Origin of the sequence: Leclercia sp. UBA2479 (assembly GCF_002341985.1) — a bacterium.
Taxonomy (GTDB): domain Bacteria; phylum Pseudomonadota; class Gammaproteobacteria; order Enterobacterales; family Enterobacteriaceae; genus Enterobacter; species Enterobacter pneumoniae.
In genome coordinates, this window is the sequence record NZ_DDPB01000004.1 from 148144 (window position 1) to 205332 (window position 57189).

Consider the following 57189-nt stretch of genomic DNA (forward strand, 5'->3'; position numbering starts at 1 on the left):
AGGCTGCTCCACCCCGCGTCACCGTACTGCTTCTATTTTTATTAAATTTTGATTGGTTGCGGGGGCCGGATTTGAACCGACGACCTTCGGGTTATGAGCCCGACGAGCTACCAGGCTGCTCCACCCCGCGTCACCGTACTACTTGTACTTCATCAAATTTTAATTGGTTGCGGGGGCCGGATTTGAACCGACGACCTTCGGGTTATGAGCCCGACGAGCTACCAGGCTGCTCCACCCCGCGTCCGTGGATGCGCACTATACTCTGCTGACTCATTGTTGCAACCCTTTTTAAGTAAAAATACCCTAATAGTATGTAAATTGAACGAATTAGATACAATAAGGCGATTTTTTGCGCAAAATTTGCCCTTGGGCATGTAATCGCATTTCAATCACTGTAGCGGTTTGTTATCTTCATTTCGCAGAAACGGGCAACTAAAAGACGAGATATAATGAAAGGACGTTGGGCGAAGTATCTGATGACGGGCGCAATGGTAGCGATTCTTGCGGCCTGCTCCTCCAAACCGACCGATCGCGGTCAGCAATATAAAGACGGGAAATTTACCCAGCCTTTCTCCTTAGTGAACCAGCCCGATGCCGTCGGGGCGCCAATAAATGGTGGTGACTTTGCTGAGCAGGTAAGCCAGATCCGTACCGCCTCTCCGCGCCTGTATGGCTCACAGAATGCCGTTTATAACGCGATTCAGGAGTGGTTACGCGCCGGGGGAGATACCCGCATGCTGCGTCAGTACGGTATTGATGCCTGGCAGATGGAAGGGGCCGATAACTATGGCAACGTCCAGTTTACCGGCTACTACACGCCGGTAGTGCAAGCGCGTCATACCCGCCAGGGTGAGTTCCAGTATCCTATCTACCGTATGCCACCGAAGCGTGGCCGCCTGCCGTCCCGCGCCGAGATCTATGCGGGGGCGCTGAGTGACAACTATATCCTCGCCTACAGCAACTCGCTGATGGATAACTTCATTATGGATGTGCAGGGCAGTGGCTATATCGATTTCGGTGATGGCAGCCCGCTTAACTTCTTTAGCTATTCAGGTAAAAACGGCCATGCCTATCGCAGCATCGGCAAGGTCCTGATCGACCGCGGTGAAGTCAAACGCGAAGATATGTCGATGCAGGCTATCCGTGAGTGGGGCGAGAAGCACAGCGAAAGCGAAGTCCGTGAACTGCTGGAGCAGAACCCTTCCTTCGTCTTCTTTAAACCGCAAAACTTTGCGCCAGTGAAAGGGGCAAGCGCGGTGCCGCTGATTGGCCGCGCGTCCGTCGCCTCTGACCGTACGGTGATCCCGCCAGGCACCACGCTGTTAGCAGAGGTACCGACGCTGGATAATAACGGTAAGTTCTCCGGTCAGTACGAACTGCGCCTGATGGTCGCTCTGGACGTAGGTGGCGCCATTAAGGGTCAGCACTTCGATATCTATCAGGGGATTGGCCCGGATGCGGGTCACCGCGCGGGCTGGTATAACCACTATGGCCGCGTCTGGGTGCTGAAAACGGCGCCGGGCGCGGGTGGCAGCGTATTTAGCGGCTAAATGTGGTACATTAACGTCATGCTTTCTGCTCTCTGACGGGGGCCGGGGTGAGGGATAACTCTCACCCCTTTTTACATCTGAGGTCATATGTCTGTGGTAATCAGCGACGCCTGGCGCCAGCGTTTTGGCGGCACCGCGCGTCTTTACGGTGAAAATGCCCTGCAACTCTTTGCCGGGGCGCATGTTTGCGTAGTCGGGATTGGCGGCGTCGGCTCCTGGGCGGCAGAAGCGCTGGCGCGAACCGGTATCGGTGCCATTACGCTTATTGATATGGATGATGTCTGCGTCACCAATACCAACCGGCAGATCCATGCCCTGCGCGACAGCGTGGGCCTGGCCAAATCTGAAGTCATGGCGGATCGTATTCGCCAGATCAACCCTGAGTGCCAGGTAACGGTGATCGATGATTTCGTGACGGCGGATAACGTGGCGCAGTATATGAGTGCCGGTTATAGCTATGTGATCGATGCTATTGATAGCGTGCGCCCGAAAGCGGCGCTGATTGCTTACTGCCGTCGGTATAAGGTGCCGCTGGTTACCACGGGGGGAGCTGGCGGGCAAATTGATCCGACCCAAATTCAGGTGAGCGATCTGGCAAAAACCATTCAGGATCCGCTGGCGGCAAAATTACGCGAGCGGCTGAAAAGCGATTTCAACGTAGTCAAAAACAGCAAAGGTAAACTGGGGGTGGACTGCGTCTTCTCGACGGAAGCGCTGGTTTATCCGCAGGCCGATGGCACCGTCTGCGCAATGAAGAGCACGGCAGAAGGGCCAAAACGGATGGATTGTGCCTCCGGCTTTGGTGCGGCCACCATGGTGACCGCCTCCTTTGGCTTTGTGGCGGTCTCTCACGCCCTGAAGAAAATGATGGCGAAGGCGAACCGTCAGGCCTGACGCGCTGCCTCCAGCACCGCTTCACTCAGCGCATTCAGCCCCTGGCTGCGGGATGCGCTGAGCTGGGCGCGTAACCCCAGCTCATCGAACAGCGTGAGCGGGTCGCGGGCCAGCAGCTGCGCTGCGCTTTTACCTTCGACAGCCGTGAGCAGCACGGCCAGCAGTCCCCGCACAATACGCCCTTCACTGTCGCCCATAAAATGCAGCTTATCACCTACCCGGGTGACACCCAGCCAGACGCGGTTTTCACAACCGGGGATCTCTCTGGCCTGTGCTTTGAGTTCATCGGAAAGCGCTGGCAGCTGTTTGCCAAGCAGGATGAGCTGGCGATATTTATCTTCCCACTGATTAAGTGGAGCGAAGGTCTCTTTTAACGTCTCTTCTGTGATGACGGTGCCGAACGGGTGTCCGGCCAGGGTAGGGCTTGTCATTAATCCACCAGTAGTGCAAGTGCGCGATCCACGGCGGCGACCAGCGCCTCGACATCGCTTTGGGTATTGTAAGGGGCAAAGGACGCGCGCAGGGTGCCGCTTACGCCCAGGGCTGTCAGCAGCGGCTGGGCGCAGTGCTGCCCGGCACGCAGGGCGATACCTGACTGGGCAAGCAACGTAACCATATCGCTATGATGAACGCCTGCAAAATCAAAGGCCAGCAGGCTGGAGTCCTGAACACGAAACGAACGGAAGCCCGGACGCGTTTTCAATGCCTCTTCAGCCAGCGTCGCCAGCCCACGGCTCCAGCTTTCGGCCTGCGCCACGTCAATGTCTGCAAGCCACTCCAGGGCGGCGCTCAGGCCTATCACCCCCGCGACGTTCGGCGTACCGGCCTCCAGGCGATAAGGGACCGGCTGTGTTTTGAATCCGTCAAAACTGACTTCAGTAATCATTTTTCCACCGCCCAGCCAGGGCGACATCTGCTCCAGTAATTCAGCCTTTCCGTAAAGGACGCCGATGCCGGTAGGACCATACAGCTTGTGGCCTGAGAAAGCGTAGAAATCAATATCCAGCGCCTGTACATCCGCCGGGAAGTGCACCACTCCCTGAGCGCCGTCCACCATCACCACCATATTATGAGCGTGAGCCAGGGTTATCGCCTGGGCGAGATCGGGGCAGCCCCCCGTGACGTTCGACATCTGCCCGAGAGCGAGGATCCGGCTTTGTGGGGTAATCAACGCCTCCAGACGCGCAACATCGGGCAACAGGTCGGCGCCCAGCGGCAGTTTCACGACTTTGGCGCCGGTCTGCTCTGCCACTATCAACCACGGGACAAGATTGGCGTGATGCTCAGCTTCACTGACAATGATCTCGTCACCCGGCTGCAGACGCGGGCGAGCAAAGCTCTGGGCCACCATATTTATCGCTTCGGTGGTGCCGCGGGTCCAGACAATGTTTTTGCCGCTTTCGGCATGGATCAGGCGCGCCACCTGTTCGCGAGCCGCTTCATAGCGCGCGGTCAGGCGCTGGGCTTCGGCAAACTGGCTACGATGCACATTGCCCGCGCTCAGGCTGTAAAACTGGTTAGTGGCTTCGATGACCGCCGTTGGCTTAAGGGCGGTAGCGGCGCTATCAAGGTAGACGCCGGCATCAGCCAGCGCCGGAAACTGGGCGCGAAAGTGGGCAGGACTGAAAGCGTTCATGGGACTCCTCATGGTCATCGCTAGATCGTCGCGCAAAATTCCCGGCAGAGCAAGGAGGTTGATCTCTATCGGAATTGTCTGTTTATCCTGGCATCCTGCGTGAAGCACGTTATGCTGAATAGTGTTAGGTGAGTGTCTGAGCCTGTCATAAAACGAGCTATGAATAGCATTAATTGCTGAAGGAGAAGAATTATGAAAAAGACTGCCGCGATCATCTCTGCCTGTATGTTTACTTTTGCCCTGAGCGCCTGTTCTGGTAACAACTATGTGATGCATACCAACGATGGTCGTTCCATCGTGTCTGAAGGGAAGCCGCAGACCGATAACGATACCGGTATGATTTCCTATAAGGATGCCAACGGGAATAAGCAGCAGATCAACCGCTCTGATGTAAAAGAGATGGTAGAGCTGAACAAGTAAGGGAATAGCAGATAAAAAAAAGCACCGCAATTAGGCGGTGCTACATTAATCACTATGGACAGACAGGGTAAATGTACAGGAAGTGAAAAATTGGTAGCGTTGCTACCGTGGTCTGAATCGCAGACCAATTGCAAACACAACAACACAACATCACAACCGTAAGCCAAAAGCCCCTCAGAACACGCATTCCGAAAAAGCTCTTCGTTCCGGCTCAGGAAGTGCCGCCACTATAGGTATTTGCTGGTAGTTCCTCAACGGACAAATTATAATGGCTCAGATAAAAAAAACTAATAGGTTAACTATTGTTTCCTGTTTGTTAAAAGCCTTTAACATCTAAGCCATAAAGCCATGTCAAAGCGATTACCACCACTGAACGCATTACGTGTTTTTGATGCTGCTGCCCGCCATTTGAGTTTCACTCGCGCGGCAGATGAGCTATTTGTGACGCAGGCCGCAGTAAGTCATCAAATCAAGTCTCTTGAGGACTTTCTGGGGCTTAAGCTGTTCCGTCGACGCAACCGTTCTCTCTTATTAACGGAAGAGGGACAGAGCTATTTTCAGGATATCAAAGAGATTTTTTCACAGCTGACGGAGGCGACCCGCAAACTGCAAGCGCGCAGTGCAAAAGGGGCCCTGACGGTCAGTTTATTGCCCAGTTTTGCCATCCAGTGGCTGGTGCCGAGGCTCACAAGCTTTAACTCAGCTTATCCGGGAATCGACGTTCGAATCCAGGCGGTGGACCGCCAGGAAGATAAGCTCGCGGATGATGTCGACGTGGCGATTTTTTATGGTCGCGGTAACTGGCCGGGCTTGCGTGTCGAAAAATTATACGCAGAATATCTGCTGCCGGTCTGCTCACCGCTATTATTAACGGGTGAAAAGGCGCTGAAAACACCTGCCGACCTGGCGAAACATACCCTTTTGCATGATGCTTCTCGCCGCGACTGGCAAACTTATACCCGTCAGTTGGGTCTGAACCATATCAATGTGCAGCAGGGGCCCATCTTCAGCCACAGCGCGATGGTGTTACAGGCTGCTATTCACGGGCAGGGCGTGGCGTTGGCGAACAACGTGATGGCGCAGTCCGAAATTGAGGCAGGCCGCCTGGTCTGTCCATTTAATGATGTTCTGGTCAGTAAAAATGCGTTTTATCTGGTTTGTCATGACAGTCAGGCAGAACTGGGTAAAATAGCCGCCTTCCGGCAATGGATACTGGCGAAAGCGGCCAGTGAGCAAGAGAAATTCCGCTTTCGTTATGAGCAATAAATGATTTCGCGTGCCTGCACGCATGACTTTGGGACAGGAACATGACCAGCCGTTTCATGCTAATTTTCGCCGCAATAAGTGGCTTTATTTTCGTTGCGCTGGGCGCCTTCGGTGCGCATGTATTAAGTAAATCGTTGGGTGCTGTCGAGATGGGCTGGCTCCAGACCGGCCTTGAATATCAGGCGTTTCATACCCTGGCGATATTCGGTTTAGCGGTTGCCATGCAGCGCCGCATTAGCATCTGGTTCTACTGGAGCAGCGTTTTCCTCGCGCTCGGTACCGTATTGTTCAGCGGCAGCCTTTACTGCCTGGCGCTGTCACATTTACGCCTCTGGGCGTTTGTTACCCCTGTCGGCGGCGTCTGCTTCCTGGTGGGGTGGTTTTTAATGTTGATTGGTTCTATCCGTCTGAAACGCAAGGGCGTTGTTCATGAATAAAGTTGTTTTATATTGTCGCCCGGGCTTTGAGAAAGAGTGCGCTGCGGAAATCACCGATAAAGCCGCTAAGCGCGAGGTATTTGGTTTTGCCCGCGTCAAAGAGGACTCGGGTTATGTGGTATTCGAGTGCTATCAGCCGGATGACGCAGAAAAACTGGTGCGCGAGCTGCCGTTTAGCTCCCTGATTTTTGCCCGCCAGATGTTTGTGGCAGGCGAGCTGCTCAAAGATCTCCCGCCTGAAGATCGTATTACGCCTATCGTCGGTATGCTGCAGGGTGTCGTTGAGAAGGGGGGCGATCTGCGCGTTGAAGTCGCCGATACCAACGAAAGCAAAGAGTTGATGAAGTTCTGCCGCAAATTCACCGTACCGCTGCGTGCAGCTCTGCGTGAAGCAGGCGTACTGACCAACTACGAGACGCCAAAACGTCCTGTTGTGCATATCTTTTTCATTGCCCCGGGCTGCTGCTACGCAGGCTACTCGCTGACCACCAATAACTCACCGTTCTATATGGGGATCCCGCGCCTGAAGTTCCCGTCTGACGCGCCGAGCCGCTCCACGTTGAAGCTGGAAGAGGCGTTTCATGTCTTTATTCCGGCTGATGAGTGGGACGAACGCCTGGCTAATGGCATGCACGCGGTGGATCTGGGGGCTTGCCCTGGTGGCTGGACCTATCAGCTGGTGAAGCGCAACATGTGGGTTGCCTCCGTTGATAACGGCCCGATGGCGCAGAGCCTGATGGATACCGGGCAGGTGACCTGGCTGCGTGAAGATGGCTTCCGCTATCGCCCGACCCGCAATAACATCACCTGGATGGTATGCGATATGGTGGAAAAACCGGCGAAAGTGGCTGCGCTGATGGCCTCCTGGCTGGTAAATGGCTGGTGTCGTGAAACCATTTTCAACCTCAAGCTGCCAATGAAGAAGCGCTACGAAGAGGTGTCGCAGAACCTGGCTTATATTCAGGAGCAGATGGATGCTAACGGTATTAACGTGGTGATCCAGGCGCGTCAGTTGTATCACGATCGCGAAGAGGTGACGGTACATGTTCGTCGCTGGTGGGCTGCGGTCGGTGGACGCCGCGACGAGCGATAGTGCACTGAAATCCCCTCATCCCCAAGGGGCGAGGGGGAAAAGTCTGCGCGGTCTGATTCCCTCTCCCCCGGGCGAGGGCTAGGTTGAAGGGAATTACCGCGTTAACCGCAACTGCTGTAAATTCCCGTCGAGCTGTAAATCCGTCTGTAATCTCGCCACGTCCCGACAGATAAACGCCATCTCTTTATGCTCCACCAGTTTCTTACGCCACTTTTCAGGCACCTCATCCAGCCGGTCATAGATACCTTCCAGAGAGTGAAAGTCGTTCAAGAGCTGGGCTGCGCTTTTCGGCCCGATACCGGCCACGCCGGGCACCTTTGAACTGCTAATGCCTGCCAGCCCCCAGTAGTCGGGGAGTTGCTCAGGGGTCACGCCAAATTCACTGGCGATAAAGGGGGCATCCAGCCAGCGTTTCTGAAAGTAATCACGAATGCGGATGGTGGGGGAGAGCAACTGGCAGTAGCCTTTGTCGGTAGAGACGATAGTGGCCTGGTGTCCGGCGCTGGCTACTTTGACTGCCAGCGTAGCCGCGAGATCGTCGGCTTCGTTGCCCTGGGCCCCCCAGCAGGGAACGCCATGCTGTTCAAATGCCGTACGCAGGGCTGGCATTTCGCTGTGCAGGTCGTCGGGCATAGGAGCGCGTCCGGCTTTGTAGTCGGGCAGACGCTGATGTCGCCAGCCGGTATTGCGTGCTTCGTCGTCAAACACCGCCACCACATGCGTGGGCTCGCTGTGGCGGATTAACTGCTCCAGCGCGTGGACGCAGGTATCCTTACAGGGCGTACCCTGTACCGCATGGATACGGCGAATCAGGTTAAGCGCGTCGACAATAAGCAAATGAACAGCCACAGATAATCTCCTTCCATCTTGTGAATAAAGGGTATCACTGTCGGCAGGATGAAACTACGCGTGGTGGGTGAAACGGGAAAGCGCCTCGCAAAAACGAGGCGCTAAAGGTTAGTCGCAGGCAACGATTTTCATCGCCAGGCCGCCGCGGGAGGTTTCGCGGTATTTGGCGTTCATGTCTTTACCGGTCTCGAACATGGTTTCGATAACCTTATCGAGGCAGACGCGCGGCTCGCTGGTGCGGCGCAGGGCCATACGCGCAGCGTTAACCGCTTTTACCGAGGCAATCGCGTTACGCTCAATGCAGGGGACTTGTACCTGTCCGGCAACCGGGTCGCAGGTAAGGCCAAGGTTGTGTTCCATACCGATTTCCGCCGCAATACAGACTTGCGCCGGGCTACCGCCGAGCAACTCAGCCAGACCTGCTGCAGCCATCGAGCAGGCCACACCAACCTCACCCTGACAGCCCACTTCGGCGCCGGAGATAGACGCATTCATCTTATAGAGCGAACCAATCGCGCTGGTCACCAGCATATAGCGTGCCAGTGAGTTAGCGTTCACTTCGCGGATGAATTTGTCGTAGTAAGCCAGTACTGCCGGCACGATCCCGCACGCGCCATTGGTCGGTGCCGTTACCACACGTCCACCAGCGGCGTTCTCTTCGTTCACGGCCAGCGCGAACATATTGATCCAGTCCACGACCGCCATCGGGTCTGTGGTGGTCTTATCGGCGCTGACCAGCATGCGGCGCAGCGCGGCGGCACGACGTGGAACGCGCAGCTTACCCGGTAATACGCCTTCGGTCGTAATTCCGCGCTCGATCCCGCCACGCATCACTTCCCAGACGTTCGCAAAGTGCTGTTCCAGCTCTTCTTTGCTGTGCAGCGCCAGCTCGTTTTTCATCATCAGGCCAGAGAGCGACAGACCGCTCTCCTGACAATGGCGTTGCAGATCGGCTGCCGATTTGTACGGGTAAGGCACCGCCACAGTGTCGTTGCTGCTTTGCCCAAAGTGTTCTTCGTCGACGATAAAACCGCCGCCGATAGAGTAATAGGTTTTGCTGTGCAGGACTTTATCGCCAGCCAACGCGGTAATACGCATGCCATTTTCATGCAGCGACAGGTTATCCGCATGGAAATTCATGCAGTGGTCAACCGGGAACTCAACCTCATGTTCGCCGTTCGCCAGCAGCAGACGACCATGGGTATTCACGTCCTGGATAAAGCTCGGGATCGCATCAATATCGACGGTATCCGGCAGGTTACCCGCCAGCCCCATGATAATGGCGATATCCGTATGGTGACCTTTTCCGGTTAAGGAGAGGGAGCCGTAGACATCCACGACTACGCGGGTGGTGTCATGGAGAATGCCGTGTGAAATCAGATCGTCCGTGAATTGTTTACCGGCTTTCATTGGGCCAACAGTATGAGAGCTGGAGGGACCAATACCGATTTTGAAAATATCGAATACGCTAATCATGATGCGTCCGTTGCTTTCAGTCTGAAGAGGAGAGAGTGCGCCGCCCGAGGACGGCGCGAAAGGAATTAAGCGAACAGCGAGTAGAAGATAGCGGAGATGGCAATCAGGCCCATAATCACAACGAATACGTTGCTGATATGGCCGCTGTATTTACGCATCGCAGGCACTTTCTGAATCGCATACATCGGCATCAGGAACAGAATCATCGCGATAACCGGGCCGCCCAGGGTTTCAATCATCCCCAGGATGCTTGGGTTCAGGGTTGCAACTGCCCAGGTGGTCAGCAGCATAAACAGCGCAGTGATTTTGTTCAGCTTGTTGATTTCAATGCTCTTGCCTTTACCGCGCAGAGATTTAATCACCATACCGTTGAAGCCTTCACGTGCGCCCAGGTAGTGGCCCAGGAAGGATTTAGTGATCGCGATAATGGCGATAATTGGCGCCATCCAGGCAATCAGCGGTGCGTTAAAGTGGTTCGCCAGGTAAGAGAGAATAGAGATGTTCTGCTCTTTCGCCGCCGCCAGATCCGCCGGAGAGAGGCTCAGTACGCAGCTGAAGACGAAGAACATAACGGTCAGCACCATCATGATGTGCGCACGTGCCAGAATGCTGGAGCATTTCTTCTCTGCTTTATCGCCGTACTCTTCACGCTTCGCTACTGCGAAGGAGGAGATGATCGGCGAGTGGTTGAAGGAGAAGACCATCACCGGGATTGCCAGCCACAGGGTCAACAGCAGGCCGTTGCCGGTTGCGGAAGCGCTGCTCAGAGACAGGGTTTCCAGCGCTGCACCGTTCCACTGTGGGATCAGGTAGCAAGCCAGCAGCATCAGCGCCGCAACGAACGGGAAGACCAGCACGCTCATCGCTTTCACGATCATCTGCTCGCCGAAACGGACGATAGTCATCATGCCCACGATAAGGATCAGCGACAGAATGGCGCGCGGTGGCGGGGTCATCTGCAGTTGGTGCGTCATGAAGCTTTCAACCGTGTTGGTGATTGCTACGCTGTACACCAACAGAATCGGGTAAATCGCGAAGAAGTAGAGCAGGGTAATCAGTTTACCTGCGCCAACGCCGAAGTGCTCTTCAACCACTTCCGTGATGTCTTCACCCGGGTTTTTACCGGACAGGACGAAACGGGTCAGACCGCGGTGGGCAAAGTAGGTCATCGGGAAAGCGATGATCGCCATGATGATCAGCGGGATCAGACCGCCTACGCCTGCGTTGATTGGAAGGAACAGTACACCAGCGCCGATTGCTGTGCCGTACAGGCCAAGCATCCACATGGTATCCGTTTTGCGCCAGCCGCTTCGGGAATCAATCGAAGCAACGGTGCTGGTTTGAGTAGTTTCCATCTGTATCTCCTGGAGGAAGCGAATTGTCAGGTTTTTTAGTCGAATCCGATAAAAAAGTGCCCAACGGTAATATGAAATTCGTTTAGTGACGGTTTTTATATAATTTTTGCCCGTAACTATTGGCGGGCGGAAAGATACATTTTCGTTATGAATCCTTCAGTGATCTTGATCCCAATTGCAATAATCCACTTTTGAGATGCATATCTTTAGACCATTTATCTGCTAAAAAAACTTCAAAGCGAATTTACGGGCGCGAAGGCTACCATTAACGACATACAGGCTGAAAGCGTTACCAGAGAGATAGGTGGCTTACGCTGTAAAGATGGTGATTTTCAGGATATTCCAGCAAATAACCTTGATTAGTGGTGATATTTTCCGGTTACACATTCCAAGTAAACGTTTGCGCGCGCAGCAGAATGCGAAAAACTATAAGATTGAGGAATGATATGGGTGTGTCTATATGCCTGATGACTATGAACAAGATGATGAGGAGCACAGGGGCGGGAAATTGCCCGGCATGTTAACCGGGCAAAAGCAGATTAGGCGCAGATTTCGTAGCAGGGGATATAGGCAGAGCCCGGTAATTTCATACGATGCTGAGCAACGAAGCCCTGCAGCAGGTCGTCCATACGGCGCATCATTTCAGGATCGCCATGAATTTTATAAGGACCGTACGCCTCGATAGCGCGGATCCCGACCTCTTTCACGTTACCCGCCACGATGCCAGAGAAGGCACGACGCAGATCCGCAGCCAAAACTTCAACGGGCTGATCAGGGTAAAGTTTCAGGTTCGCCATATTTTCATGCGACGGTTCAAACGGGATCTGCAGATCCGGCGCGATACGGATAGACCAGTTAAAGCTGTAGGCATCCCCGGTTTCGCGACGGTTCTCTTTGACCAGCGGCATCGCTTTTTTCATCTGCCGCGCCACTTCCGCCGCGTCATCGATGATGATGAGATAGTGACGACGAGCCGCTTCGCCCAGCGTATGGACAATAAATTCATCCAGCACGCGGAAGTAATCTGCGCTCTCTTTCGGGCCGGTGAGGATCAGCGGCAACACCTGATCCTTGTTCGCCGGGTGCATCAGAATGCCGAGCAAGTACAGCAGCTCTTCTGCGGTACCTACCCCGCCCGGGAAGATGATTATACCGTGCGCAATACGGACAAACGCCTCAAGGCGTTTTTCGATATCCGGCATGATAATCAGTTCGTTAACTAGCGGGTTAGGCGGCTCAGCGGCAATGATCGAGGGTTCGGTCATCCCGATAAAACGCCCCTCTTTGTAGCGCTGCTGGGCATGGCCTACGGCAGCCCCTTTCATTGGCGCTTCCATAGCGCCCGGGCCGCAGCCGGTGCAGATATTCAGTTCACGCAGGCCCAGTTGGGTTCCCACCCGACGGGCATACAAATACTCGGTTTCGTTGATGGAGTGGCCACCCCAGCAGACGACCATACTCGGCGCTTCGCCCACGTGCAGGGCACGGGCGTTACGTAAAATAGAAAAGACCAGGTTGGTAATGTGGGTCGAGCTTTCCAGATCCAGATGCTGGAATCGCCCGGCGTTGCTGATTTGGCCATTAACAAACAGGATGTCACGCAGCACCGCAAAGAGGTTCGCCTGCAGGGAGCGAATAATGCGCCCATCCACAAAGGCATCTTCCGGTGGATTAATCAGTTCCAGCTTCACGCCGCGTTCGCGACGCAGGACGTTAATGTCAAAACTTTCGAAGCGCGAGAGCAGCTCTTTGCTGTTATCGGTCAGGCTTCCGGAGTTCAGAACGGCAAGTGAACAGTTGCGAAACAGTTGATAAAGATCGCTGCTGGCCGTGCTTTTAAGCATGTCCACTTCCAGCTGCGACAACATATCCATAGAGCCAAGCGGGCTAATATGTGTAATCAAGTGAGCTCCTTATGGGACGTTTATCGTCATTCCCTGTTGATTACAATAGCCCTGGCTTATGACCTTTCACAACCTAAAGCGCGGAACAGACCGCGCATTATTGTGAAATTATTTACTTTACTGACGGACCAGGCGGCCGGTGGCCGGCACAAAATCGCTGTTACTGCGCCATGGATTGATATCCAGGCCGCCGCGGCGGGTATAGCGGGCGTACACGCTCAGAGACTCTGGCTGACAGAAGTGCAGAATGTCATTAAAAATCCGCTCTACGCACTGCTCGTGAAATTCGTTGTGATGACGGAAAGAGACGAGGTAGCGCAGCAGTTTTTCACGATCGATTTTGCCACCGCGGTACTGAATCTGTACCGAGCCCCAGTCCGGCTGATGGGTGATCAGACAGTTAGATTTCAGCAGGTGGCTCACCAGGGTCTCTTCCACTACATCGCCGCTGGCAGCATCTTGCAGATAAGCGGTGTCAAATTCGTAGTTGTCGATGTCGATGGCCTGCTCGTCGATACAGGTACCGTGCAGGTGGGCGATGGGCTGACCTTCCAGTTCATGCAGGCGATAGAGCGCCACCGTCACCTTACCCTGGGCGCAGGCGCTTAAATCGCGCTGCAAGGTTTCTTGTACCTCTTCCCTGCTCGTGAATCGCGTCTGATTAAAGCTATTGAGATAGAGCTTAAAGCTTTTGGATTCCACCAGATTCACGCTGGTGTAGTCCAGTTCGACATGGCCCACCGCTACTTGCGGCAGGCCGCGCGCATTGAGCCATGAAAGCTCGTACAGCGTCCAGATATCACCGCCATGGAAGGGGAGAGCATCTGCGCTCAGCCCCAGCGGATCGCGGTTCAGACTACGCGGCACGCCCTGGAGCAGGCTGGCGTCATAGACATCACGATAATCGGTGGTTTTACCCAATGTTAAGCCCGTCAGGGCCTGATTTCCTTCGTAAGACATGTTTCATTGTCGCTTTAACGGTAAACTATAGGGCTGAGTGTATCCTGGCTTAAGTGAAGAGAGAAATCGGTGGAAAAAGAGATCGCAGCTGCCCTGAAGGGCTTTACCACACGTTATTGCGATGCCTGGCATGATCAAAAGGGCACCTGGCCGCAAAGCGAAGAGTACGTAGGGGTTCCCTCTCCGTGCATCATCAGCACCTGCGACGGCGTGGTCATCTGGCAGCCGCAACCTTTCACGGCTGAGCAAAATGTAAAGGGCATTGAACGGGCGATGGACATTGTGGTACAACCAGCCGTTACTGCTTTCTATACCTCACAGTTTGCCGGGGATATGGGCGCCAGATTTGGCAATTGCACGATGATGTTGCTGCAAAGCTGGAGCGAAACCGATTTCCAGCGTGTGCAGGAAAATCTGATCGGCCATCTGGTCACACAGAAACGCCTTAAGCTATCGCCTACGTTTTTTATTGCCACACTGGATAGCGAGCTGGACGTAATTTCCCTGTGCAACCTTTCCGGCGAGGTGATTAGAGAGACGCTCGGCACCCGCCAACGTGAAGTTATCGCAAATAATCTTGCGGATTTCCTCAATCAACTACAGCCCGTCGTGTAATCCGGCATACTACTCGTCTTGTAAGAGATCTCTTACAAAGCTTGTGAGAGATCGCTGGAATCTTCTTAAGATAGTTTTTCAGATAATTCTTTTTATCTTCATATAATCAACCATTTATATGGTAGCACACGCTGCTATTCACTTAGCGCCGCCTTCGTCAGGCTTACAGCATGCCTTGTAAGACGAAGCGGAATGGCGGATTCTATATTCGTTGACAGGAAGTCAACACCAGCAACGAACATCAGGATGATGGCGTTACTAAAGCAGGACACGTCAGGAAGGCGTTACAAGGAAGGCTTCTGGACGAAGCAAAGCGGAACACGCAGGACGCGTAAGGGACACCTCCAGGAAGGAGAACGAGAGCCGGTCAGGATGCCCGGTGGGTCAGGAAGGCCAGGACGTCTCAGGATGGACAATCACGCCAGGACGGTGTGATGCAGGATGCAGCGGTAAACGGATGACCAGGCCTTCGGGTCAGAGGAAAAGTTGTCACGGATGAGCAGGGAGCACGAAAAGTAGCTGGATTGCTGCGAAACGAACCGGGAGCACTGTTTTTACAGTGCTCCCTTTTTTTATTTCTGCGCGGTCTTTGCTATGCTGCGCGCCGTTCAGATTTTCAGTGGAGGTGATATGACCCATCACGAAAGCGTGCGCGCGCAGTTGCACGCACTCGAAGCCCTAATGCAGGCGCAGCAGCTCTGGCAAACAGCGGCGCCAGCGCCAGAGGCGTTTGCCAGTACGCAGCCATTCTGCCTGGACACCCTGGCACCGTTTGAGTGGCTGCAGTGGGTAATGATCCCCCGACTGCACGCACTGCTTGATAGCAGCCATCCGCTGCCGCAAGCTTTTGCCGTTGCACCCTATTACGAAATGGCGCTGGATGCCGCCCACCCCGCACGCGATGCGCTGCTGGCGGAACTCGAGGCGCTCGACGCCCTGTTCGGCGGCAAAGCATGATTGAAATCCTTTATCAGGATGAGTGGCTGGTGGCGGTGAACAAGCCCTCCGGCTGGCTTGTGCACCGCAGCTGGCTCGATCGCGATGAGAAAGTGGTGGTGATGCAAACCGTGCGCGACCAGATTGGGCAGCACGTATTTACTGTCCATCGTCTCGATCGCCCTACCTCTGGTGTCCTGCTCATGGGGCTTTCCAGCGAGGCCGGGCGCCTGTTGTCGCAGCAATTCGAACAGCATCAGATCCAGAAACGTTACCACGCTATTGTGCGCGGCTGGTTAACGGAGACGGCAACCCTCGATTACCCGCTGGTGGAAGAGCTGGATAAAATCGGTGATAAATACGCGCGCGAAGACAAAGACCCGCAGCCTGCGGTGACGCACTATCGCGGCTTTGCCACCACCGAAATGGCTGTGGCTACCAGTAAATTCCCCACTACCCGATACAGTCTGGTGGAGCTGGAGCCCAAAACCGGGCGCAAACATCAACTTCGTCGTCATCTGGCCCACCTCCGCCACCCGATTATCGGCGACAGCAAGCATGGCGACCTGCGCCAGAACCGCAGCGCCGCAGAACATTTTGGCTGCAATCGTCTGATGCTGCATGCCAGCCAGCTGAGTCTGACGCATCCTTTCACCGGCGAGCCGCTGGTTATCCGCGCCGGGCTGGATGAGGTATGGATGCAGGCCCTGTCACAGTTTGGCTGGCGTGGACAACTCCCCGAAAATGAAAGGGTTGAGTTTGCTGCCGCCAACGTTCAGGATGAACAGCAATCGCATTCAACGTAGGGAGTCATGTATGGCTGAGGTCGGAATTTTTGTCGGCACGATGTACGGCAACGCGCTACTGGTCGCCGAAGAGGCCGAGACCATCCTTGGGGAGATGGGCCATAAAGCGACGGTGTATGAAGATCCTGAGCTGGCCGACTGGCAGAAGTATCAGGGGCTGTATGCGCTGGTCGTCACGTCCACTACCGGGCAGGGCGATCTGCCGGACAGTATTGTTCCGCTGTTCCGGGGGCTTAAAGATCTGGGATACCAGCCTGAGATGCGCTACGGCATTATCGCGCTCGGAGACAGCAGCTACGCCAACTTCTGTGGTGGCGGTAAGCTCTTCGATGCGCTGTTACAGGAGCAGAGTGCTAAGCGCGTGGGCGACATGCTGATGATTGACGCCGCCGAGCATCCTGAACCCGAGAGCGAATCCAACCCCTGGGTTGAACACTGGGGCACACTTCTCGGCTAAAGGTTGGCCCTCCCGCGCCGGGAGGGCTTTCTATTGCGTCAAGCGACCTGTTTCACATTCTTCTCTTTCTTCCCCCCACTTTTTCACTTCAGCCACGTTTCCGTGAACTGCCTTCCATTGGGTTGGGCTTATGCCAAAAACAACCTGCATGCGATCCGCCAATGTTGTGGTGTTGCACGGTGAGGGAGAGGTTGTCCCTTTCTTATACTTTTCTCGCCAGTTAAAAAATATGCAGCCAACAAGGCAAATATGACCTTGAGTACAAAAACTGCAAAACACTAACACGTCATTCTGATTACCCTACAGGTTGTGCTGTTCAGAATGAACGTAGCGATAAAAGCTATGATTCAGGAGTGCAACAATGAGTACATTTAGCCACGCGGCGAGCAGCGCTGAGAAGCGCACTAACGCTCGCTACTGGATAGTGGTGATGTTGTTTATCGTCACATCCTTTAACTATGGCGACCGCGCCACCCTGTCAATTGCCGGTTCAGAGATGGCAAAAGATATCGGGCTCGATCCCGTCGGTATGGGTTATGTTTTCTCTGCTTTCTCATGGGCCTATGTTATTGGCCAGATCCCCGGCGGCTGGTTGCTTGACCGCTTCGGCTCCAAACGCGTCTATTTCTGGTCCATCTTTATCTGGTCCATGTTTACCCTGCTGCAGGGGTTCGTCGATATCTTTAGCGGTTTTGGCATTATCGTTGCGCTCTTTACGCTGCGCTTCCTGGTCGGGCTGGCAGAAGCGCCATCGTTCCCGGGAAACAGTCGAATCGTGGCGGCCTGGTTCCCGGCGCAGGAGAGGGGAACGGCGGTGGCGATCTTTAACTCGGCGCAATACTTCGCCACGGTTATTTTTGCCCCGATCATGGGCTGGCTGACTCACGAAGTGGGCTGGTCGCACGTGTTCTTCTTCATGGGCGGACTGGGGATCGTAATCAGCTTTATCTGGCTGAAAGTGATCCACGAGCCGAACCAACACCCTGGCGTGAATAAAAAAGAGCTGGAGTACATTGCTGAAGGCGGCGCGCTGATCAACATGGATCAGAAAAGCGAGAAAGTAAAAGTACCGTTCAGCCAGAAATGGGGGCAGATCAAACAGCTCATCGGCTCGCGCATGATGATCGGCATCTATCTGGGTCAATACTGTATCAACGCCCTGACCTATTTCTTTATCACCTGGTTCCCGGTCTATCTGGTGCAGGCGCGCGGCATGTCGATTCTGAAAGCGGGTTTTGTCGCCTCTGTTCCGGCGGTCTGCGGCTTTATTGGTGGGGTACTGGGCGGGGTCATTTCCGACTGGCTGATGCGTCGTACCGGTTCGCTGAATATTGCGCGTAAAACCCCCATCGTACTGGGCATGCTGCTCTCCATGACCATGATCTTCTGCAACTATGTAAGCGCCGAGTGGATGATTATCGGCTTTATGGCGATGGCCTTCTTCGGCAAGGGCATCGGTGCGCTGGGATGGGCCGTCATGGCCGATACCGCGCCGAAAGAGATCAGCGGCCTGAGCGGCGGTCTGTTCAACATGTTCGGCAATATCTCCGGTATCGTTACCCCGATTGCCATTGGTTACATCGTGGGAACCACGGGCTCCTTTAACGGCGCGCTGATTTATGTGGGCGTTCATGCTCTGGTCGCCGTACTGAGCTACCTGGTGCTGGTGGGAGATATTAAACGTATTGAACTGAAACCTGTGGGAGAACGCGCCTGATGAACACTCAAGCAAGCCCCATTGTGACGGATATGCAGGTTATCCCTGTCGCCGGCCAGGACAGTATGCTGCTGAATATCGGCGGTGCGCACCATGCTTACTTCACCCGTAACATCGTGGTGCTGACGGATAACGCCGGGAATACCGGCGTCGGTGAAGCGCCGGGCGGCGAAGTTATTTATCAGACGCTGGTGGATGCCACTTCGCTGGTGGTAGGGCAAGAGGTCGCCCGCCTGAATAAAGTGGTGCAACAGGTACATAAGGGCAATCAGTCAGCAGATTTCGATACCTTTGGCAAAGGTGCCTGGACCTTTGAACTGCGGGTCAACGCGGTGGCGGCGCTGGAGGCCGCGCTGCTTGATCTGCTGGGGAAAGCGCTGCATGTGCCGGTCTGCGAACTGCTTGGTCCGGGCAAACAGCGTGATGCGGTCACGGTGCTGGGTTATCTGTTCTATGTCGGGGATCGCAACAAAACCGATCTGCCTTATCTGGCGCATACGCCTGGCAGCCATGACTGGTATCACCTGCGCCATCAGGAGGCGCTCTCCAGCGAGGCTGTGGTCCGCCTGGCCGAGGCGGCGCAAGATCGTTACGGTTTTAAAGATTTCAAACTGAAGGGCGGCGTGCTGCCGGGCGAACAGGAGATCGACAGCATTCGGGCGCTGAAAAAGCGTTTCCCTGAGGCGCGAATCACCGTGGATCCTAATGGAGCCTGGCTGCTGGACGAGGCTATCGGGCTGTGTAAAGGGCTGGGGGATGTCCTGACCTACGCGGAAGATCCGTGTGGCGCAGAGCAGGGCTTCTCCGGACGCGAGGTGATGGCGGAATTTCGCCGCGCCACCGGGCTGCCGGTGGCCACCAACATGATCGCGACAAACTGGCGTGAAATGGGTCATGCGGTGATGCTGAACTCGGTCGACATCCCGCTGGCTGATCCCCATTTCTGGACCCTCTCCGGCGCAGTGCGCGTTGCGCAACTGTGCGACGACTGGGGCTTAACCTGGGGCTGCCACTCCAATAACCACTTTGATATCTCGCTGGCGATGTTTACCCACGTGGGGGCCGCCGCGCCCGGTAAGCCGACCGCCATCGATACGCACTGGATTTGGCAGGAGGGCGATGCGCGCCTGACCAAAAATCCTCTGGAAATTAAGAACGGCATGATTGCTGTTCCGGATGCGCCGGGTCTCGGCGTAGAGCTTGACTGGGATCAGATCCATAAAGCCAATGCGCTGTATAAAAAGCTGCCTGGTGGGGCGCGTAATGACGCAGGCCCGATGCAGTATCTCATCCCCGGCTGGACATTTGATCGCAAACGCCCGGCGTTTGGTCGCCACTGATTAAAAGGATTGAAATATGAGTACTTTTTCTACCCCTGTCGTCACCTCCATGCAGGTTATCCCGGTCGCCGGCCATGACAGCATGTTAATGAACCTGAGCGGCGCACATGCCCCGTTCTTCACCCGTAACATCGTGATCATTAAAGACAACGCTGGCCATACTGGCGTGGGTGAGATTCCGGGCGGTGAGAAGATCCGCAAAACGCTGGAAGATGCGATTCCGTTGGTGGTGGACAAACCGCTGGGTGAATACAAAAACATCCTTAACGTAGTACGTAGCACCTTTGCCGATCGTGATGCGGGCGGGCGTGGTCTACAAACCTTTGACCTGCGTACGACCATCCATGTGGTTACAGGGATTGAAGCGGCGCTGCTGGATCTGCTCGGTCAGCACCTGGGCGTCAACGTTGCCTCGCTGCTGGGCGACGGTCAACAGCGCAGCGAAGTGGAGATGCTGGGCTACCTGTTCTTTGTGGGCAATCGCAAACTGACCCCGCTGCCGTATCAAAGCCAGCCGGATGAGAAACTCGACTGGTATCGCATCCGTCACGAGGAGGCGATGACCCCGGATGCGGTGGTGCGTCTGGCAGAGGCAGCCTATGAAAAATATGGCTTTAACGATTTCAAACTGAAAGGGGGCGTGCTGGCTGGCGAAGAAGAGGCTGAGGCCATTACCGCACTGGCAAAACGTTTCCCGCAGGCGCGCGTGACGCTGGATCCCAACGGGGCCTGGTCGCTGGAAGAGGCCATCCGCATTGGTAAACAGCTGAAAGGGGTACTGGCCTACGCGGAAGATCCGTGCGGTGCCGAGCAGGGCTTCTCAGGCCGTGAAGTGATGGCAGAGTTCCGCCGCGCGACGGGCCTGCCCACCGCAACTAATATGATCGCTACCGACTGGCGTCAAATGGGGCACACGCTCTCGCTGCAGTCGGTCGATATTCCGCTGGCCGATCCGCACTTCTGGACGATGCATGGTTCCGTGCGGGTGGCGCAGATGTGTCACGAGTTCGGCCTGACCTGGGGTTCACACTCCAATAACCACTTCGATATCTCGCTGGCGATGTTTACCCACGTGGCCGCGGCGGCACCGGGGACGATTACCGCTATCGATACCCACTGGATCTGGCAGGAGGGGAACCAGCGTCTGACCAAAGAGCCGTTTGAGATCAAGGGCGGGATGGTGCAGGTGCCGTCGAAGCCGGGTCTTGGCGTTGAACTGGATATGGATCAGGTAATGAAAGCCCACGAGTTGTATCAGAAGCACGGGCTGGGCGCGCGTGATGACGCGATGGGCATGCAGTATCTGATCCCGAACTGGACGTTTGATAACAAACGCCCCTGCATGGTGCGTTAAGCCGCATGCCGGTTCCTGACGGGGCCGGCATCTCCTCCGATTATTCGGGTGTAAGCTAACGAGAGTTAACAGGCGTAAGGACGGCTTATGAAAATAGTGATTGCACCGGACTCATACAAAGAAAGTTTGAGTGCTCTGGCAGTCGCAACGGCGATTGAGCAAGGTTTTTGCGAGATTTTTCCCACGGCAGAGTACGTCAAACTGCCGGTTGCTGATGGCGGTGAAGGCACCGTCGAAGCAATGGTGGCCGCCACTCAGGGCGAAATTGTTCACGTGCGCGTAACCGGGCCGCTGGGCGAAAGCGTTGAGGGGTTTTATGGCCGCTCGGGTGACAAAGAGAGCGCCTTTATTGAAATGGCTGCGGCGAGCGGCCTTGAACTGGTTGCCCCTGCTCAACGTAATCCACTCAAAACCACCTCCTGGGGAACCGGAGAGCTGATCCGCCATGCGCTGGATGCGGGCGTTAACCATATCATTATCGGCATCGGCGGCAGCGCAACCAACGACGGCGGTGCCGGTATGGTGCAGGCGCTGGGGGCGAAGCTTCTTAACGCGCAGGGTGAGCCAATTGGCCCCGGCGGCGAGGCGCTGGAGAACATTTCACGCATTGATATTAGCGGTCTGGATAAACGGCTGGCCGGGTGCCGCATTGATGTGGCCTGTGACGTGACCAATCCGCTCACCGGCAAGGAGGGGGCTACCGCCGTCTTTGGCCCACAAAAAGGGGCGACCCCTGAGATGATCGCGCGGCTGGATAAGGCGCTGGAACACTATGCGCAGGTGATCGCCCGGGATCTCGACGTTGATGTACTCAGCCTCGAAGGCGGGGGGGCTGCGGGGGGGATGGGTGCCGCACTCTACGCGTTCTGTGGTGCGCACCTGCGCCAGGGAATTGAGATCGTGACCGACGCGCTAGATCTTGATCGGCAGGTAGCCGATGCGGATCTGGTGATCACCGGTGAAGGGCGCATCGACAGCCAGACCATTCACGGCAAAGTGCCCGTCGGCGTGGCGAAAATCGCTAAACGTTACAACAAGCCGGTTATCGGCATCGCCGGCAGCCTGACCGCCGACGTGGGCGTAGTACATGACCACGGACTGGATGCCGTCTTTAGCGTCCTCTATACCATCTGCACGCTGGAAGAGGCGCTGGAAAACGCCAGCGAGAACGTTCGCATGACGGCCCGCAACGTTGCGGCGGCAGTGAAAGTGGGAATGGGAGCCTGAGCTCCCTTTGCTCCCGCTGGCGTTTACAACACCAGAATTTTGGTGGCTTCCCGCGTGACGTTATCCATCTCATCCAGCAGTTCCAGAAACTCAGGCTCCAGCTCGCTTTCCGGGGTGCCGGAACGTAATTGCTGTTCCAGTAGCTGACAGAGATTTTTCAGACGCGGTACGCCGCTATAGCCGCAGCTGCCATGCAGCTTATGGATGGCTTCAAGCAGATCCGGCGGATTTTCTCCAACCAGTTGTTCTTCCACCTTGTTGCGAATTTCCGGCAGGAAAGCGATCAGCATTTGCAGCATCTCCCTGGCGAGATCCGGTTTCCCCGCCGCCTGGCGTAATGCCAGCTGCCAGTCGAAGGTAGCGTTATTGTTTATCGCCGGCTCCGGGCTTTCAGGCGGGGCAATCCAGCTAGTGGTTGTCGGGCCGGGCTTGTAGCGCAGCAGCAGGCTATGCAGCTTCTCTTCATCGATCGGCTTGGCCAGATAGTCATTCATGCCTGCGCCGAGCAGCTTCTCCTTCTGTCCGGCCATCGCGTGCGCCGTAACGGCAATCACCGGCGTTTGCTGCTGGTGCGGCAGTTGACGAATTAGTTCGCAGGCGCGGATGCCATCCATGTCGGGCATCTGAATATCCATCAGAATCAGATCAAACTGCATCTGCCGGGCGCGCTCCACCGCTTTTGCCCCGCTTTCGCACAGTTCAATATGCTGTACCTGATCTTCCAGCAGTACGCCAATAAGCTTCAGGTTTGCCGGGTTATCGTCCACCGCCATCACCGTCATCGACAGCTTGCTCTCATCGTTCACCAGCGGCACGGCATAATGATTCAGACGACAATATTCAGTCAGTGCTGGCAACAGGCGCGTGGAGGTGAGCGGTTTTAACAGACAGGCCGCGGCGCCGTCATGCTTCAGCTCTTCGGCGTTAATCTGGGCGTGGCAGGGGAGAGCTAACAGCAGGTAATCGGTCATGGACGCGGCTTTTGCCAGCCGCTCCTGCTGCATGGTCAGTTCACCGGTAATGGTCACCGGGATCCCCATCAGTAGGATATCGTAATGGTCTTGCGGCAGCGCCGAGAAGGTCGGGCTGTAAATCACCTCCAGCGGGGTGATGCTGAGCACATCCAGCGTGCTCTGAGCCGCGGCGGTATTCGGCTCAACGTAAGCCAGCCGCTTGCCCCGCAGGCAGTCCATGACCGGGCCATCGGTCACCACGTTGGGGTTAAGATCGAGATTGATATGGAACCAGAAGGTGGAGCCCCGGCTCGGCTGACTGTGGAAGGAGATATCCCCGCCCATCTCTTTCACCAGCTTCTGGGTGATGACCAGACCCAGCCCGGTACCGCCATGGCGCCGCGAGATGCTGGCATCCGCCTGACGAAATGCCTGGAACAGCCGGGACTGATCGCGCTCAGGAATGCCAATGCCGGTGTCGCGGATCTGTACTTCTATCTGCACTTTAGTATTACTGAGCGCGCGTTTCTCCACCAGGACGTCGATATTGCCGCTTTCGGTAAATTTAATGGCATTGCCCACCAGATTCGTGATCACCTGCTGTAGGCGCAGCGGGTCGCCAATCACGTTGTCCGGCACATCATTCTTGATGTTCAGCGTTAACTCCAGCCCCTTATCATGGGAGGAGTGGGCCAGTAGCGTGACCACTTCATCCAGCGTGTTACGTAGCGGGAAGGGGATGCTCTCCAGAATCAGCTTGCCCGCTTCCAGCTTCGAGAAGTCGAGCACATCGTTAATGATAGTCAGCAGGTTATTCGCCGAACGCTCGATGGTATGCAGATGATCGCGCTGGGTTGGATTAAGCTCCGTTTTCAGCGTCAGGCGGGTAAAGCCAATCACGCCATTCAGTGGCGTACGCAGCTCGTGCGACATATTGGCCAGGAACTCAGATTTAATGCGCGCCGCCTCCTGGGCACGCTTTTTGGCCAGATCCAGCTCGACGTTCTGGATCTCCATCTGTTCCAGGGTTTCACGTAAATCAGAGGTGGCCTGGTCAACGTTGTGCTGCATCTCCTCGTGGTAGGCAGCCAGCGACATCGCCATGGAGTTAATGCCGTTTTTCAACATATCCAGCTCGCCGAGCATAAATCCTTCAACGCGGCTATCAAGCTGACCCCGACGAATACGGTCAACGGTGTTCACCATGTTGCGGATAGGGCTGGTCACGTCGCGCATCAGGCGCCAGCCAAAGATCAGGGCGATACCGATACAGAAGAGCATCATGACCGAGGAGATGAAAATTTCTTTGTACTGCTGGAGCCGCACGGACTTAAGATCCAACTCCAGCGCCACATATCCCAGCATATTACTGCTGGTTTTCGCATCCGATACGGCGGATTCATCAGGCGAATAGCTTTCGGAGATAATCGGGGTGCGTAAAATCATGGTATCGCCGCGGCGCACCACGCTCAGCCTGCGGGGAAACGGCGTGTTATCCGGGATTTTCAGCGTGCCAGGATCAAGGTGGAAATTTGAGGTCACGAACAGACGGTTATGTTCGTCATAGACGGAAATGGCTCGCACGATCTCCGAATGACGCCGGTGTAACACGCTAATAAGCTGGCCGATTGACTCGCGATTTTGCAAGTTCATACCGTATTCACTGGAGACGGCCAGCGGTTCGATAATGCTGGCTCCTGCGTCTTCCAGCTGACGCTGCAGGTCATGATAGCGGTGCACAACAAAGAAGATGCTCAGAAGCAAACCGATGAGAACGGTCGGGGCGAGGATCAAAATCATCATGCGCGCACGCAGGCTGTAGTTGGTCATGGAGTTCCGTTATGGGACAATTAGAGTCAATAAGTTCATACGAGATAAATCCCGACAATGGCGCAATTCTACTCTGCAAAGCGACGCGTGACGACGCGTCAGATCATAACTGTTGATGTCACCGACCTTGATCCCTTCGGTCAGGGTGTGGCGCGCCATAACGGTAAGGCGTTATTTATTCCGGGTTTATTACCGGGTGAACGGGCGGAAATCACCCTGACGGAAGAGAAACGTCAGTATGCCCGCGGCCAGGTAAAACGCCGCCTGAATGATAGCCCCGAACGCGAAATCCCGCATTGTCCGCACTTTGGCGTCTGTGGCGGTTGCCAGCAACAGCATGCCAGCATTGCCCTGCAAGAGAAAAGCAAAAGCAGCGCGCTGGCGCGTTTATTGAAAAATGAGGTCAACGAGATTATCGCCGACAAGCCCTGGGGCTATCGGCGTCGTGCGCGGCTGAGCCTTAACTATCAGCCGAAAACAGAACGCCTGGAAATGGGTTTTCGTAAAGCCAACTCCAGCGATATTGTTGACGTCAAACAGTGCCCCGTTCTTGCGCCCCAACTTGAGGCATTGCTCCCCGCGGTGCGCGAATGTCTCTCCGGACTGGAGGGTGTGCGTCATCTCGGCCACGTTGAGCTGGTGCAGGCGAACAACGGGCCAATGATGGTCTTGCGCCATACCGCTCCGCTCAGTGCGAAAGATCGCGAAAAACTGGAACGCTTTTCGCATTCCCATCAGCTTGCGCTTTATCTCGCTCCGCAAAGCGAGATACTTGAGCAGCTTAGCGGTGAAAGCCCCTGGTATGATTCAGACGGGCTACGCTTAACGTTCAGCCCACGCGATTTTATTCAGGTCAACGACGGGGTTAACCAGCAAATGGTGGAGACCGCAATGGCCTGGCTTGACGTTCAGCGTGACGACCGGGTGCTGGATCTGTTTTGTGGAATGGGTAACTTCACCTTGCCGCTGGCTACGCGGGCACAGAGCGTGGTGGGGGTCGAAGGGGTGGCAGCGCTGGTGGAAAAAGGGCGTGACAATGCCCGTCACAATGAGCTGAACAACGTGACATTCTTTCATGAGAACCTGGAAGAAGATGTTACGCAGCAGCCCTGGGCGAAGCACGGTTTCGATAAAATCCTGCTCGACCCGGCACGCGCTGGCGCGCCTGGCGTGATGCAGCATATTATTAAACTCGCGCCAACGCGCGTGGTTTATGTCTCCTGCAATCCGGCGACGCTTGCCCGGGATAGTGAGGCATTATTGCGTGCGGGTTACCAAATTACGCGTCTGGCAATGCTGGATATGTTCCCGCACACTGGACACCTGGAATCCATGGCGTTGTTTGAGCACATCGATTAGTTTCGGCTTGTCGAATTCGACAGGCACGGTCCCAAAAGGAGAGGACAATGGTTGCGGTAAGAAGTGCACATCTCAATAAAGCTGGTGAGTTTGACCCACAAAAATGGATCGCAAGTCTGGGGATTTCCAGCCAGCAGTCGTGTGAACGCTTAACCGAAACCTGGGCCTATTGTCTGCGCACCACCCAAGGGCATCCCGATGCCGAGCTGCTGCTGTGGCGCGGCGTAGAGATGGTGGAGATCCTCTCCATGCTGAGCATGGATATTGACACTTTGCTCGCCGCCATGCTCTTCCCGCTGGCCGACGCCGAGGTGGTCTCCGAAGAGGTGCTGCGCGAAAGTGTCGGGAAGTCGATCGTCTCGCTGATACACGGCGTACGTGACATGGCGGCTATCCGCCAGCTTAAAGCAACCCATACCGACTCCGTCTCTTCCGAACAGGTCGATAACGTTCGCCGTATGCTGCTGGCCATGGTAGATGACTTCCGCTGCGTAGTCATTAAGCTCGCCGAACGCGTGGCCCATCTGCGCGAAGTCAAAGATGCGCCGGAAGACGAACGCGTGCTGGCGGCGAAAGAGTGCACCAATATCTATGCCCCGCTGGCGAACCGTCTGGGGATCGGCCAGCTGAAATGGGAGCTGGAGGATTACTGCTTCCGCTACCTGCATCCGGCGGAATACAAACGTATCGCTAAGCTGTTGCACGAACGCCGTATCGACCGCGAACACTACATCGAGGAGTTTGTCGGCGGCTTACGTAAGTCGATGAAAGAAGAGGGCGTGAAGGCCGAAGTCTATGGCCGGCCGAAGCATATCTACAGCATCTGGCGCAAAATGCAGAAAAAGCATCTCGCCTTTGATGAGCTGTTTGATGTGCGCGCCGTGCGGATCGTGGCCGAGCGCCTGCAGGACTGTTATGCCGCGCTGGGGATTGTTCACACCCATTACCGCCACATGCCGGATGAGTTCGACGACTACGTCGCGAACCCGAAACCGAACGGCTACCAGTCGATCCACACCGTGGTGCTGGGGCCGGGCGGCAAACCGGTGGAGATCCAGATCCGCACCAAACAGATGCACGAAGAGTCCGAATTGGGCGTCGCCGCGCACTGGAAATATAAAGAGGGCACCTCAGGCGGGGCGCGTTCCGGCCATGAAGATCGCATCGCCTGGCTGCGTAAGCTGATTGCGTGGCAGGAGGAGATGGCCGACTCCGGCGAAATGCTGGATGAGGTGCGTAGTCAGGTCTTTGATGACCGGGTCTATGTCTTTACGCCGAAGGGCGACGTGGTGGATCTGCCCGCAGGATCGACCCCGCTCGATTTTGCCTACCATATTCACAGCGATGTAGGCCATCGCTGCATCGGCGCCAAAATTGGTGGCCGTATCGTGCCGTTTACCTATCAGCTGCAGATGGGCGATCAGATTGAAATCATCACCCAGAAACAGCCGAACCCCAGCCGTGACTGGCTCAACCCGAACCTGGGCTATGTCACCACCAGCCGGGGACGGTCGAAAATCCACGCCTGGTTCCGTAAACAGGATCGTGACAAAAACATCCTCGCCGGCCGCCAGATTCTGGACGATGAGCTGGAGCATTTAGGTATTCACCTGAAAGAGGCGGAAAAACACCTCCTGCCACGCTACAACTTCAACGAGCTGGATGAGCTGCTGGCCGCCATCGGTGGGGGCGACATCCGTCTTAACCAGATGGTCAACTTCCTGCAGGCACAGTTTAATAAGCCGAGCGCGGAAGAGCAGGATGCGGCAGCACTGAAACAACTGCAGCAGAAAACCTACGTGCCGCCGCAGCACCATAGCAAGGATAATGGCCGGGTGGTGGTTGAGGGCGTGGGGAATCTGATGCACCACATTGCCCGCTGCTGCCAGCCTATTCCCGGCGACGAAATTGTGGGCTTTATCACCCAGGGGCGCGGGATCTCCATTCATCGCGCGGACTGCGATCAACTGGCAGAGCTGCAATCCCATGCGCCGGAACGCATCGTCGATGCCGTCTGGGGTGAAAGCTACTCTGCGGGTTATTCGCTGGTGGTGCGGGTCTCCGCCAATGACCGCAGCGGTCTGCTGCGCGATATCACTACCATTCTGGCGAATGAAAAGGTCAACGTTCTCGGGGTTGCCAGCCGCAGCGATACGCGTCAGCAGCTGGCCACCATAGATATGACGATCGAAATTTATAACCTGCAGGTGCTGGGCCGCGTGCTCGGTAAGCTGAACCAGGTGCCGGATGTGATTGACGCGCGTCGTCTGCACGGCGGCTAACCCTTCTTTTTTGTAAGCCGGGTAGGGCGCGCTCGCTCACCCGGCTCTTTTTTTATCAGGACAGAATTATGACTCAAATCGACCGCCTGCTTGGCATCATGCAGCGCCTGCGCGACCCGGAAAATGGCTGCCCGTGGGACAAAGAGCAGACCTTTGCCACCATCGCGCCTTATACCCTGGAAGAGACTTACGAAGTGCTGGATGCTATCTCCCGCGAAGATTTCGACGATCTGCGCGGTGAGCTGGGCGACCTGCTGTTTCAGGTGGTCTTTTACGCCCAGATGGCGCAGGAAGAGGGGCGTTTTGATTTTAACGACATCTGTGCGGCCATCAGCGACAAGCTCGAACGCCGCCATCCGCATATTTTTGGCGACGCGACGGCCGAAAACAGCAGCGAGGTCCTTGCCCGCTGGGAACAGATCAAAAGTGCGGAACGCGCTGAAAAATCACAGCATTCTGCACTTGATGACATTCCCTTAAGCCTGCCCGCGCTGATGCGCGCCCATAAAATCCAGAAGCGTTGCTCCACGGTAGGGTTTGACTGGACCACGCTTGGCCCGGTGCTCGACAAAGTGCATGAAGAGATCGATGAAGTTATGCACGAAGCTAACCAGGCGGTCGTAGACCAGGCGAAGCTGGAAGAGGAAGTTGGCGATCTGCTCTTCGCCACGGTGAATTTATCGCGCCATTTAGGGGTAAAGGCCGAGACGGCACTGCAAAAAGCGAACCTGAAGTTTGAGCGTCGTTTCCGCGAAGTGGAACGCATTATTGCGGCGCGCGGCCTGGAAATGACCGGGGTTGACCTCAATGCAATGGAAGAAGTCTGGCAGGAAGTAAAACGCCAGGAATCTGATCTCTAACGGCTTTTTGCGATCAAGCGCAATTTGTGTGATTTTTTAAATGACAAGCGCTTGATTTGCGTCAAAAACATTTACCCAAAAGGGGCTATTTTCTCACTCCTTATGTTTGTCATGGCCTGGGAAGGAGACGGAGAATGAAAGTTTGTGGCGCTCGCCGTGTTCGGGTATACTACTTTCCCGTCCTGGTTATTCCATCGTTTCACCCTAACTTCTCAGGTTCAGCATGACAACGAACTATATTTTTGTGACCGGCGGGGTCGTATCCTCTCTGGGTAAAGGCATTGCCGCAGCCTCCCTCGCAGCCATTCTTGAAGCCCGTGGCCTCAATGTGACCATGATGAAACTGGATCCGTACATCAACGTCGATCCTGGCACCATGAGCCCGATCCAACACGGGGAAGTGTTCGTTACTGAAGACGGCGCCGAAACCGATCTGGACCTGGGTCACTATGAGCGCTTCATTCGCACCAAAATGAGCCGCCGCAACAACTTCACCACTGGCCGTATCTATTCTGACGTTCTGCGTAAAGAGCGCCGTGGCGACTATCTGGGCGCGACCGTTCAGGTTATCCCGCACATCACCAATGCCATTAAAGAGCGCATTATCGCTGGTGGCGAAGGCCACGACGTGGTGCTGGTGGAAATCGGCGGTACCGTAGGGGATATCGAGTCCCTGCCATTCCTGGAAGCAATTCGTCAACTGGCGGTGGATATCGGTCGTGAACACGCGCTGTTCATGCACCTGACGCTGGTGCCGTACATGGCGGCTGCCGGTGAAGTGAAAACCAAGCCGACCCAGCACTCTGTTAAAGAGCTGCTCTCTATCGGTATTCAGCCAGACATCCTCGTTTGCCGCTCCGATCGTGCGGTGCCAGCGAACGAACGTGCGAAAATTGCATTGTTCTGTAACGTGCCAGAAAAAGCCGTTATTTCAATGAAAGATGTCGATTCCATTTATAAAATTCCAGGCCTGTTGAAATCTCAGGGGCTGGACGATTATATTTGTAAACGATTCAGCTTGAACTGTCCGGAAGCTAACCTGTCTGAATGGGAACAGGTTATCTATGAAGAAGCGAACCCGGCAGGCGAAGTGACTATCGGTATGGTTGGCAAGTACATCGAACTGCCAGATGCCTATAAGTCCGTTATCGAAGCGCTGAAACACGGTGGTCTGAAGAACCGCGTCTCTGTAAACATCAAGCTGATTGATTCGCAGGATGTTGAAACACGCGGCGTTGAAATTCTGAAAGATCTGGATGCGATTTTGATCCCAGGCGGCTTCGGCTACCGTGGTGTTGAAGGCAAGATCGCCACCGCACGCTATGCGCGTGAAAACAATATTCCTTACCTCGGCATCTGCCTGGGTATGCAGGTTGCGCTGATCGAATTTGCGCGCAACGTAGCGGGGATGGAAAACGCGAACTCTACGGAATTTGTGCCAGACTGTAAGTACCCTGTTGTGGCGCTTATCACCGAATGGCGCGACGAAGAAGGTAACGTCGAAGTCCGTACCGAGAAGAGCGATCTGGGTGGCACTATGCGTCTTGGCGCACAGGCCTGCCAGTTGACCGATGATAGCGTGGTTCGCAAGCTGTACGGCGAGCCGACCATCACCGAGCGCCATCGTCACCGCTATGAAGTCAACAACATGTTGTTGAAACAGATTGAAGCCGCGGGCCTGCGTGTTGCGGGCCGCTCCGGGGATGATCAGTTAGTCGAGATCATCGAAGTGCCGAACCATCCATGGTTTGTTGCCTGTCAGTTCCACCCGGAATTTACTTCAACCCCGCGCGATGGACATCCGCTGTTTGCCGGCTTCGTGAAAGCCGCCAGCGATTACCAGAAGCGTCAGGCGAAGTAAAAAAAGTTAGAACGGCAACGCGTACCTTTGGTACGCGTTGTTTGTCTGGAGTTTTAGTTTAACTTGTACTGAGGAAAATCTAATGTCCAAAATCGTTAAAGTCATCGGTCGTGAAATCATCGACTCCCGTGGTAACCCGACTGTTGAAGCCGAAGTACACCTGGAAGGTGGTTTCGTCGGTATGGCAGCTGCGCCGTCAGGTGCTTCTACTGGTTCCCGCGAAGCGCTGGAACTGCGCGATGGCGACAAATCCCGTTTCCTGGGCAAAGGCGTAACCAAAGCGGTTGGCGCGGTTAACGGCCCAATTGCACAGGCTATCCTGGGCAAAGACGCGAAAGACCAGGCTGGCATCGACAAGATCATGATCGATCTGGACGGTACTGAAAACAAATCTAACTTCGGTGCGAACGCAATCCTGGCCGTGTCTCTGGCAAACGCCAAAGCTGCCGCTGCGTCCAAAGGTCAGCCACTGTTCGAGCACATTGCTGAACTGAACGGCACCCCAGGCAAATACTCCATGCCTGTACCAATGATGAACATCATCAACGGTGGTGAGCACGCAGACAACAACGTTGATATTCAGGAATTCATGATTCAGCCAGTTGGCGCGAAAACCCTGAAAGAAGCGGTACGTATGGGTTCTGAAGTGTTCCACAACCTGGCTAAAGTTCTGAAAGCTAAAGGTATGAACACTGCAGTTGGTGACGAAGGTGGTTATGCACCTAACCTGGGCTCCAACGCCGAAGCACTGGCTGTAATCGCAGAAGCGGTTAAAGCAGCGGGCTACGAGCTGGGCACCGATATCACCCTGGCGATGGACTGTGCAGCATCTGAATTCTACAAAGACGGTAAATATGTTCTGGCTGGCGAAGGCAACAAAGCCTTCACCTCCGAAGAGTTTACTCACTTCCTGGAAGACCTGACCAAACAGTACCCAATCGTCTCTATCGAAGACGGTCTGGACGAGTCTGACTGGGATGGTTTCGCATACCAGACCAAAGTACTGGGCGACAAAATCCAGTTGGTTGGTGACGATCTGTTCGTAACCAACACCAAGATCCTGAAAGAAGGTATCGAGAAAGGCATCGTTAACTCCATCCTGATCAAATTCAACCAGATCGGTTCTCTGACCGAAACTCTGGCTGCGATCAAAATGGCGAAAGACGCTGGCTACACTGCGGTTATCTCTCACCGCTCTGGCGAAACTGAAGATGCGACCATTGCTGACCTGGCAGTGGGTACCGCTGCAGGCCAGATCAAAACCGGTTCTATGAGCCGTTCTGACCGTGTTGCTAAATACAACCAGCTGATTCGTATCGAAGAAGCGCTGGGCGAAAAAGCACCATACAACGGCCGTAAAGAGATCAAAGGTCAGTAATCCTGAACCTTAATCTTTAGAAAAAACCCGCTTCGGCGGGTTTTTTTTTATCATCACACCGTCGGTACGCTATGACGTGTACATACCGCCTGTTCAATAATTTCTGCAGCCCGTGCTGCCCCTCCGGCGTTTATCAGCTGAGTCTGGAGGGCGGTGATGCGCTGCGTGTACTGCTTATTTTCCAGCAGGTCGAGAAGATGCTGGCTGAGCGTGCGGCTCGGCGAAAAACGGCAGGCCTTAAGACCAATGCCGCTGAAGACCACGCGGGCGGCGACGCCTGGCTGATCAAATGCCAGCGGCACGGCGAGGATAGGCGTGGCGGTGGCGATGGCATCCATAACCGTATTCAGTCCTGCATGGGTGATGACGGCGCTGGCATCACGTAATACCGCCAGTTGATCGGTAAATCCTACAATTTGCGTCCCCGTACGCGCCAGTCGGGCGGTTTGACTTGCATTTAGTCTGTCGCAGTGGGCAATAAGCAAGGGCACACCAGCCTGTCGGCAGGCGCGGGCAATCGTGCGGAACAGTCCAAAGCGGTAGCCCTGGATCGTGCCTAATGACGCAAAAACAAACGGCTTCTTTTTGCCGGATGAAACCGTTAGCGGATCGTAGCGTAGCGGGCCTACCGCATGGAAGCAGGCGGGCAAGGTGCGTGGAAAATCAAAGCCTGGAATGGTCTGGCTGATTTGCGCCAACGGCGACAGGCATTGATCTGGTCTGCTGCGCGAAGGCAGACCAAACGCCCGGGCATGACGGGCAATTACCCGGCCTTGTCTCGACATCAGCCAGTCATAAACATCCGCGCTGGAGGCGTATAATTTCCGGCAGCGATCGCTGGTGCCATAGCGAAAAGGCATCACTGGCAGGGGGATGTTGTTATCCCGGTTTACCGGCAGGGCGCAGCAGATGGAGATAAAAGGCAGGTTGAGAGCTTGTGCAACCAACCCTCCAGCCGGCTCCATCTGATCGACAATCACGGCGTCAATATTGTGCTGTCGGAAGGCGAGGGGCAGTTCACGGCACAGCATATCGGTAACGCTTGCCATATCTGATATCAGGCGAAAAAAACCCGGCTCGTGCATCGCAGATTGCGTCGGGTTACCCACAGCGACAAAGTGCGCCTGCGGTTCCCTGAGCAAGGTGCGAGCCTCTTCCTGCTGAAAAAAAGTGACCCGATGGCCGCGCATGATAAGGTGTTTTGCCAGTGCTTCCATAGCGTGCATATGGCTGTATAACGGTAGCGTTATTACCGCAAAATGGCTCATTCTGCTTGTCCAGTATTGTGATGGCTATTCAGTCAAGGGGTTAACGTCGACGCGTGCCGGATGGGCGATATCTTTAAAGCGTAGCGTAAGTTTTAATGTTTTTAACATTGCCTTCTGAAAACGGCTTTCTACCTTAAGGCTGTTAGCCTGGCTATCCTTAAACTGACAGGAATAAAATCGTGGCCGGGGTTGTTTTGCCTGATTATGTGCGATCTGCAATAATGCCCCCCCGCAAATCAGACCAGAGATAACTATGCAGTACCCGATTAACGAGATGTTCCAGACCCTGCAAGGCGAGGGTTACTTTACCGGCGTTCCCGCTATTTTTATTCGTTTGCAGGGATGCCCGGTAGGCTGTGCCTGGTGCGACACCAAACATACCTGGGATAAGCTCGCGGATCGAGAAGTGTCGCTGTTTAGCATCCTGGCCAAAACCAAAGAGAGCGATAAGTGGGGCGCGGCCAGTTCGGAAGATCTGCTGGCGATTATTAGCCGCCAGGGCTGGACGGCGCGTCACGTGGTGATCACCGGGGGCGAGCCCTGCATTCACGATCTGATGCCGCTCACCCAGTTGCTGGAAAAAAATGGTTATAGCTGCCAGATTGAGACCAGCGGTACCCACGAAGTCCGCTGCTCTCACACCACCTGGGTGACGGTCTCACCTAAGGTAAACATGCGCGGCGGCTACGATATCTTATCCCAGGCGCTGGAGCGTGCTGATGAAATCAAGCATCCGGTTGGCCGCGTGCGGGATATCGAAGCGCTGGATGAGCTGCTGACAACGCTGACGGATGAAAAACAGCGCGTGATTGCGCTGCAACCCATCAGTCAGAAAGAGGATGCCACGCGCCTGTGCATCGAAACCTGCATCGCCCGCAACTGGCGGTTGTCGATGCAGACGCACAAGTACCTGAACATCGCTTAAAAAAAAAGCCCGGTTTAACCGGGCTTTTTTTTACTCGCCGCGATAGACACACCCGGCGGTGCAGGTCTCTTTGATCATCACCGCGCTCAGCAGTGGCACCTGCGGTTTCATCACATCCCAAATCCATTTCGCCAGCACTTCGCTGGTGGGGTTTTCCAGACCCGGAATGTCGTTCAGATAATAGTGATCGAGGCGATCATAAGTGGGTTTGAAGGCCGCTTTCAGCTCGGAAAAATCCATAATCCAGCCCGTATGCGGATCGACCTCACCCGTAATTTCAAGGCGCACCATAAAGGAGTGCCCGTGCAGGCGGCCACATTTGTGTCCTTCCGGTACGTGAGGCAGGCGGTGAGCGGCTTCGAAGATGAAATCTTTAAACAGTGTGGTGGACATCGTGGACTCTCAAATGCGGAAAAAACCGCCGCATAGTACCGGAAAGGACTTTTTTTATCATTAGCTAAAACGGCCAAACTTGCCGGTGGGGTTAGGTTATGGGGTAAATTGCTTTTTTATCTATAAATTTCATTAGGTTAAATAATCGTTTTTATTGTTAAGAACGATAACTAAAACAGGTTAGTCCATTTGGTTATTTAATATTTCCATCCCTTCTTTAATTGTTATTATCGCCGCCGTTAACCTTATCTTCAGTTTGGATTTATTCGCTTAAAGTCCGCTTTGCTACTGGAACATAACGACGCATGACAACACAGGCCCCACCTTCAAATTTGCTACCGCTAAATCCGGAGCAACTGGCGCGCCTCCAGGCAGCCACCACCGATCTCTCTCCTCACCAGCTTGCCTGGGTTTCTGGCTATTTCTGGGGTGTCCTTAACCAGCAGCCTGGCGCTGCGGTCGCTGCACCTGCGGCAGCGGTCGAGGTTCCGTCGATTACGCTGATCTCCGCGTCCCAGACCGGCAATGCTCGTCGTGTGGCAGAGCAACTTCGCGATGACCTGCTGGCCGCCAAACTGAACGTGAATCTGGTCAACGCCGGAGATTACAAATTTAAGCAAATCGCGTCAGAAAAATTGCTGTTGGTGGTGACCTCAACGCAGGGCGAAGGTGAGCCGCCAGAAGAGGCGGTAGCGCTGCATAAATTCCTGTTTTCTAAGAAAGCGCCGAAGCTCGACGGCACGGCGTTTGCCGTCTTTGGTCTCGGGGACTCTTCCTATGAATTCTTCTGCCAGTCGGGTAAAGATTTTGATAGCAAACTGGCGGAGCTTGGCGGCGAGCGTCTGCTGGACCGCGTTGATACCGATGTAGAGTATCAGGCAGCAGCGGCCCAGTGGCGCGAGCGCATTGTGGATGTGCTGAAAGCGCGTGTGCCAAAAGAGACGCCGGCTCAGGCCGCCGTTACCGCGTCCGGCGCGGTAAATGAAGTCTTCTCAAGCCCTTATACTAAAGAGGCGCCGCTGACGGCTGCGCTCTCCGTTAACCAAAAAATCACCGGCCGTGACTCCGAAAAAGATGTGCGTCATATCGAAATCGATCTCGGTGATTCCGGCCTGCGCTACCAACCAGGCGATGCGCTGGGCGTCTGGTATCAGAATGACCCTGCCTTAGTGAAAGAGCTGGTTGAGTTGCTGTGGTTGAAGGGCGATGAGCCCGTTACCGTGGATGGCAAAACTCTGCCGCTGGCCGAGGCCTTGCAGTGGCATTTTGAGTTGACAGTCAACACCGCCAATATCGTAGAAAACTATGCCACCTTAACGCGCAGCGAAACGCTGTTGCCGTTAGTAGGGGATAAGGCACAGTTGCAGCATTACGCCGCCACCACGCCGATTGTCGATATGGTGCGTTTCTCGCCGGCACAGCTGGATGCTGAGGCGCTGGTTGGCCTGCTGCGCCCCCTCACGCCGAGACTTTACTCCATCGCCTCGTCGCAGGCGGAAGTGGAAAGCGAAGTGCACATTACCGTGGGTGCAGTGCGTTACGACATCGAAGGTCGTGCCCGGGCGGGCGGCGCTTCCAGCTTCCTGGCTGATCGCGTAGAAGAGGATGGCGAAGTCCGGGTGTTCATCGAACATAACGACAACTTCCGCCTGCCGGCTAACCCGGAAACTCCGGTGATTATGATCGGCCCGGGAACCGGTATTGCGCCATTCCGCGCCTTTATGCAGCAGCGTGCGGCAGACGAGGCGCCGGGTAAAAACTGGCTCTTCTTCGGCAACCCACACTTTACCGAAGATTTCCTTTATCAGGTTGAGTGGCAGCGCTACGTCAAAGAGGGTGTGCTGTCGCGCATCGATCTGGCCTGGTCTCGCGACCAAAAAGAAAAAGTATACGTACAAGACAAACTGCGCGAACAGGGCGCAGAGCTGTGGCGCTGGATTAATGATGGTGCCCATATTTATGTCTGCGGCGATGCCAATCGTATGGCGAAAGACGTTGAGCAGGCACTGCTGGAAGTGATTGCTGAATTCGGCGGTATGGATGCCGAAGCGGCGGATGAATTTTTAAGTGAGCTGCGCGTAGAGCGCCGTTATCAGCGAGATGTCTACTAATGAGCGAAAAACATCCTGGCCCACTGGTGGTCGAAGGCAAACTGTCTGATGCCGAGCGCATGAAGGTAGAGAGCAACTACCTGCGTGGCACCATTGCCGAAGATTTGAATGACGGTCTGACCGGCGGTTTTAAAGGCGATAACTTCCTGCTGATCCGTTTCCACGGTATGTATCAGCAGGACGACCGTGATATTCGCGCCGAGCGTGCCGAGCAGAAGCTGGAGCCGCGTCATGCGATGCTGCTGCGCTGCCGTCTGCCGGGTGGGATCATCACCACGAAACAGTGGCAGGCGATCGACAAGTTTGCCGGTGAAAACACGATTTATGGCAGCATCCGTCTGACCAACCGTCAGACCTTCCAGTTCCACGGCATTCTGAAGAAGAACGTGAAGCCGGTACATCAGATGCTGCACTCCGTCGGGCTGGACGCGCTGGCGACCGCCAACGACATGAACCGTAACGTGCTTTGCACCTCGAACCCATACGAGTCCGAACTGCACGCAGAAGCCTACGAGTGGGCGAAAAAGATCTCTGAACATCTGCTGCCGCGCACTCGCGCCTACGCGGAGATCTGGCTCGATCAGGAAAAAGTGGCAACCACCGACGAAGAGCCGATCCTCGGGCAGACCTATCTGCCGCGTAAGTTCAAAACGACCGTGGTGATCCCACCGCAGAACGATATCGATCTGCACGCTAACGACATGAACTTTGTCGCCATTGCGGAAAACGGCAAGCTGGTGGGCTTTAACCTGCTGGTGGGCGGGGGGCTTTCAATCGAGCACGGCAACAAGAATACCTATGCACGTACTGCGAGTGAGTTTGGTTATCTGCCGCTGGAGCACACACTGGCGGTGGCGGAAGCGGTCGTTACCACCCAGCGCGACTGGGGTAACCGTACCGATCGTAAAAACGCGAAAACCAAATACACGCTGGAGCGCGTGGGCGTTGAGACGTTCAAAGCGGAAGTGGAGCGTCGCGCAGGCATTAAGTTCGAACCGATCCGTCCTTACGAATTTACCGGGCGCGGCGATCGTATCGGCTGGGTGAAAGGTATCGATAATAACTGGCACCTGACGCTGTTCATCGAAAACGGTCGTATTCTTGATTATCCGGGGCGTCCGCTGAAAACCGGCCTGCTGGAAATTGCTAAGATCCATCAGGGCGAATTCAGGATCACCGCTAATCAGAATCTGATCATTGCTGGCGTGCCAGAAAATCAGAAAGCGAAGATCGAAGAGCTGGCGCGCAGCCACGGGCTGATGGATGCGGTAAAACCGCAGCGTGAAAATTCAATGGCCTGCGTCTCGTTCCCAACCTGTCCGCTGGCGATGGCTGAAGCCGAACGCTTCCTGCCGTCGTTCACCGACAAAGTGGAAGCGATCCTGCAAAAATACGGTATCCCGGACGAGCATATCGTGATGCGCGTGACCGGCTGCCCGAACGGCTGTGGCCGCGCGATGCTGGCCGAGCTGGGGCTGGTGGGTAAAGCGCCGGGCCGTTACAACGTGCATCTGGGCGGTAACCGGATGGGGACACGTATTCCGCGAATGTATCGCGAAAACATCACGGAGCCGGAAATTCTCGATTCCATTGACCAGCTTGTCGGGCGCTGGGCGAAAGAGCGCGAAGCGGGTGAAGGCTTCGGCGACTTTACGGTGCGTGCGGGCATCATTCGCCCGGTGCTCGATCCCGCAAGGGATTTCTGGGAGTAAACACGAGAGGTAATTATGTCCGTACTCGATTTAAATGCCCTGAATGCACTGCCCAAAGTGGAACGTGTTCTTCAGCTTGCAGAAACCAATGCCCAACTGGAGAAGCTGGACGCCGAAGGGCGTGTAGCATGGGCGCTGGAAAATCTGCCGGGAGAGTTTGTGCTCTCATCGAGCTTTGGTATCCAGGCGGCGGTCAGTTTGCATCTGGTGAATCAGATCCGCCCGGACATTCCGGTGATCCTCACCGATACCGGCTATCTGTTCCCGGAGACCTATCAGTTTATTGATGAGTTAACGGATAAGCTGAAGCTGAACCTGAAAGTGTATCGCGCAGCGCAGAGCGCGGCCTGGCAGGAGGCGCGTTACGGCAAGCTGTGGGAGCAGGGCGTTGAGGGCATTGAGAAATACAATGAGATCAACAAAGTCGAGCCGATGAACCGGGCGCTGAAAGAGCTGAATGCGCAAACCTGGTTTGCCGGGCTGCGCCGGGATCAGTCTGGCAGCCGTGCCAGCCTGCCGGTGCTGGCTGTCCAGCGCGGCGTGTTCAAAGTGCTGCCGATCATCGACTGGGACAACCGTACCGTGTATCAGTATCTGCAACAGCATGGGCTGAAATACCATCCGCTATGGGATCAGGGCTATCTGTCGGTGGGCGATACCCATACCACGCGTAAATGGGAGCCCGGCATGGCGGAAGAAGAGACCCGTTTCTTTGGGCTTAAGCGCGAATGCGGATTGCACGAAGGTTGAGTGATTTCCCCCTCTCTCTGAAGGGCTGGGGGGAAGCGTGCTTTGTAAGATCCCCTCTCCCTGTGGGAGAGGGTTAGGGTGAGGGGAAAACCCCGCGCTACGCTTTCCCCGCTTTCGCCAGCTCTTTCACCAGCGGCAGCATAATGCGCACCACATCGCGACTGCGGTGTTCTATGCGCTGCGGCAGGGTTTTATCAATGTACTGCTGATTATCCAGTCTCACGTCATGCCAGCTGGTGCCATCCGGGAACGCTTTCGACTTCGCCCGCTGCTGGTAGCCATCTTTTTTACCCAACGACCAGTTAGTTGCTTCAACATACAGCACCGGGATCCCGGCCTTATCAAACACCTCACCATCGTTGCAGCAACCTGTTCCTTTCGGGTAGGCCGCATTACCACCGGGGTTGGTGGTGGCGAAAATGCCGTGCGCACGGGCTAACGTCAGCGCGCGGTCCCGGGTGATCTTACGCACCGGGGCCGGGGTGGTTTTGCCGCTATTAAAATAGAGTTTATCGCCCACGATTAAGTTATCGAGATTGATCACCAGCAGCGTATTTTTTTTCTCTTTCTCGCTCATGCGATTCAGTACATTTTCGGCCCCAAGTCGTCCTTCTTCTTCGCCGCTGGTGGCAATAAAGCGCACGCTATATTGGGTCGGAATATCTTTCAGGCGTTCTGCCAGCTCCAGCATCACCCCGACGCCGGCTGCGTTGTCATCAATCCCCTGTAGCGTTAAGCCGCCCAGGTTGTTATCCACATCGTTATCGCTCATCGGCGCGAAAGTATCGAGATGGGCGAGAATAATAATCTGCTGTGCCGTTTCGCCCTCATGCGCTGCAATCACCGTGCTGCCGATGACGTTATGCCAGTTTTGCGTACGATTGCGGGAGGTATAGATATAGCGGCTGTGGAAGGTGCGGATATCACTCTGATACCCCATTCCGGCGAACTGCTGACACACATAATCGGCGGTAAGCATTTCGGCGGGCGTTCCGGTCATGCGTCCGGGAAACACGGTGGCAATGTGTCGTGCCTGTTCGGCGGCCATTTCACCAAAAGGGTGTGTTTTTGCCTGAACGGGGAAGATACAGCAAACGCCGAACGCCAGGGCAGCGATACGGTGGCGCATTGCGGAAAACATAGGGGAGTCCTTAAAAACAGAGCAAAAAATTTGACGCGCCTAGTATGAAACTGTGATCGGCCTTACACAATTTGATTTGCTCTTAAATACCCGAAAAATCGCGCGTTAAGCACTTTTTGATATTAGCTTTTTCAGGGCGTTATTCCATTGAGTAACTACTCATTCCAATTCGTAATTTCATTCGATCTTAGCCGCCCCCTATAGTCCCACTATTCCTGATTGTTAGTGAGTTGTAGCACTGTGGACTACCTGCCGTTATTTGCTGCCATTAAAGATCGACCCGTACTGGTTGTTGGTACGGGCGAGGTCGCCGATCGTAAAATTGCCTTTTTACATAAGGCGGGTGCGCGCGTGCAGGTCATTACCGGTGCCGAATTCGAGCCCAGCATGCTCGATCACGTGGTACTGGTCATCGCCGCAACGGACGATCGCGAGCTGAACCGCCAGGTCTTTGATGCCGCGAATGTCCGTCACCGTCTGGTGAACGTGGTGGATGACCAGCCGCTGTGCTCGTTTATTTTCCCCTCTATCGTTGACCGCTCGCCCCTGCTGGTTGCCATCTCTTCCGGTGGCAATGCACCAGTGCTGGCGCGTCTGCTGCGTGAAAAAATAGAGGCCCTGCTGCCAGCGAACCTTGGCCGCATGGCCGCGGTCGCGGGTCAGTTTCGTGAGCGTCTGAAAACGGTGATTACCACCACCGACGGTCGCCGTCGCTTCTGGGATCGCGCTTTCCGCGGTCGCTTCGCCAGTCTGATGGCGGCGGGTAATCAGGTCGAAGCGGAACAACACCTGGAAAACGCACTCGCCTCCGGGCAGGGGGCAAATGGCGAAATTATTCTGGTCGGCGCCGGGCCGGGAGATGCCGGGTTGCTGACCTTGCGCGGTTTACAGGTGATTCAGCAGGCTGACGTGGTGTTTTACGATCACCTGGTTACCGACGGCGTGCGCGAGCTTATTCGTCGCGACGCCGAGCAGATCTGCGTGGGTAAACGGGCGGGAGAGCACTCTATTCCGCAACATGAAACCAACCAGATGCTTATTGCGGCAGCCAAAGCGGGTAAAACCGTGGTGCGCCTGAAAGGGGGCGATCCCTTCATCTTTGGTCGCGGCGGTGAAGAGCTGCAGGCCGCGGCGGAAGCGGGCGTCCCGTTCCAGGTGGTGCCGGGCATCACGGCCGCCTCGGCGGTAACGGCCTATGCCGGTATTCCCCTTACGCATCGTGATTTCGCCCAAAGCGTCACCTTTGTTACCGGGCACTACAAAGCCGACAGCACCCCCTTCGACTGGTCGCACCTGGCGCAAAGTCGTCAGACCCTCGCTATCTACATGGGCACCATGAAAGCGGCGGACATTAGCGAACAACTGATTCAACACGGTCGCGATGCAGCAACGCCCGTTGCCGTGATCTCTCGCGGCACGCGCGCCGATCAGCATGTCGCCATCGGCACATTACACAACCTTGCAACCCTGGCGAAAGACGCCCCTATGCCCGCCCTGATTGTGGTGGGTGAAGTGGTGCAGCTGCATAGCACGCTCGCCTGGTTCCAGCACACAACCGAGACGGAAGGCTTTGGTTCTTCTGTTGTAAATTTGGCTTAAGGAACGGTTATGGACCAAAAACGACTTACTCACCTGCGGCAGCTCGAAGCGGAAAGTATTCATATCATCCGCGAAGTGGCCGCCGAGTTCTCCAATCCGGTGATGATGTACTCCATCGGCAAAGATTCCAGCGTGATGCTGCACCTGGCGCGTAAAGCGTTCTATCCAGGCACGCTGCCGTTCCCGCTGCTGCACGTGGACACTGGCTGGAAATTCCGTGAGATGTATGAATTCCGTGACCGCACCGCCAAAGCCTACGGCTGTGAGCTGCTGGTGCATAAAAACCCGGAAGGGGTGGCGATGGGGATTAACCCGTTCGAGCACGGCAGCGCCAAACATACCGACATCATGAAAACCGAAGGGCTGAAGCAGGCGCTGAATAAATACGGTTTTGACGCAGCCTTCGGCGGCGCGCGCCGTGACGAAGAGAAATCCCGCGCGAAAGAGCGTATCTACTCCTTCCGCGATCGTTTCCACCGCTGGGACCCGAAAAACCAGCGTCCGGAGCTGTGGCACAACTACAACGGCCAGATTAACAAGGGCGAAAGCATTCGCGTCTTCCCGCTCTCCAACTGGACCGAGCTGGATATCTGGCAGTACATCTATCTGGAAAATATTGAAATCGTTCCGCTGTACCTGGCCGCAGAGCGTCCGGTACTGGAGCGCGATGGCATGCTGATGATGATTGATGATGACCGTATCGACCTGCAACCGGGTGAGGTGATCAAAAAACAGATGGTGCGCTTCCGTACCCTCGGCTGCTGGCCGCTGACCGGCGCGGTGGAATCTCACGCGCAAACGCTGCCGGAGATCATCGAAGAGATGCTGGTCTCCACCACCAGCGAGCGACAAGGCCGCGTCATTGACCGCGACCAGGCAGGCTCCATGGAGCTGAAGAAACGTCAGGGTTATTTCTAAGGAGCCGCCATGAACAGCACAATTGCACAACAAATTGCCGACGAAGGCGGGGTTGAAGCCTACCTGCATGCTCAGCAGCATAAAAGCCTGCTGCGCTTTTTGACCTGCGGCAGCGTCGATGACGGGAAAAGCACCCTGATTGGCCGCCTGCTGCACGACACACGCCAGATTTATGAAGATCAGCTCTCGTCGCTGCATAACGATAGCAAGCGTCACGGGACTCAGGGCGAAAAGCTCGACCTGGCGCTGCTGGTGGACGGCCTACAGGCGGAGCGTGAGCAGGGCATCACCATTGACGTGGCCTATCGCTACTTCTCCACCGAAAAGCGCAAATTTATTATTGCCGATACCCCGGGGCATGAGCAGTACACCCGCAACATGGCCACCGGCGCCTCCACCTGCGACCTGGCCATTCTGCTGATGGATGCGCGTAAAGGGGTGCTGGACCAGACTCGCCGTCATAGCTTTATCTCCACGCTGCTGGGGATCAAACACCTGGTGGTGGCGGTCAATAAAATGGATCTGGTGAACTTCAGCAAAGAGACGTTCAACCGTATTCGTGAAGAGTATCTGACCTTTGCCGAGCAGTTGCCGGGCAGCCTTGATATCCGTTTCGTGCCGCTCTCGGCGCTGGAAGGGGATAACGTCGCCTCCCAGAGCGTAAATATGCCCTGGTATAGCGGCCCGACGCTGCTGGAAGTACTCGAGACCGTAGAGATCCAGCGTGTGGTCGATACCCAGCCAATGCGCTTCCCGGTGCAGTATGTCAACCGGCCGAACCTCGACTTCCGCGGCTTCTCTGGCACGCTGGCGTCCGGCTCTGTGCAGGTAGGCCAGCGCGTTAAAGCGCTGCCGTCCGGCGTGGAATCGGCTATCGCCCGCATTGTGACCTTCGATGGCGATCTCCAGGAAGCGGGGGCGGGTGAAGCCGTAACCCTGGTACTAAAAGACGAAATTGATATCAGCCGTGGCGACCTGCTGGTGGATGCCCAGGAAAGGGTAAAAGCGGTGCAGGGGGCTGCCGTGGATGTGGTGTGGATGGCTGAACAGCCGTTGACCGCAGGCCAGAGCTACGATATTAAAATCGCGGGCAAGAAGACCCGTGCCCGCGTGGACGGTATTCAGTTCCAGGTAGATATCAATAATCTGACCCAGCGCGATGTCACTGAGCTGCCGCTGAACGGTATAGGTCTGGTCGATCTCACCTTCGACGAACCGCTGGTGCTGGACGCTTATCAGCAGAATCCGGTCACGGGCGGACTGATCTTCATTGATCGTCTGACGAACGTCACGGTAGGTGCCGGTATGGTACGCCAGCCAAATGAAGAGGCTGCCGTCGTCTCTGAATTCAGTGCCTTTGAACTGGAGCTGAACGCGCTGGTGCGTAAGCACTTCCCACACTGGGGTGCACGCGATCTGCTGGGAGGCAAGTAATGGCGCAACATGATGAGAACGTCGTCTGGCATCCTCATCCGGTTACCGTCGCGCAACGCGAACAACTCCACGGTCACCGTGGGGTTGTGCTGTGGTTTACCGGGCTTTCGGGCTCGGGTAAATCGACCGTTGCCGGGGCGCTGGAGGAGGCGCTTCATCAGGCGGGGGTCAGTACGTATCTGCTTGATGGCGACAACGTACGCCACGGCCTGTGTCGCGATCTGGGCTTTAGCGATGATGATCGCAAAGAGAATATTCGCCGGGTCGGTGAGGTGGCCAGTCTGATGGCCGACGCCGGGCTAGTGGTCCTGACGGCCTTTATCTCTCCGCACCGCGCCGAGCGGCAGATGGTACGCGAGCGCGTGGGTAACGATCGTTTTCTGGAGGTCTTTGTCGATACGCCGCTGGCGATATGTGAGCAGCGCGATCCGAAGGGCCTGTATAAGAAAGCGCGCGCGGGCGAGCTGAAAAACTTCACCGGAATTGATGCCGTTTACGAAGCGCCTGAAACGCCTGAAATTCACCTGCAAGGTCAACAATTGGTAACAAATTTAGTAGGCCAATTATTAGACCTGCTCAGACAGGGCGATATTATCAGATCCTGAGACGGTATCGGGCTTAGGCTTCCCCGATGTGTCATGGTACAGGATTAGCGATGCGTAACAGCGAAAATTACATTATCACCAGGTCGGAAACAGTAGCGACTAACGACGAGACGACCTGGTCTTTCCCTGGGGCGATCGTCGGCTTTATCTCGTGGCTTATGGCGCTGGGCATTCCGTTTTTGATTTACGGCAGTAACACGCTGTTTTTCTTCCTCTATACCTGGCCTTTCTTCCTGGCGCTGATGCCCGTCGCGGTTGTGGTCGGCATTGCGCTGCACTCGCTGCTGGATGGCAGACTGCTTTATAGCGCCATCATCACCATTGTGACGGTCGTTGTCCTGTTCGGGCTGTTATTTTTGTGGCTCATGGGATAAGTTCAGCCATAATTCAAACCGTAACCAACTATGTGCAATGGTGTGCTGGCGCGAATCTGCGGAAAAAATGTGGTACATTTGCCCGCGATGTTGCGGCATCTCTGTAGCCCCAGAGTAGAGTCGTGGGGAAAGTTATGGGATGATGATGCCGTTTTTCAGGGGGCAGGATGGGTAAACTTACGCTGCTGTTGCTGGCTTTGCTGGTCTGGCTTCAGTATTCGCTGTGGTTCGGTAAGAACGGCCTTCACGACTATAGTCGCGTCAGCGATGACGTGACTGCACAGCAGGCGACAAACGCCAAACTTAAAGCGCGAAACGATCAACTTTTTGCCGAAATTGATGACCTCAATGGCGGGCAAGAGGCGATTGAAGAACGTGCACGCAATGAACTCAGTATGACTAAGCCGGGCGAAACCTTCTATCGTCTGGTTCCGGATGCGTCTAAACGCAACCAGGGCTCTGTACAAAACAATCGATAATTAGCCCGGGATGACGACATGGCAGTAACTTTTACGGACGTATGCGCCGTTGTACCGGCCGCCGGGTTCGGCCGACGCATGCAGACAGAGTGTCCTAAGCAGTACCTCTCAATTGGCGATAAAACCATTCTTGAACACTCCGTGGCGGCGCTGCTGGCGCACCCGCGGGTGTCCCGGGTGGTGATCGCCATCAGCCCAGGCGATGCGCGCTTTGCCGCGCTACCGCTGGCAGACCACCCGCAAATTACGGTCGTTGATGGCGGCGCAGAGCGCGCCGACTCGGTGCTGGCCGGTATTCAGGCCGCCGGTGAGGCCGCATGGGTGCTGGTGCACGATGCGGCGCGCCCTTGTCTGCATCAGGACGATCTGGCGCGACTGCTGGCGCTTAGCGAGACCAGCAAGGTCGGAGGCATTCTGGCCGCGCCGGTGCGTGACACCATGAAGCGCGCTGAACCAGGCTTTGCATCCATTGCCCATACCGTAGAGCGCGTTGATTTGTGGCACGCGCTGACCCCGCAATTTTTCCCTCGCGAGCTGCTCCACGCCTGCCTGACGCGCGCCCTGAGGGAGGGGGCGACCATTACCGATGAGGCATCGGCGCTGGAGTATTGTGGTTTCCATCCCACTCTGGTTGAAGGACGCGCTGATAATATCAAAGTGACGCGACCGGAAGATTTACAGCTGGCGGAATTTTATCTTACCCGTTCGACCCCTCAGGAGAAGGCATAATGCGAATTGGACATGGTTTTGACGTACACGCCTTTGGCGGTGAAGGCCCAATTATCATTGGCGGCGTACGCATCCCCTACGAAAAAGGACTGTTGGCCCATTCTGATGGCGACGTGGCGCTCCATGCCTTAACCGACGCGCTGCTGGGCGCGGCGGCGCTGGGTGATATCGGCAAACTCTTCCCGGACACTGACCCGGCATTCAAGGGGGCCGACAGCCGCGAGCTACTGCGTGAAGCCTGGCGCCGTATTCAGGCCAAAGGTTTTACCCTTGGCAACGTCGATGTCACCATCATCGCGCAGGCACCCAAAATGTTGCCGCATATCCCACAGATGCGCGTGTTTATCGCCGAAGATCTCGGCTGTCACATGGATGATGTCAACGTCAAGGCCACCACTACCGAGAAGCTGGGCTTCACTGGCCGTGGTGAAGGCATTGCCTGCGAAGCAGTAGCCCTGCTGGTGAAGGCGGCAAAATGATCGAATTCGACAACCTCACTTATCTGCACGGTAAGCCGCAAAGCACGGGTTTACTAAAAGCCAGCCCGGAAGATTTCGTGGTGGTGGAAGATCTCGGCTTTGAGCCGGATGGGGAAGGCGAGCATATCCTGGTGCGGATCCTGAAAAACGGTTGTAACACCCGTTTCGTTGCCGACGCACTGGCAAAGTTCCTGAAGATTCATGCCCGTGAAGTGAGCTTTGCCGGGCAAAAAGATAAACATGCCGTCACAGAGCAGTGGCTCTGCGCGCGCGTTCCGGGCAATTCGATGCCGGATCTCAGTAAGTTTGAGCTTGAAGGTTGTAAGGTACTGGAGTACGCCCGCCATAAACGCAAACTGCGCCTTGGTGCCCTGCAAGGAAATGCGTTCACGCTGGTGCTGCGTGAAGTCAGCGATCGCGCCGATGTCGAAAAACGTCTGGCAGCCATCAGTGCCCAGGGCGTGCCTAACTACTTTGGTGCGCAGCGTTTCGGCATTGGCGGCAGTAATCTGCAGGGGGCGCTACGCTGGGCGCAGAGTAACGCGCCGGTTCGCGACAGGAATAAACGCAGTTTTTGGTTGTCTGCGGCCCGCAGTGCGTTGTTTAATCAGATTGTGAGTGAAAGGCTGAAAAAACCAGACGCGAATCAAGTTGTTGTCGGCGATGCGCTACAATTAGCGGGGCGCGGCAGCTGGTTCGTGGCCACGGCTGAAGAGATGGCCGACCTGCAGACGCGCGTCGGAAACAAAACGCTGATGATTACCGCACCGCTTCCGGGCTCCGGAGAGTGGGGAAGTGTGGGCGACGCGCTGAGCGCGGAGCAATCTGCGGTGGCAGATGCGCAGGAATTACAATCTTTGCTGGTGCGGGAAAAAGTGGAAGCGGCACGCCGGGCGATGCTGCTCTATCCGCAACAGTTGAACTGGAACTGGTGGGATGACGTAACCCTTGAGTTACGATTCTGGCTGCCGGCAGGTAGCTTTGCCACCAGTGTTGTCAGGGAACTTATCAACACTTCGGGTGACTATGCGAATATTGCTGAGTAACGATGACGGGATCCACGCCCCAGGCATACAGACACTGGCCAGGCATCTGCGCGAGTTCGCAGAGGTTCAGGTTGTTGCTCCCGATCGTAACCGCAGCGGTGCCTCTAACTCATTAACGCTGGAGTCATCGCTTCGCACCTTTGCTTTCGATAACGGCGACATTGCCGTGCAGATGGGCACACCGACTGATTGCGTCTTCCTGGGGGTGAATTCCCTGATGCGTCCGCGACCGGATGTGGTGGTCTCCGGCATCAACGCCGGGCCAAACCTGGGCGATGATGTCATCTACTCGGGTACCGTTGCCGCCGCAATGGAAGGCCGTCATCTCGGTTTTCCGGCCCTGGCGGTCTCACTTAATGGTCACCAGCATTACGATACGGCCGCTGCCATCACCTGCACGATTTTACGTGCCCTGAGCCGTGAACCACTGCGCACCGGGCGGATCCTGAATATCAACGTGCCCGATTTACCGCTCGACCAGATTAAAGGCATACGCGTTACCCGCTGTGGTAGCCGCCATCCGGCTGACCAGGTCATCCCGCAGCAGGATCCGCGTGGTAATACGCTCTACTGGATTGGGCCGCCGGGCGAGAAGTGCGACGCCGGGCCCGATACCGATTTTGCTGCCGTTGATGAAGGTTATGTCTCGATTACACCACTGCACGTAGATTTAACCGCTTACAGCGCGCAGGATGTGGTGTCAGGCTGGCTGGATCGTGCCGGGGTGAACGAGCAATGGTAAGTCAACGTGTACAAAGCCTTCTGAATCAATTACGTGCTCAGGGCATTACCGATGAGAAGGTGCTTGATGCCCTGGCTCAGGTACCGCGCGAGAAGTTTGTCGATGAGGCGTTTGAGCACAAAGCCTGGGAAAACGTCGCGTTGCCCATCGGGCAGGGGCAGACAATTTCGCAGCCCTATATGGTTGCCCGGATGACCGAACTGCTGGAACTGACACCGGAGTCCCGGGTGCTGGAGATTGGCACCGGTTCTGGCTACCAGACCGCGATCCTGGCGCACCTGGTGCACCATGTCTGTTCAGTGGAGCGCATTAAAGGGTTGCAGTGGCAGGCGCGTCGTCGCCTCAAACAACTTGATTTACATAATGTTTCAACACGTCATGGCGATGGCTGGCAGGGTTGGCAGGCACGCGCCCCGTTTGACGCCATCATTGTCACGGCGGCACCGCCCGAAATCCCGGCAGCACTGCTATCGCAGCTGGATGAGGGCGGTATTCTCGTTTTGCCGGTGGGCGATGAACAGCAGCTATTAAAGCGTGTTCGTCGGCGCGGCGACGAATTTATCATCGATACCGTGGAAGCCGTGCGCTTTGTCCCTCTCGTAAAGGGGGAGCTGGCCTGAGACTCAGATTTTTCCAGGGTTATTCAGGCCAATTCAGCGTATCGTGGGGCGCAAAAGATTCGTGCCAACACGGATAATATTAAGTCACTGGTAGTTAACACATTCCTGGGGGATAAATGAGCGCGGGAAGCCCAAAATTCACCATCAGCCGTGTCGCGGCATTATCACTGGTTTCACTCTGGCTGGCAGGTTGTTCTAATTCAAACAATCCCCCTGCGCCGGTGAGCTCAGTTGGCGGCAATAGCGGTTCAGGTAACACATCCAGTGGAATGCTGATTACTCCTCCACCAAAGATGGGTAACTCGACAGCGCAGCAAACTCCGCAGATCCAGCCTGTTCAACGTCCTGTTGTCCAGCCGACGCAGATTCAGCCAGTGGAACAAGCTGTTCAGACCGAAAATGGCCGCATAGTATATAACCGCAAGTATGGGAACATTCCGAAAGGCAGCTATACTGGCGGCAGCACCTATACCGTTAAGCGCGGCGATACTCTGTTCTATATCGCGTGGATCACCGGGAACGATTTCCGTGATCTCGCCCAGCGAAACAACGTACAAGCCCCGTATGGACTGGAAGTAGGCCAAACGCTGCAGGTGGGCAATGCCACCGGTAAACCTCTGACGCCGGGTAACAGCGTTTCTGCGGCCGACGTCACCGCGCAAAATAACAGTGTGACCCCTGCACAAAAATCAAGCACAGTGGTTGCTTCACAACCTGTAATTACGTATTCTGAGGACTCAGGTGAACAGAGTGCTAACAAGATGTTGCCGAATAATAAGGGTACTGCGACCGTTGTCACAGCACCGGTTACGGCACCTGTGGTTAGCTCTACCGAGCCCACTGCCAGCAGTGTAACGTCCAGCTCGCCGATCTCTTCATGGCGCTGGCCGACTGACGGCAAGGTTATCGAGAACTTCTCTTCCTCCGAGGGGGGAAATAAAGGGATCGATATCGCGGGGAGTAAAGGACAGGCTATTATCGCGACCGGAGACGGACGTGTTGTGTATGCCGGTAATGCACTTCGCGGTTACGGTAATCTTATTATCATCAAACACAACGATGATTACCTGAGTGCCTACGCCCATAACGATACGATGCTGGTCCGGGAACAACAAGAAGTTAAGGCGGGGCAAAAAATCGCTACCATGGGTAGCACCGGAACCAGTTCTACACGCTTGCATTTTGAAATTCGTTACAAGGGGAAATCCGTAAACCCGCTGCAGTATTTGCCGCAGCGATAATTTGACGAGACATGCCAGTCAGGATGTTTCGTTCAGGGATCACGGGTAGGAGCCACCTTTATGAGTCAGAATACGCTGAAAGTTCATGATTTAAATGAAGACGCGGAATTTGATGAGAACGGAGCAGAGGCTTTTGATGAAAAAGCCTTAGTAGAAGAGGAACCCAGTGATAACGATTTAGCTGAAGAAGAGCTGTTATCGCAGGGCGCCACACAACGTGTGCTTGACGCGACTCAGCTTTACCTTGGGGAGATTGGTTACTCCCCACTGTTAACAGCCGAAGAAGAAGTTTATTTCGCGCGCCGTGCATTGCGTGGTGACGTAGCCTCACGCCGTCGCATGATTGAGAGTAACTTGCGTCTGGTTGTGAAGATTGCCCGTCGTTATAGCAATCGTGGTCTGGCTCTGCTGGATCTGATTGAAGAGGGTAACCTGGGGCTTATCCGTGCTGTTGAGAAGTTTGACCCAGAACGTGGGTTCCGTTTCTCAACCTACGCAACCTGGTGGATTCGACAGACCATCGAACGGGCAATCATGAACCAAACCCGTACGATTCGCCTGCCGATTCACATCGTGAAAGAGCTGAACGTCTATCTGCGTACTGCACGCGAGTTGTCCCATAAGCTGGACCACGAGCCAAGTGCAGAAGAGATTGCCGAGCAGCTTGATAAACCGGTTGATGACGTAAGCCGTATGCTGCGTCTCAATGAGCGTATTACCTCGGTTGACACCCCACTGGGTGGCGATTCCGAAAAAGCGCTGCTGGACATCCTGGCCGATGAAAAAGACAACGGCCCGGAAGACACTACGCAAGACGATGACATGAAACAGAGCATCGTTAAATGGCTGTTCGAACTGAATGCCAAACAGCGTGAAGTGCTGGCACGTCGTTTCGGTTTACTGGGGTATGAAGCTGCGACACTGGAAGACGTCGGCCGCGAAATTGGCCTGACCCGTGAACGTGTTCGTCAGATTCAGGTAGAAGGTCTGCGTCGCCTGCGTGAAATTCTGCAGGGGCAGGGTCTGAATATCGAAGCGCTGTTCCGCGAATAATTACCCTTTCGTCAAAAAAGGCCCGTCGTGAGACGGGCCTTTTTCTTTTGTGCTACCCCTGCGTCGTTTCGTGCAACAGACGCCAGGTGACTCCAGCGCCTTCCTGATTAAGCACCGCAGTTGACCAACGTACGTTGACAGGCTGGTCCGGACGGGTTTGCGTCTCCCTATAGTGCAGCACCGCGCCACCTTCCCATTCCTGCACCGTAGCGAGCTCATCGATAGCTATTTTCAGGCCGTGGCGACTGCCGCGCTGGTTTTGCAGGAAGCCGGCCAGTGCCGCATGATCCAGATGAGTGCCGCCCGGTGGAATCATCATAAAATCCGGCCGGAAGCGGGCGAGCAGGGCGGTGATATCGCCTTCGCCTTCTCCAAGCCACTGCTCGAGCGCAACGTGAAGATCAATAATTTCTTTTACGTACGGGGTCATGATTTCTCCTGTTGAAGCTGCATCAGCACCTTCGCATTGTTAAGACGAATAACGGTCAGCAGGGGCAGTAAGGTTACGCCAGCGGCAAAAAGAAAAGTACTGTGCCACGCCGTAATCGGCGGCAGGTAGTGGTGCGCCAGGCTAAGTAGCGCGGCCAGCACTAACGCCCCCAGAAAAAAACTCAGCTGACGGTTCAGGTTCCACAGCGCGCTGGCATCCGGCATCGCATCATGCGGGATAGTCAAAAACGCGCTGCTTTGCGCCGTGCTGCTGCACAGGCTACCGCCCGCACCCATAAGCGTAAATGCCAGCACCGGCAGTGCGAGCGGGCTCTCCGGGCCGACAGGGACAAGAAGCGCCATTCCCGTGGCCTGCAAAAGAGAGCCGAGGATAATCAGCGGTCGGGGACCCAGACGGTTGAAGTAGCGTCCGGTTGATGCGATCGCCACAAAAGAGGCCAGTGACCAGGGCAGCATCAGCGCCCCCGTTTCGGCAGGCGTCAGTCTGGCGACGCTTTGCAGGTAAAACATGCCTATCACGTTCACGCCAATGAACGTGCCGGGAATGCACAGGTAGACCAGCATAGAAAACCGCAGCAGCGGATCTTTCAGCAGCGGGAGATGAAGCAGTCGTCGCGTCACGATCTGCTGTGGTTTCTCGTCACGAAGCCATAGCCAGGCCAGCGTAAATGCGAGGGCAGCGACGGGCAGAGTCGCAAAAAAAATCCATCGCCAGCCGAGCGTCTGCACCAGCACGCCGCCCAGCGCGGGTGAGCATGCCGGTGCCAACAGCGCCACCAGCATAACCGCTGAAGAGAGCCTGGCACGTTCGTGCGGCTTAAACTGCTGCCACGCCAGCGCCTGCCCAACCGGTATCAGCAGCCCGCCGCCAAGCCCCTGCACGACGCGCCAGGCGATGAGGCTGTCGAGTGTGGACGCCAGCCCCGCAGCGGTAGAGGCGGTACTAAACAGTAAAAGCGATAGCAGGATCAGGCGTTTGGGGCCAAGCAAGCGCGCCAGCATGGCACTGAATGGGATGACCAGCGTTAGCCCGGCAATATAGCCATTACTCACCCAGGCAAGTGCGGAAGGCGTGGCGTCAAACGCCCGGCCCATTGCTGGAAAGGCAACGCTGGCGATGAACATGTTAATCAGGTCGAGAAAAAAGCCGAGCAGAAATACAACGGCAACCCTGGTGCGATAGGTCATGGGAACTCCTCCAGTGAGGCCGTATCGTAGCGGGCGGGAGAGAACAGATAAACGCGACAAAGCGCGATATACTGTCAAAAAAATTTTGACAATAAAAAGGCTGACGATGTTGAATTTGCAGCGCACAGGGATGTTTGTGGCGGTGGTAGAGAGCGGAAGTTTTACCGCTGCCGCAGATGTTATGGGGTTAACAAAAGCGGTTCTCAGTTTCAATATTCGCCAACTCGAAGATGAGCTGGGCGTCACGCTGTTGCTACGATCCACTCGTCGGCTGCGCTTAACCGAAGCCGGGGAGCTGTTTTACCAACGTAGCGTGGCGCTGCTTCAGAACGCGGAGAAACTCGCGGATGATGTGCGCGCCAATCATGCCGGGCTGACGGGGGAACTGCGTATTACCAGCACTCCCGAATATGGGGCGAAGGTGGTGGTGCCCCTGCTGGCCGAATTTAGCCTTCAGCACCCGGAGCTGCGCGTGCGGCTGGTATCATCTTCGCTGCACAGGGATCTTATTTCTGAACGTTTTGATGTCGCCATTCGGCTTGGGACGCTTGCAGATTCGCGCTATCACGCCGCGCTGATTTCGCAGTTTGCCATCTTGCCCGTAGCATCCCCGGCGTGGCTGCAGGCCCATCCTGTGGGATCACCAGAGGCGCTGGCGCAGGCTGACTGGATCATTCATGAACGCGTCGCTTCACCGCTGCGCTGGCAGCTACGTAACGCTGCCGGTGAGAGCGTCATGCTGGAGATAAAAAAAGCCCCGCGATTATATGCGGACAGCGCGCAGGCATTAATGGCCTTTGCCCTGGCCGGTAGCGGTGTGGCGCTGTTGCCTGCGTGGCTGGCACAAAGTGCGCTGGAGGCGGGGCAACTGCTCCCCGTTTTACCGGAATACACTTTTGCCCAACAGGGCATCTATGCTGTCTATCCTGATGCCCAGCATGTTTCAGCAAAGGTGCGCACGTTTATTGATTTTATGCGTACCCGGGTTAACGCGTTATGATCCTGGTTTTGTCGGGTACCGCTCAGGTTCTTCGCTGTGAAGGTACCCTTCCAGCGCCCTCATCAAACGCGGATAAAAAAGAAAGCAGCGATGATGGCCGGCATGATTATGCTCGCCATTTTCCAGACGGCAGGTTCTCTGCTGCTCCGCCGGTTCGCCGGCATCGCCTTGTGCTCATGGTCATGTCGGTGAGAGCCAGCGGTTCCACTCCTGGCTGCCAGAGAGTGATATCTGTTACTGCTGGTGAGTTGCCGTAGGGCGCGTCGCTACGACTGCCGCTGAAAAACGGTCGTGACAGATGGACAAAGCACAACGGCAACTCTGGTTGTCATGCCGATCAGTTAGCGCGGTGGAATCGTTCCGTTCACCTCATGTTCAGCGGAGTGTGGCATTACACCACCCGTGAACGTGACAAGGAGGACCGGCCGTGTATGAACCGGTCTCATAGGTTACAGATCTGACTCAATCGGCCCGGAGACCGCTGAGCCCTAAACCAGGCTCTTCAACCGGTAGATCCACTCCAGCGCCTGACGCGGTGTCAGTGTATCCGGGTCGAGATTCTCCAGCGCCTCAACGGCAGGCGACGTCTCTTCTGCTGGCGCAAGCAACGACATCTGCGTACCATCTATCTGGGTTGCCGCCGCGTTTGGCGACAGGCTTTCCAGCTCGCGCAGTTTCTGCCGTGCCCGTTTAATGACCTCTTTAGGCACCCCTGCCAGCGCCGCTACCGCCAGGCCGTAGCTCTTGCTGGCCGCGCCATCCTGCACCGTGTGCATAAAGGCAATGGTATCCCCATGCTCCAGCGCGTCCAGATGCACATTTGCCACCCCTTCCATCTTTTCGGGCAACTGGGTTAGCTCGAAATAGTGGGTTGCAAAGAGCGTCAGCGCCTTGATTTTGTTTGCCAGGCTTTCAGCGCAGGCCCACGCCAGCGACAGGCCGTCGTAGGTTGAGGTTCCGCGGCCAATTTCATCCATCAGCACCAGGCTGTTTTCCGTCGCATTGTGCAGAATATTGGCGGTTTCGGTCATCTCCACCATAAAGGTGGAGCGGCCGCTGGCCAGGTCATCTGCCGCACCCACGCGGGTGAAAATGCGATCGATGGGGCCGATCTCAACTTTTTGCGCGGGCACGTAGCTGCCGATATAGGCCAGAAGCGCAATCAACGCGGTCTGGCGCATATAGGTACTTTTACCGCCCATGTTCGGGCCGGTAATGATCAGCATACGACGCTGAGGCGACAGGTTAAGCGGGTTGGCAATAAAGGGCTCATTGAGCACTTGTTCCACCACCGGGTGGCGACCTTCGGTGATACGAATGCCAGGCTTATCGCTAAAGGTGGGGCAGCTGTAGTTCAGCGTATCGGCACGCTCCGCCAGGTTAACCAGCACGTCCAGCTCTGCCAGCGCGCTTGCGCTGAGCTGCAGATCGCCCAGATGCGGCATCAGCGTATCGAACAGCTCGTCATAAAGCTGTTTTTCCAGCGCCAGCGCTTTCCCTTTGGAGGTCAGCACTTTGTCTTCGTACTCTTTTAGCTCAGGAATAATATAGCGTTCGGCATTTTTGAGCGTCTGGCGGCGGACATAGTGGATAGGCGCCAGGTGGCTCTGCCCACGGCTAATCTGGATGTAGTAACCATGAACGGCGTTATAGCCGACTTTCAGGGTATCCAGGCCCAGGCGTTCGCGTTCGCGGATCTCCAGTTTATCGAGATAATCCGTTGCACCGTCTGCCAGCGCGCGCCACTCATCCAGCTCTTCGTTATAGCCAGGTGCGATAACGCCACCGTCGCGCACCAGCACCGGCGGGGTTTCAACCACAGCACGCTCCAGTAACTCGCGCAGCTCGCTAAATTCACCCATGGTCTCACGCAGCTTTTGTACCGGTGCGCTCTCAACCTCAGCCAACTGCGCCCGCAGGGTGGGCAACTGCTGAAAGGCATGGCGCATACGGGCTAAGTCACGTGGGCGAGCGGTGCGCAGCGCAAGACGGGCAAGGATACGTTCGAGGTCGCCTACCTGGCGCAAAACCGGCTGCAGTTCGGTAAAACGATCCTGCAAGGCGGCGATAGTCTGCTGACGGCCGACCAGCGTTGCGGTATCACGCACCGGCATGTG

51 protein-coding genes and 2 tRNA genes (1 of these 53 only partly in view) are annotated in these 57189 nt (G+C 55.6%); 37 read left to right on the forward strand and 16 right to left on the reverse strand.

Annotation, left to right across the window (positions count from 1 at the left end; genetic code table 11):
* Nucleotides 1–53: 53 nt before the first annotated feature.
* Together B3B59_RS03885 and B3B59_RS03890 are read right to left on the reverse strand one after the other, a co-directional pair.
* Nucleotides 54–130, reverse strand: a tRNA-Met gene (locus tag B3B59_RS03885).
* A gap of 34 nt (nt 131–164) precedes the next feature.
* Nucleotides 165–241 (reverse strand) — tRNA-Met (locus B3B59_RS03890).
* 208 nt (nt 242–449) lie between these two features.
* On the opposite strand from B3B59_RS03890, the gene mltA reads away from it, so the two are divergent.
* Nucleotides 450–1550 (forward strand): murein transglycosylase A, encoded by a 1101-nt coding sequence (gene mltA, locus B3B59_RS03895; RefSeq protein ID WP_040074215.1) that lies wholly within the window; start codon nt 450–452, stop codon nt 1548–1550.
* Between the two features lie 87 nt (nt 1551–1637).
* The gene (tcdA, locus tag B3B59_RS03900) at nt 1638–2444 is read left to right on the forward strand and encodes a tRNA cyclic N6-threonylcarbamoyladenosine(37) synthase TcdA (protein ID WP_286808116.1); all 807 of its coding nucleotides are present in this window, start codon (nt 1638–1640) and stop codon (nt 2442–2444) included.
* Here the strand turns inward: tcdA and csdE are convergent.
* Nucleotides 2435–2875 (reverse strand): cysteine desulfurase sulfur acceptor subunit CsdE, encoded by a 441-nt coding sequence (csdE, locus tag B3B59_RS03905; RefSeq protein WP_046887076.1) that lies wholly within the window; start codon nt 2873–2875, stop codon nt 2435–2437. The two genes, tcdA and csdE, sit on opposite strands and share 10 nt — an antisense overlap.
* Nucleotides 2875–4080 (reverse strand): cysteine desulfurase CsdA, encoded by a 1206-nt coding sequence (gene csdA, locus B3B59_RS03910; protein ID WP_286808118.1) that lies wholly within the window; start codon nt 4078–4080, stop codon nt 2875–2877. The genes csdE and csdA overlap by 1 nt, the downstream gene beginning before the upstream one ends.
* Nucleotides 4081–4272: 192 nt before the next feature.
* Between csdA and B3B59_RS03915 the strand changes: the two genes are divergently transcribed.
* The 4 genes from B3B59_RS03915 (at nt 4273) to rlmM (ending at nt 7296) form a co-directional block, all read left to right on the forward strand.
* Nucleotides 4273–4500 (forward strand): YgdI/YgdR family lipoprotein, encoded by a 228-nt coding sequence (locus B3B59_RS03915; protein WP_040074221.1) that lies wholly within the window; start codon nt 4273–4275, stop codon nt 4498–4500.
* Between the two features lie 348 nt (nt 4501–4848).
* Nucleotides 4849–5766: a glycine cleavage system transcriptional regulator GcvA gene (gene gcvA / locus B3B59_RS03920; RefSeq protein WP_040074222.1), complete on the forward strand. Its 918-nt coding sequence runs from the start codon at nt 4849–4851 to the stop codon at nt 5764–5766.
* Nucleotides 5767–5807: 41 nt separating this feature from the next.
* A complete protein-coding gene (locus tag B3B59_RS03925; RefSeq protein WP_040074224.1) occupies nt 5808–6203 on the forward strand; it encodes a DUF423 domain-containing protein in 396 nt (131 codons plus the stop codon).
* Nucleotides 6196–7296 (forward strand): 23S rRNA (cytidine(2498)-2'-O)-methyltransferase RlmM, encoded by a 1101-nt coding sequence (gene rlmM, locus B3B59_RS03930; protein WP_040074225.1) that lies wholly within the window; start codon nt 6196–6198, stop codon nt 7294–7296. Before B3B59_RS03925 ends, rlmM begins: the two co-directional genes overlap by 8 nt.
* Nucleotides 7297–7389: 93 nt before the next feature.
* Here rlmM and xni read toward each other — a convergent pair whose 3' ends face one another.
* From xni to queF, 5 genes are all read right to left on the reverse strand, one after another.
* Entirely contained in the window at nt 7390–8145 is a 756-nt protein-coding gene (gene xni, locus B3B59_RS03935) for a flap endonuclease Xni (protein WP_207292331.1), read from the reverse strand.
* Between the two features lie 108 nt (nt 8146–8253).
* Nucleotides 8254–9621 carry an L-serine ammonia-lyase gene (locus B3B59_RS03940; RefSeq protein WP_040074228.1) on the reverse strand — a complete coding sequence of 456 codons (1368 nt, stop codon included), beginning with the start codon at nt 9619–9621 and terminating at the stop codon, nt 8254–8256.
* Between the two features lie 65 nt (nt 9622–9686).
* On the reverse strand, nt 9687–10976 hold the full coding sequence (locus B3B59_RS03945) for an HAAAP family serine/threonine permease (protein ID WP_046887072.1): 1290 nt from the start codon (nt 10974–10976) through the stop codon (nt 9687–9689).
* A 539-nt stretch (nt 10977–11515) separates the two neighbouring features.
* A complete protein-coding gene (gene ppnN, locus B3B59_RS03950; protein WP_286808120.1) occupies nt 11516–12880 on the reverse strand; it encodes a nucleotide 5'-monophosphate nucleosidase PpnN in 1365 nt (454 codons plus the stop codon).
* Nucleotides 12881–12997: 117 nt separating this feature from the next.
* Nucleotides 12998–13840, reverse strand: a complete 843-nt coding sequence (gene queF / locus B3B59_RS03955) for an NADPH-dependent 7-cyano-7-deazaguanine reductase QueF (protein WP_286808122.1) — start codon at nt 13838–13840, stop codon at nt 12998–13000.
* A 69-nt stretch (nt 13841–13909) separates the two neighbouring features.
* Between queF and syd the strand changes: the two genes are divergently transcribed.
* The 8 genes from syd (at nt 13910) to B3B59_RS03995 (ending at nt 22292) form a co-directional block, all read left to right on the forward strand.
* Entirely contained in the window at nt 13910–14455 is a 546-nt protein-coding gene (syd, locus tag B3B59_RS03960) for a SecY-interacting protein (RefSeq protein WP_286808124.1), read from the forward strand.
* A gap of 630 nt (nt 14456–15085) precedes the next feature.
* The gene (locus B3B59_RS03965) at nt 15086–15412 is read left to right on the forward strand and encodes a YqcC family protein (protein ID WP_286808126.1); all 327 of its coding nucleotides are present in this window, start codon (nt 15086–15088) and stop codon (nt 15410–15412) included.
* The gene (gene truC, locus B3B59_RS03970) at nt 15409–16197 is read left to right on the forward strand and encodes a tRNA pseudouridine(65) synthase TruC (protein WP_040074234.1); all 789 of its coding nucleotides are present in this window, start codon (nt 15409–15411) and stop codon (nt 16195–16197) included. Before B3B59_RS03965 ends, truC begins: the two co-directional genes overlap by 4 nt.
* A 10-nt stretch (nt 16198–16207) precedes the next feature.
* Nucleotides 16208–16654 carry a flavodoxin gene (locus tag B3B59_RS03975; protein WP_286808128.1) on the forward strand — a complete coding sequence of 149 codons (447 nt, stop codon included), beginning with the start codon at nt 16208–16210 and terminating at the stop codon, nt 16652–16654.
* Nucleotides 16655–17015: 361 nt separating this feature from the next.
* Entirely contained in the window at nt 17016–18371 is a 1356-nt protein-coding gene (gudP, locus tag B3B59_RS03980) for an MFS transporter (protein ID WP_207292329.1), read from the forward strand.
* A complete protein-coding gene (locus B3B59_RS03985; protein ID WP_263616797.1) occupies nt 18371–19711 on the forward strand; it encodes a glucarate dehydratase family protein in 1341 nt (446 codons plus the stop codon). Before gudP ends, B3B59_RS03985 begins: the two co-directional genes overlap by 1 nt.
* 16 nt (nt 19712–19727) lie before the next feature.
* Entirely contained in the window at nt 19728–21065 is a 1338-nt protein-coding gene (gene gudD / locus B3B59_RS03990) for a glucarate dehydratase (protein WP_040074238.1), read from the forward strand.
* Nucleotides 21066–21152: 87 nt separating this feature from the next.
* The gene (locus B3B59_RS03995) at nt 21153–22292 is read left to right on the forward strand and encodes a glycerate kinase (protein ID WP_286808132.1); all 1140 of its coding nucleotides are present in this window, start codon (nt 21153–21155) and stop codon (nt 22290–22292) included.
* 23 nt (nt 22293–22315) lie between these two features.
* Here the strand turns inward: B3B59_RS03995 and barA are convergent, their stop codons facing one another.
* On the reverse strand, nt 22316–25075 hold the full coding sequence (barA, locus tag B3B59_RS04000) for a two-component sensor histidine kinase BarA (RefSeq protein WP_286808134.1): 2760 nt from the start codon (nt 25073–25075) through the stop codon (nt 22316–22318).
* Nucleotides 25076–25132: 57 nt separating this feature from the next.
* On the opposite strand from barA, the gene rlmD reads away from it, so the two are divergent.
* The 5 genes from rlmD (at nt 25133) to eno (ending at nt 32815) form a co-directional block, all read left to right on the forward strand.
* Nucleotides 25133–26434, forward strand: coding sequence for a 23S rRNA (uracil(1939)-C(5))-methyltransferase RlmD (gene rlmD / locus B3B59_RS04005; RefSeq protein WP_286808135.1), 1302 nt, complete (start codon nt 25133–25135; stop codon nt 26432–26434).
* A gap of 47 nt (nt 26435–26481) precedes the next feature.
* Nucleotides 26482–28716, forward strand: coding sequence for a GTP diphosphokinase (relA, locus tag B3B59_RS04010; protein ID WP_046886160.1), 2235 nt, complete (start codon nt 26482–26484; stop codon nt 28714–28716).
* Between the two features lie 68 nt (nt 28717–28784).
* Complete coding sequence (gene mazG / locus B3B59_RS04015) at nt 28785–29576, forward strand: nucleoside triphosphate pyrophosphohydrolase (protein WP_040074243.1); 792 nt, start codon at nt 28785–28787, stop codon at nt 29574–29576.
* Between the two features lie 223 nt (nt 29577–29799).
* Nucleotides 29800–31437, forward strand: a complete 1638-nt coding sequence (gene pyrG / locus B3B59_RS04020) for a glutamine hydrolyzing CTP synthase (RefSeq protein ID WP_040074244.1) — start codon at nt 29800–29802, stop codon at nt 31435–31437.
* A gap of 82 nt (nt 31438–31519) precedes the next feature.
* A complete protein-coding gene (eno, locus tag B3B59_RS04025; protein ID WP_032613680.1) occupies nt 31520–32815 on the forward strand; it encodes a phosphopyruvate hydratase in 1296 nt (431 codons plus the stop codon).
* 53 nt (nt 32816–32868) lie between these two features.
* On the opposite strand, the gene B3B59_RS04030 is transcribed toward eno, so the two are convergent.
* Complete coding sequence (locus tag B3B59_RS04030; RefSeq protein WP_286808136.1) at nt 32869–34083, reverse strand: glycosyltransferase; 1215 nt, start codon at nt 34081–34083, stop codon at nt 32869–32871.
* 253 nt (nt 34084–34336) lie between these two features.
* Here B3B59_RS04030 and queE point away from each other — a divergent pair, with 253 nt between their 5' ends.
* Nucleotides 34337–35008: a 7-carboxy-7-deazaguanine synthase QueE gene (gene queE, locus B3B59_RS04035; RefSeq protein WP_207292323.1), complete on the forward strand. Its 672-nt coding sequence runs from the start codon at nt 34337–34339 to the stop codon at nt 35006–35008.
* Between the two features lie 30 nt (nt 35009–35038).
* Here queE and queD read toward each other — a convergent pair whose 3' ends face one another.
* Entirely contained in the window at nt 35039–35401 is a 363-nt protein-coding gene (gene queD / locus B3B59_RS04040; RefSeq protein WP_040074247.1) for a 6-carboxytetrahydropterin synthase QueD, read from the reverse strand.
* A gap of 305 nt (nt 35402–35706) precedes the next feature.
* Between queD and cysJ the strand changes: the two genes are divergently transcribed.
* The 3 genes from cysJ to cysH are packed head-to-tail and all read left to right on the forward strand — an operon-like array spanning nt 35707 to nt 39974.
* Entirely contained in the window at nt 35707–37512 is a 1806-nt protein-coding gene (gene cysJ / locus B3B59_RS04045) for an NADPH-dependent assimilatory sulfite reductase flavoprotein subunit (protein WP_286808139.1), read from the forward strand.
* On the forward strand, nt 37512–39224 hold the full coding sequence (gene cysI, locus B3B59_RS04050; protein ID WP_040074249.1) for an assimilatory sulfite reductase (NADPH) hemoprotein subunit: 1713 nt from the start codon (nt 37512–37514) through the stop codon (nt 39222–39224). Before cysJ ends, cysI begins: the two co-directional genes overlap by 1 nt.
* 15 nt (nt 39225–39239) lie before the next feature.
* Complete coding sequence (cysH, locus tag B3B59_RS04055; protein ID WP_040074250.1) at nt 39240–39974, forward strand: phosphoadenosine phosphosulfate reductase; 735 nt, start codon at nt 39240–39242, stop codon at nt 39972–39974.
* Between the two features lie 97 nt (nt 39975–40071).
* Here the strand turns inward: cysH and B3B59_RS04060 are convergent, their stop codons facing one another.
* Nucleotides 40072–41115 (reverse strand): aminopeptidase, encoded by a 1044-nt coding sequence (locus tag B3B59_RS04060; RefSeq protein WP_286808140.1) that lies wholly within the window; start codon nt 41113–41115, stop codon nt 40072–40074.
* 240 nt (nt 41116–41355) lie between these two features.
* Between B3B59_RS04060 and cysG the strand changes: the two genes are divergently transcribed.
* The 13 genes from cysG to rpoS all read left to right on the forward strand — a co-directional run bounded on the left by cysG (nt 41356) and on the right by rpoS (nt 52434).
* Nucleotides 41356–42714 (forward strand): siroheme synthase CysG, encoded by a 1359-nt coding sequence (gene cysG, locus B3B59_RS04065; protein ID WP_286808225.1) that lies wholly within the window; start codon nt 41356–41358, stop codon nt 42712–42714.
* Between the two features lie 9 nt (nt 42715–42723).
* Entirely contained in the window at nt 42724–43632 is a 909-nt protein-coding gene (cysD, locus tag B3B59_RS04070) for a sulfate adenylyltransferase subunit CysD (protein WP_286808141.1), read from the forward strand.
* Between the two features lie 9 nt (nt 43633–43641).
* Nucleotides 43642–45066, forward strand: coding sequence for a sulfate adenylyltransferase subunit CysN (cysN, locus tag B3B59_RS04075; RefSeq protein ID WP_286808143.1), 1425 nt, complete (start codon nt 43642–43644; stop codon nt 45064–45066).
* Nucleotides 45066–45671 (forward strand): adenylyl-sulfate kinase, encoded by a 606-nt coding sequence (cysC, locus tag B3B59_RS04080; protein ID WP_286808144.1) that lies wholly within the window; start codon nt 45066–45068, stop codon nt 45669–45671. Before cysN ends, cysC begins: the two co-directional genes overlap by 1 nt.
* A gap of 50 nt (nt 45672–45721) precedes the next feature.
* Complete coding sequence (locus B3B59_RS04085; RefSeq protein ID WP_046886152.1) at nt 45722–46045, forward strand: DUF3561 family protein; 324 nt, start codon at nt 45722–45724, stop codon at nt 46043–46045.
* 167 nt (nt 46046–46212) lie between these two features.
* Nucleotides 46213–46524 carry a cell division protein FtsB gene (gene ftsB, locus B3B59_RS04090; protein WP_040074257.1) on the forward strand — a complete coding sequence of 104 codons (312 nt, stop codon included), beginning with the start codon at nt 46213–46215 and terminating at the stop codon, nt 46522–46524.
* 18 nt (nt 46525–46542) lie between these two features.
* Nucleotides 46543–47253 carry a 2-C-methyl-D-erythritol 4-phosphate cytidylyltransferase gene (ispD, locus tag B3B59_RS04095; protein WP_286808145.1) on the forward strand — a complete coding sequence of 237 codons (711 nt, stop codon included), beginning with the start codon at nt 46543–46545 and terminating at the stop codon, nt 47251–47253.
* Nucleotides 47253–47732 carry a 2-C-methyl-D-erythritol 2,4-cyclodiphosphate synthase gene (gene ispF, locus B3B59_RS04100; protein ID WP_040074259.1) on the forward strand — a complete coding sequence of 160 codons (480 nt, stop codon included), beginning with the start codon at nt 47253–47255 and terminating at the stop codon, nt 47730–47732. The genes ispD and ispF overlap by 1 nt, the downstream gene beginning before the upstream one ends.
* A complete protein-coding gene (truD, locus tag B3B59_RS04105; RefSeq protein WP_040074260.1) occupies nt 47729–48778 on the forward strand; it encodes a tRNA pseudouridine(13) synthase TruD in 1050 nt (349 codons plus the stop codon). Before ispF ends, truD begins: the two co-directional genes overlap by 4 nt.
* Entirely contained in the window at nt 48759–49520 is a 762-nt protein-coding gene (surE, locus tag B3B59_RS04110) for a 5'/3'-nucleotidase SurE (RefSeq protein WP_212476389.1), read from the forward strand. Before truD ends, surE begins: the two co-directional genes overlap by 20 nt.
* A complete protein-coding gene (locus tag B3B59_RS04115; protein ID WP_046886149.1) occupies nt 49514–50140 on the forward strand; it encodes a protein-L-isoaspartate(D-aspartate) O-methyltransferase in 627 nt (208 codons plus the stop codon). The genes surE and B3B59_RS04115 overlap by 7 nt, the downstream gene beginning before the upstream one ends.
* A 116-nt stretch (nt 50141–50256) precedes the next feature.
* Complete coding sequence (gene nlpD / locus B3B59_RS04120; RefSeq protein WP_040074263.1) at nt 50257–51381, forward strand: murein hydrolase activator NlpD; 1125 nt, start codon at nt 50257–50259, stop codon at nt 51379–51381.
* A gap of 60 nt (nt 51382–51441) precedes the next feature.
* Complete coding sequence (gene rpoS / locus B3B59_RS04125; protein WP_039029959.1) at nt 51442–52434, forward strand: RNA polymerase sigma factor RpoS; 993 nt, start codon at nt 51442–51444, stop codon at nt 52432–52434.
* A 52-nt stretch (nt 52435–52486) separates the two neighbouring features.
* Here the strand turns inward: rpoS and B3B59_RS04130 are convergent, their stop codons facing one another.
* Both B3B59_RS04130 and B3B59_RS04135 read right to left on the reverse strand, forming a co-directional pair.
* Nucleotides 52487–52864 (reverse strand): DUF4440 domain-containing protein, encoded by a 378-nt coding sequence (locus B3B59_RS04130; RefSeq protein ID WP_286808146.1) that lies wholly within the window; start codon nt 52862–52864, stop codon nt 52487–52489.
* Complete coding sequence (locus B3B59_RS04135) at nt 52861–54072, reverse strand: MFS transporter (RefSeq protein WP_286808148.1); 1212 nt, start codon at nt 54070–54072, stop codon at nt 52861–52863. The genes B3B59_RS04130 and B3B59_RS04135 overlap by 4 nt, the downstream gene beginning before the upstream one ends.
* Nucleotides 54073–54178: 106 nt before the next feature.
* Here B3B59_RS04135 and B3B59_RS04140 point away from each other — a divergent pair, with 106 nt between their 5' ends.
* Nucleotides 54179–55072 (forward strand): LysR family transcriptional regulator, encoded by an 894-nt coding sequence (locus tag B3B59_RS04140; RefSeq protein WP_286783965.1) that lies wholly within the window; start codon nt 54179–54181, stop codon nt 55070–55072.
* A 488-nt stretch (nt 55073–55560) separates the two neighbouring features.
* On the opposite strand, the gene mutS is transcribed toward B3B59_RS04140, so the two are convergent.
* Nucleotides 55561–57189 carry the 3' portion of a DNA mismatch repair protein MutS gene (mutS, locus tag B3B59_RS04145; RefSeq protein WP_212476379.1) on the reverse strand. The gene runs 933 nt beyond the window's last position, so the window shows 1629 of its 2562 coding nt (coding positions 934–2562); the start codon falls outside the window, past its right edge — the gene reads right to left on this strand; the stop codon is at nt 55561–55563.

What these genes read in the sequence shown, in the direction of transcription:
- rpoS (WP_039029959.1), top strand. Translation starts at nt 51,442, where the DNA reads ATGAGTCAGAATACGCTGAAAGTTCATGATTTAAATGAAGACGCGGAA.
- cysC (WP_286808144.1), top strand. Translation starts at nt 45,066, where the DNA reads ATGGCGCAACATGATGAGAACGTCGTCTGGCATCCTCATCCGGTTACC.
- mazG (WP_040074243.1), top strand. Translation starts at nt 28,785, where the DNA reads ATGACTCAAATCGACCGCCTGCTTGGCATCATGCAGCGCCTGCGCGAC.
- B3B59_RS04135 (WP_286808148.1), bottom strand. Translation starts at nt 54,072, where the DNA reads ATGACCTATCGCACCAGGGTTGCCGTTGTATTTCTGCTCGGCTTTTTT.
- truD (WP_040074260.1), top strand. Translation starts at nt 47,729, where the DNA reads ATGATCGAATTCGACAACCTCACTTATCTGCACGGTAAGCCGCAAAGC.
- rlmM (WP_040074225.1), top strand. Translation starts at nt 6,196, where the DNA reads ATGAATAAAGTTGTTTTATATTGTCGCCCGGGCTTTGAGAAAGAGTGC.
- cysD (WP_286808141.1), top strand. Translation starts at nt 42,724, where the DNA reads ATGGACCAAAAACGACTTACTCACCTGCGGCAGCTCGAAGCGGAAAGT.
- B3B59_RS03975 (WP_286808128.1), top strand. Translation starts at nt 16,208, where the DNA reads ATGGCTGAGGTCGGAATTTTTGTCGGCACGATGTACGGCAACGCGCTA.
- surE (WP_212476389.1), top strand. Translation starts at nt 48,759, where the DNA reads ATGCGAATATTGCTGAGTAACGATGACGGGATCCACGCCCCAGGCATA.
- rlmD (WP_286808135.1), top strand. Translation starts at nt 25,133, where the DNA reads ATGGCGCAATTCTACTCTGCAAAGCGACGCGTGACGACGCGTCAGATC.
- B3B59_RS03925 (WP_040074224.1), top strand. Translation starts at nt 5,808, where the DNA reads ATGACCAGCCGTTTCATGCTAATTTTCGCCGCAATAAGTGGCTTTATT.
- ftsB (WP_040074257.1), top strand. Translation starts at nt 46,213, where the DNA reads ATGGGTAAACTTACGCTGCTGTTGCTGGCTTTGCTGGTCTGGCTTCAG.
- B3B59_RS03965 (WP_286808126.1), top strand. Translation starts at nt 15,086, where the DNA reads ATGACCCATCACGAAAGCGTGCGCGCGCAGTTGCACGCACTCGAAGCC.
- B3B59_RS03985 (WP_263616797.1), top strand. Translation starts at nt 18,371, where the DNA reads ATGAACACTCAAGCAAGCCCCATTGTGACGGATATGCAGGTTATCCCT.
- B3B59_RS03995 (WP_286808132.1), top strand. Translation starts at nt 21,153, where the DNA reads ATGAAAATAGTGATTGCACCGGACTCATACAAAGAAAGTTTGAGTGCT.
- pyrG (WP_040074244.1), top strand. Translation starts at nt 29,800, where the DNA reads ATGACAACGAACTATATTTTTGTGACCGGCGGGGTCGTATCCTCTCTG.
- eno (WP_032613680.1), top strand. Translation starts at nt 31,520, where the DNA reads ATGTCCAAAATCGTTAAAGTCATCGGTCGTGAAATCATCGACTCCCGT.
- B3B59_RS03945 (WP_046887072.1), bottom strand. Translation starts at nt 10,976, where the DNA reads ATGGAAACTACTCAAACCAGCACCGTTGCTTCGATTGATTCCCGAAGC.
- gcvA (WP_040074222.1), top strand. Translation starts at nt 4,849, where the DNA reads ATGTCAAAGCGATTACCACCACTGAACGCATTACGTGTTTTTGATGCT.
- B3B59_RS04140 (WP_286783965.1), top strand. Translation starts at nt 54,179, where the DNA reads ATGTTGAATTTGCAGCGCACAGGGATGTTTGTGGCGGTGGTAGAGAGC.
- relA (WP_046886160.1), top strand. Translation starts at nt 26,482, where the DNA reads ATGGTTGCGGTAAGAAGTGCACATCTCAATAAAGCTGGTGAGTTTGAC.
- tcdA (WP_286808116.1), top strand. Translation starts at nt 1,638, where the DNA reads ATGTCTGTGGTAATCAGCGACGCCTGGCGCCAGCGTTTTGGCGGCACC.
- mltA (WP_040074215.1), top strand. Translation starts at nt 450, where the DNA reads ATGAAAGGACGTTGGGCGAAGTATCTGATGACGGGCGCAATGGTAGCG.
- B3B59_RS03940 (WP_040074228.1), bottom strand. Translation starts at nt 9,621, where the DNA reads ATGATTAGCGTATTCGATATTTTCAAAATCGGTATTGGTCCCTCCAGC.
- B3B59_RS04085 (WP_046886152.1), top strand. Translation starts at nt 45,722, where the DNA reads ATGCGTAACAGCGAAAATTACATTATCACCAGGTCGGAAACAGTAGCG.
- gudD (WP_040074238.1), top strand. Translation starts at nt 19,728, where the DNA reads ATGAGTACTTTTTCTACCCCTGTCGTCACCTCCATGCAGGTTATCCCG.
- B3B59_RS03915 (WP_040074221.1), top strand. Translation starts at nt 4,273, where the DNA reads ATGAAAAAGACTGCCGCGATCATCTCTGCCTGTATGTTTACTTTTGCC.
- queD (WP_040074247.1), bottom strand. Translation starts at nt 35,401, where the DNA reads ATGTCCACCACACTGTTTAAAGATTTCATCTTCGAAGCCGCTCACCGC.
- csdA (WP_286808118.1), bottom strand. Translation starts at nt 4,080, where the DNA reads ATGAACGCTTTCAGTCCTGCCCACTTTCGCGCCCAGTTTCCGGCGCTG.
- gudP (WP_207292329.1), top strand. Translation starts at nt 17,016, where the DNA reads ATGAGTACATTTAGCCACGCGGCGAGCAGCGCTGAGAAGCGCACTAAC.
- cysI (WP_040074249.1), top strand. Translation starts at nt 37,512, where the DNA reads ATGAGCGAAAAACATCCTGGCCCACTGGTGGTCGAAGGCAAACTGTCT.
- csdE (WP_046887076.1), bottom strand. Translation starts at nt 2,875, where the DNA reads ATGACAAGCCCTACCCTGGCCGGACACCCGTTCGGCACCGTCATCACA.
- B3B59_RS04130 (WP_286808146.1), bottom strand. Translation starts at nt 52,864, where the DNA reads ATGACCCCGTACGTAAAAGAAATTATTGATCTTCACGTTGCGCTCGAG.
- nlpD (WP_040074263.1), top strand. Translation starts at nt 50,257, where the DNA reads ATGAGCGCGGGAAGCCCAAAATTCACCATCAGCCGTGTCGCGGCATTA.
- ispD (WP_286808145.1), top strand. Translation starts at nt 46,543, where the DNA reads ATGGCAGTAACTTTTACGGACGTATGCGCCGTTGTACCGGCCGCCGGG.
- B3B59_RS04115 (WP_046886149.1), top strand. Translation starts at nt 49,514, where the DNA reads ATGGTAAGTCAACGTGTACAAAGCCTTCTGAATCAATTACGTGCTCAG.
- truC (WP_040074234.1), top strand. Translation starts at nt 15,409, where the DNA reads ATGATTGAAATCCTTTATCAGGATGAGTGGCTGGTGGCGGTGAACAAG.
- barA (WP_286808134.1), bottom strand. Translation starts at nt 25,075, where the DNA reads ATGACCAACTACAGCCTGCGTGCGCGCATGATGATTTTGATCCTCGCC.
- ispF (WP_040074259.1), top strand. Translation starts at nt 47,253, where the DNA reads ATGCGAATTGGACATGGTTTTGACGTACACGCCTTTGGCGGTGAAGGC.
- cysJ (WP_286808139.1), top strand. Translation starts at nt 35,707, where the DNA reads ATGACAACACAGGCCCCACCTTCAAATTTGCTACCGCTAAATCCGGAG.
- cysN (WP_286808143.1), top strand. Translation starts at nt 43,642, where the DNA reads ATGAACAGCACAATTGCACAACAAATTGCCGACGAAGGCGGGGTTGAA.
- cysH (WP_040074250.1), top strand. Translation starts at nt 39,240, where the DNA reads ATGTCCGTACTCGATTTAAATGCCCTGAATGCACTGCCCAAAGTGGAA.
- B3B59_RS04030 (WP_286808136.1), bottom strand. Translation starts at nt 34,083, where the DNA reads ATGAGCCATTTTGCGGTAATAACGCTACCGTTATACAGCCATATGCAC.
- B3B59_RS04060 (WP_286808140.1), bottom strand. Translation starts at nt 41,115, where the DNA reads ATGTTTTCCGCAATGCGCCACCGTATCGCTGCCCTGGCGTTCGGCGTT.
- queF (WP_286808122.1), bottom strand. Translation starts at nt 13,840, where the DNA reads ATGTCTTACGAAGGAAATCAGGCCCTGACGGGCTTAACATTGGGTAAA.
- queE (WP_207292323.1), top strand. Translation starts at nt 34,337, where the DNA reads ATGCAGTACCCGATTAACGAGATGTTCCAGACCCTGCAAGGCGAGGGT.